The sequence below is a fragment of the Bacillus sp. FSL K6-2865 genome, assembly GCF_040311405.1.
In the GTDB taxonomy this organism is placed as follows: Bacteria; Bacillota; Bacilli; order Bacillales; family Bacillaceae; genus Bacillus; species Bacillus velezensis.
Window position 1 is genome coordinate 1,120,323 of sequence record NZ_CP152036.1, and the last position, 56,330, is coordinate 1,176,652.

Annotated in this window: 63 protein-coding genes, 1 riboswitch and 1 other annotated feature (2 of these 65 cut by a window edge); of the genes, 47 read left to right on the top strand and 16 right to left on the bottom strand. The window is 46.5% G+C overall.

Annotated features, from left to right (window positions below):
* The 3 genes from NYE42_RS05610 to NYE42_RS05620 all read left to right on the top strand — a co-directional run.
* Positions 1 to 3,077 carry the 3' portion of a carbamoyl phosphate synthase large subunit gene (locus NYE42_RS05610; protein ID WP_352426819.1) on the top strand. Its footprint begins 19 nt before the window's first position, so the window shows 3,077 of its 3,096 coding nt (coding positions 20–3,096); its start codon lies beyond the left edge, outside the window; the stop codon is at positions 3,075 to 3,077.
* On the top strand, positions 3,065 to 4,036 hold the full coding sequence (gene argF, locus NYE42_RS05615; RefSeq protein WP_352426820.1) for an ornithine carbamoyltransferase: 972 nt from the start codon (positions 3,065 to 3,067) through the stop codon (positions 4,034 to 4,036). The genes NYE42_RS05610 and argF overlap by 13 nt, the downstream gene beginning before the upstream one ends.
* Before the next feature lie 75 nt (positions 4,037 to 4,111).
* Entirely contained in the window at positions 4,112 to 4,291 is a 180-nt protein-coding gene (locus NYE42_RS05620) for a YjzC family protein (RefSeq protein ID WP_003155070.1), read from the top strand.
* 36 nt (positions 4,292 to 4,327) lie between these two features.
* Here NYE42_RS05620 and NYE42_RS05625 read toward each other — a convergent pair whose 3' ends face one another.
* Entirely contained in the window at positions 4,328 to 4,513 is a 186-nt protein-coding gene (locus NYE42_RS05625; RefSeq protein ID WP_003155069.1) for a YjzD family protein, read from the bottom strand.
* 260 nt (positions 4,514 to 4,773) lie between these two features.
* Here NYE42_RS05625 and NYE42_RS05630 point away from each other — a divergent pair, with 260 nt between their 5' ends.
* From NYE42_RS05630 to NYE42_RS05645, 4 genes are all read left to right on the top strand, one after another.
* Positions 4,774 to 5,508 carry a hypothetical protein gene (locus tag NYE42_RS05630; protein WP_144664082.1) on the top strand — a complete coding sequence of 245 codons (735 nt, stop codon included), beginning with the start codon at positions 4,774 to 4,776 and terminating at the stop codon, positions 5,506 to 5,508.
* Between the two features lie 82 nt (positions 5,509 to 5,590).
* Positions 5,591 to 6,157, top strand: coding sequence for a hypothetical protein (locus tag NYE42_RS05635; protein ID WP_342497289.1), 567 nt, complete (start codon positions 5,591 to 5,593; stop codon positions 6,155 to 6,157).
* 89 nt (positions 6,158 to 6,246) lie between these two features.
* Positions 6,247 to 7,200: a BMP family ABC transporter substrate-binding protein gene (locus tag NYE42_RS05640; protein WP_007409125.1), complete on the top strand. Its 954-nt coding sequence runs from the start codon at positions 6,247 to 6,249 to the stop codon at positions 7,198 to 7,200.
* Positions 7,201 to 7,212: 12 nt separating this feature from the next.
* Positions 7,213 to 7,404, top strand: coding sequence for a ComZ family protein (locus NYE42_RS05645; protein WP_003155061.1), 192 nt, complete (start codon positions 7,213 to 7,215; stop codon positions 7,402 to 7,404).
* Positions 7,405 to 7,432: 28 nt separating this feature from the next.
* Here NYE42_RS05645 and NYE42_RS05650 read toward each other — a convergent pair whose 3' ends face one another.
* Complete coding sequence (locus NYE42_RS05650; protein WP_007409123.1) at positions 7,433 to 7,651, bottom strand: hypothetical protein; 219 nt, start codon at positions 7,649 to 7,651, stop codon at positions 7,433 to 7,435.
* Between the two features lie 166 nt (positions 7,652 to 7,817).
* On the opposite strand from NYE42_RS05650, the gene NYE42_RS05655 reads away from it, so the two are divergent.
* The 9 genes from NYE42_RS05655 to NYE42_RS05695 all read left to right on the top strand — a co-directional run bounded on the left by NYE42_RS05655 (position 7,818) and on the right by NYE42_RS05695 (position 17,590).
* Positions 7,818 to 8,756, top strand: a complete 939-nt coding sequence (locus tag NYE42_RS05655) for a beta-ketoacyl-ACP synthase III (RefSeq protein WP_241458120.1) — start codon at positions 7,818 to 7,820, stop codon at positions 8,754 to 8,756.
* A 22-nt stretch (positions 8,757 to 8,778) separates the two neighbouring features.
* The gene (gene fabF, locus NYE42_RS05660) at positions 8,779 to 10,017 is read left to right on the top strand and encodes a beta-ketoacyl-ACP synthase II (RefSeq protein ID WP_020955629.1); all 1,239 of its coding nucleotides are present in this window, start codon (positions 8,779 to 8,781) and stop codon (positions 10,015 to 10,017) included.
* 82 nt (positions 10,018 to 10,099) lie between these two features.
* Entirely contained in the window at positions 10,100 to 10,885 is a 786-nt protein-coding gene (locus tag NYE42_RS05665; RefSeq protein ID WP_032866148.1) for a DUF2268 domain-containing protein, read from the top strand.
* 173 nt (positions 10,886 to 11,058) lie between these two features.
* Positions 11,059 to 12,045 carry an ABC transporter ATP-binding protein gene (locus NYE42_RS05670; protein ID WP_007409119.1) on the top strand — a complete coding sequence of 329 codons (987 nt, stop codon included), beginning with the start codon at positions 11,059 to 11,061 and terminating at the stop codon, positions 12,043 to 12,045.
* A complete protein-coding gene (locus NYE42_RS05675; RefSeq protein WP_003155053.1) occupies positions 12,042 to 13,031 on the top strand; it encodes a dipeptide ABC transporter ATP-binding protein in 990 nt (329 codons plus the stop codon). Before NYE42_RS05670 ends, NYE42_RS05675 begins: the two co-directional genes overlap by 4 nt.
* A gap of 77 nt (positions 13,032 to 13,108) precedes the next feature.
* Positions 13,109 to 14,737 carry a peptide-binding protein gene (locus NYE42_RS05680; protein WP_007409118.1) on the top strand — a complete coding sequence of 543 codons (1,629 nt, stop codon included), beginning with the start codon at positions 13,109 to 13,111 and terminating at the stop codon, positions 14,735 to 14,737.
* 66 nt (positions 14,738 to 14,803) lie between these two features.
* Positions 14,804 to 15,754, top strand: a complete 951-nt coding sequence (locus NYE42_RS05685) for an ABC transporter permease (RefSeq protein ID WP_003155051.1) — start codon at positions 14,804 to 14,806, stop codon at positions 15,752 to 15,754.
* 21 nt (positions 15,755 to 15,775) lie between these two features.
* On the top strand, positions 15,776 to 16,690 hold the full coding sequence (gene opp4C / locus NYE42_RS05690) for an oligopeptide ABC transporter permease (RefSeq protein ID WP_007409117.1): 915 nt from the start codon (positions 15,776 to 15,778) through the stop codon (positions 16,688 to 16,690).
* A 147-nt stretch (positions 16,691 to 16,837) separates the two neighbouring features.
* Positions 16,838 to 17,590, top strand: coding sequence for a YjbA family protein (locus NYE42_RS05695; protein ID WP_007409116.1), 753 nt, complete (start codon positions 16,838 to 16,840; stop codon positions 17,588 to 17,590).
* Between the two features lie 32 nt (positions 17,591 to 17,622).
* On the opposite strand, the gene trpS is transcribed toward NYE42_RS05695, so the two are convergent.
* A complete protein-coding gene (trpS, locus tag NYE42_RS05700; protein ID WP_015417209.1) occupies positions 17,623 to 18,615 on the bottom strand; it encodes a tryptophan--tRNA ligase in 993 nt (330 codons plus the stop codon).
* A 55-nt stretch (positions 18,616 to 18,670) separates the two neighbouring features.
* Positions 18,671 to 18,882 (bottom strand) — a binding site (T-box leader).
* Between the two features lie 476 nt (positions 18,883 to 19,358).
* Between trpS and NYE42_RS05705 the strand changes: the two genes are divergently transcribed.
* From NYE42_RS05705 to spx, 8 genes are all read left to right on the top strand, one after another.
* Positions 19,359 to 20,993: a peptide ABC transporter substrate-binding protein gene (locus NYE42_RS05705; protein ID WP_012117282.1), complete on the top strand. Its 1,635-nt coding sequence runs from the start codon at positions 19,359 to 19,361 to the stop codon at positions 20,991 to 20,993.
* 106 nt (positions 20,994 to 21,099) lie between these two features.
* On the top strand, positions 21,100 to 22,035 hold the full coding sequence (locus NYE42_RS05710) for an ABC transporter permease (protein WP_003155043.1): 936 nt from the start codon (positions 21,100 to 21,102) through the stop codon (positions 22,033 to 22,035).
* 3 nt (positions 22,036 to 22,038) lie between these two features.
* A complete protein-coding gene (gene oppC, locus NYE42_RS05715) occupies positions 22,039 to 22,956 on the top strand; it encodes an oligopeptide ABC transporter permease OppC (protein ID WP_007409113.1) in 918 nt (305 codons plus the stop codon).
* 12 nt (positions 22,957 to 22,968) lie between these two features.
* Positions 22,969 to 24,045 carry an ABC transporter ATP-binding protein gene (locus NYE42_RS05720; RefSeq protein ID WP_003155039.1) on the top strand — a complete coding sequence of 359 codons (1,077 nt, stop codon included), beginning with the start codon at positions 22,969 to 22,971 and terminating at the stop codon, positions 24,043 to 24,045.
* Positions 24,038 to 24,955, top strand: coding sequence for an oligopeptide ABC transporter ATP-binding protein OppF (gene oppF / locus NYE42_RS05725; protein ID WP_012117283.1), 918 nt, complete (start codon positions 24,038 to 24,040; stop codon positions 24,953 to 24,955). The genes NYE42_RS05720 and oppF overlap by 8 nt, the downstream gene beginning before the upstream one ends.
* Before the next feature lie 106 nt (positions 24,956 to 25,061).
* Positions 25,062 to 26,249: a putative glycoside hydrolase gene (locus NYE42_RS05730; protein ID WP_015239569.1), complete on the top strand. Its 1,188-nt coding sequence runs from the start codon at positions 25,062 to 25,064 to the stop codon at positions 26,247 to 26,249.
* 117 nt (positions 26,250 to 26,366) lie between these two features.
* The gene (locus NYE42_RS05735; RefSeq protein ID WP_007409110.1) at positions 26,367 to 26,945 is read left to right on the top strand and encodes a GNAT family N-acetyltransferase; all 579 of its coding nucleotides are present in this window, start codon (positions 26,367 to 26,369) and stop codon (positions 26,943 to 26,945) included.
* A 177-nt stretch (positions 26,946 to 27,122) separates the two neighbouring features.
* Positions 27,123 to 27,518 (top strand): transcriptional regulator Spx, encoded by a 396-nt coding sequence (gene spx, locus NYE42_RS05740; RefSeq protein ID WP_003155034.1) that lies wholly within the window; start codon positions 27,123 to 27,125, stop codon positions 27,516 to 27,518.
* Between the two features lie 57 nt (positions 27,519 to 27,575).
* On the opposite strand, the gene NYE42_RS05745 is transcribed toward spx, so the two are convergent.
* The gene (locus tag NYE42_RS05745; RefSeq protein WP_007409109.1) at positions 27,576 to 28,232 is read right to left on the bottom strand and encodes a TerC family protein; all 657 of its coding nucleotides are present in this window, start codon (positions 28,230 to 28,232) and stop codon (positions 27,576 to 27,578) included.
* A gap of 275 nt (positions 28,233 to 28,507) precedes the next feature.
* On the opposite strand from NYE42_RS05745, the gene mecA reads away from it, so the two are divergent.
* From mecA to pepF, 3 genes are all read left to right on the top strand, one after another.
* The gene (mecA, locus tag NYE42_RS05750; RefSeq protein WP_003155032.1) at positions 28,508 to 29,164 is read left to right on the top strand and encodes an adaptor protein MecA; all 657 of its coding nucleotides are present in this window, start codon (positions 28,508 to 28,510) and stop codon (positions 29,162 to 29,164) included.
* A 150-nt stretch (positions 29,165 to 29,314) separates the two neighbouring features.
* Positions 29,315 to 30,475 (top strand): competence protein CoiA family protein, encoded by a 1,161-nt coding sequence (locus NYE42_RS05755; protein WP_144664086.1) that lies wholly within the window; start codon positions 29,315 to 29,317, stop codon positions 30,473 to 30,475.
* 227 nt (positions 30,476 to 30,702) lie between these two features.
* Positions 30,703 to 32,532 (top strand): oligoendopeptidase F, encoded by a 1,830-nt coding sequence (gene pepF, locus NYE42_RS05760; protein WP_099686889.1) that lies wholly within the window; start codon positions 30,703 to 30,705, stop codon positions 32,530 to 32,532.
* A gap of 36 nt (positions 32,533 to 32,568) precedes the next feature.
* On the opposite strand, the gene NYE42_RS05765 is transcribed toward pepF, so the two are convergent.
* From NYE42_RS05765 to NYE42_RS05785, 5 genes are all read right to left on the bottom strand, one after another.
* A complete protein-coding gene (locus NYE42_RS05765; RefSeq protein ID WP_003155026.1) occupies positions 32,569 to 32,736 on the bottom strand; it encodes a hypothetical protein in 168 nt (55 codons plus the stop codon).
* Between the two features lie 286 nt (positions 32,737 to 33,022).
* The gene (gene spxH, locus NYE42_RS05770; RefSeq protein WP_352426821.1) at positions 33,023 to 33,925 is read right to left on the bottom strand and encodes a protease adaptor protein SpxH; all 903 of its coding nucleotides are present in this window, start codon (positions 33,923 to 33,925) and stop codon (positions 33,023 to 33,025) included.
* Positions 33,922 to 34,320, bottom strand: coding sequence for a thiol management oxidoreductase (locus NYE42_RS05775; protein ID WP_003155023.1), 399 nt, complete (start codon positions 34,318 to 34,320; stop codon positions 33,922 to 33,924). Before NYE42_RS05775 ends, spxH begins: the two co-directional genes overlap by 4 nt.
* A gap of 228 nt (positions 34,321 to 34,548) precedes the next feature.
* Positions 34,549 to 35,241 carry a lytic transglycosylase domain-containing protein gene (locus NYE42_RS05780; protein WP_039251987.1) on the bottom strand — a complete coding sequence of 231 codons (693 nt, stop codon included), beginning with the start codon at positions 35,239 to 35,241 and terminating at the stop codon, positions 34,549 to 34,551.
* A 4-nt stretch (positions 35,242 to 35,245) separates the two neighbouring features.
* Positions 35,246 to 35,818: a CYTH domain-containing protein gene (locus NYE42_RS05785; protein WP_014417426.1), complete on the bottom strand. Its 573-nt coding sequence runs from the start codon at positions 35,816 to 35,818 to the stop codon at positions 35,246 to 35,248.
* Positions 35,819 to 35,942: 124 nt separating this feature from the next.
* Here NYE42_RS05785 and NYE42_RS05790 point away from each other — a divergent pair, with 124 nt between their 5' ends.
* From NYE42_RS05790 to NYE42_RS05805, 4 genes are read left to right on the top strand one after another with little or no spacing between them, the layout of a single operon-like run.
* Entirely contained in the window at positions 35,943 to 36,308 is a 366-nt protein-coding gene (locus tag NYE42_RS05790; RefSeq protein ID WP_352426822.1) for a hypothetical protein, read from the top strand.
* Between the two features lie 27 nt (positions 36,309 to 36,335).
* Positions 36,336 to 36,971 (top strand): GTP diphosphokinase, encoded by a 636-nt coding sequence (yjbM, locus tag NYE42_RS05795; protein ID WP_003155019.1) that lies wholly within the window; start codon positions 36,336 to 36,338, stop codon positions 36,969 to 36,971.
* Between the two features lie 17 nt (positions 36,972 to 36,988).
* On the top strand, positions 36,989 to 37,789 hold the full coding sequence (locus NYE42_RS05800; protein WP_003155018.1) for an NAD kinase: 801 nt from the start codon (positions 36,989 to 36,991) through the stop codon (positions 37,787 to 37,789).
* Between the two features lie 14 nt (positions 37,790 to 37,803).
* A complete protein-coding gene (locus NYE42_RS05805) occupies positions 37,804 to 38,697 on the top strand; it encodes an RluA family pseudouridine synthase (RefSeq protein ID WP_144664087.1) in 894 nt (297 codons plus the stop codon).
* Positions 38,698 to 38,730: 33 nt separating this feature from the next.
* Here the strand turns inward: NYE42_RS05805 and prpE are convergent, their stop codons facing one another.
* On the bottom strand, positions 38,731 to 39,480 hold the full coding sequence (prpE, locus tag NYE42_RS05810) for a bis(5'-nucleosyl)-tetraphosphatase PrpE (protein ID WP_007409101.1): 750 nt from the start codon (positions 39,478 to 39,480) through the stop codon (positions 38,731 to 38,733).
* A gap of 228 nt (positions 39,481 to 39,708) precedes the next feature.
* On the opposite strand from prpE, the gene NYE42_RS05815 reads away from it, so the two are divergent.
* The 10 genes from NYE42_RS05815 (at position 39,709) to NYE42_RS05860 (ending at position 48,621) form a co-directional block, all read left to right on the top strand.
* Positions 39,709 to 41,553 (top strand): monovalent cation:proton antiporter family protein, encoded by a 1,845-nt coding sequence (locus NYE42_RS05815; protein WP_039251978.1) that lies wholly within the window; start codon positions 39,709 to 39,711, stop codon positions 41,551 to 41,553.
* Positions 41,554 to 41,606: 53 nt separating this feature from the next.
* Positions 41,607 to 41,715, top strand: a riboswitch (TPP riboswitch).
* An 88-nt stretch (positions 41,716 to 41,803) separates the two neighbouring features.
* Complete coding sequence (gene tenA, locus NYE42_RS05820) at positions 41,804 to 42,511, top strand: thiaminase II (RefSeq protein WP_352426823.1); 708 nt, start codon at positions 41,804 to 41,806, stop codon at positions 42,509 to 42,511.
* Positions 42,489 to 43,106 carry a thiazole tautomerase TenI gene (gene tenI / locus NYE42_RS05825; protein ID WP_122503865.1) on the top strand — a complete coding sequence of 206 codons (618 nt, stop codon included), beginning with the start codon at positions 42,489 to 42,491 and terminating at the stop codon, positions 43,104 to 43,106. The genes tenA and tenI overlap by 23 nt, the downstream gene beginning before the upstream one ends.
* Complete coding sequence (gene thiO / locus NYE42_RS05830; RefSeq protein ID WP_061862072.1) at positions 43,090 to 44,199, top strand: glycine oxidase ThiO; 1,110 nt, start codon at positions 43,090 to 43,092, stop codon at positions 44,197 to 44,199. Before tenI ends, thiO begins: the two co-directional genes overlap by 17 nt.
* On the top strand, positions 44,196 to 44,399 hold the full coding sequence (thiS, locus tag NYE42_RS05835; protein WP_039251972.1) for a sulfur carrier protein ThiS: 204 nt from the start codon (positions 44,196 to 44,198) through the stop codon (positions 44,397 to 44,399). The genes thiO and thiS overlap by 4 nt, the downstream gene beginning before the upstream one ends.
* The gene (thiG, locus tag NYE42_RS05840) at positions 44,396 to 45,166 is read left to right on the top strand and encodes a thiazole synthase (protein WP_007610655.1); all 771 of its coding nucleotides are present in this window, start codon (positions 44,396 to 44,398) and stop codon (positions 45,164 to 45,166) included. The genes thiS and thiG overlap by 4 nt, the downstream gene beginning before the upstream one ends.
* Positions 45,163 to 46,173 (top strand): thiazole biosynthesis adenylyltransferase ThiF, encoded by a 1,011-nt coding sequence (gene thiF, locus NYE42_RS05845; RefSeq protein ID WP_039251967.1) that lies wholly within the window; start codon positions 45,163 to 45,165, stop codon positions 46,171 to 46,173. The genes thiG and thiF overlap by 4 nt, the downstream gene beginning before the upstream one ends.
* 22 nt (positions 46,174 to 46,195) lie before the next feature.
* Positions 46,196 to 47,008 (top strand): bifunctional hydroxymethylpyrimidine kinase/phosphomethylpyrimidine kinase, encoded by an 813-nt coding sequence (gene thiD, locus NYE42_RS05850; RefSeq protein WP_015417222.1) that lies wholly within the window; start codon positions 46,196 to 46,198, stop codon positions 47,006 to 47,008.
* Positions 47,009 to 47,138: 130 nt separating this feature from the next.
* Entirely contained in the window at positions 47,139 to 47,915 is a 777-nt protein-coding gene (gene fabI / locus NYE42_RS05855) for an enoyl-ACP reductase FabI (RefSeq protein WP_003155001.1), read from the top strand.
* Between the two features lie 97 nt (positions 47,916 to 48,012).
* The gene (locus NYE42_RS05860; protein ID WP_061581913.1) at positions 48,013 to 48,621 is read left to right on the top strand and encodes a CotO family spore coat protein; all 609 of its coding nucleotides are present in this window, start codon (positions 48,013 to 48,015) and stop codon (positions 48,619 to 48,621) included.
* Between the two features lie 58 nt (positions 48,622 to 48,679).
* Here the strand turns inward: NYE42_RS05860 and cotZ are convergent, their stop codons facing one another.
* The 5 genes from cotZ to NYE42_RS05885 all read right to left on the bottom strand — a co-directional run bounded on the left by cotZ (position 48,680) and on the right by NYE42_RS05885 (position 51,236).
* Entirely contained in the window at positions 48,680 to 49,123 is a 444-nt protein-coding gene (gene cotZ / locus NYE42_RS05865; RefSeq protein ID WP_015417224.1) for a spore coat protein CotZ, read from the bottom strand.
* 148 nt (positions 49,124 to 49,271) lie between these two features.
* Positions 49,272 to 49,754 (bottom strand): spore coat protein CotY, encoded by a 483-nt coding sequence (cotY, locus tag NYE42_RS05870; protein WP_007409090.1) that lies wholly within the window; start codon positions 49,752 to 49,754, stop codon positions 49,272 to 49,274.
* Positions 49,755 to 49,904: 150 nt separating this feature from the next.
* Entirely contained in the window at positions 49,905 to 50,405 is a 501-nt protein-coding gene (locus tag NYE42_RS05875; RefSeq protein ID WP_017417463.1) for a spore coat protein, read from the bottom strand.
* Positions 50,406 to 50,497: 92 nt separating this feature from the next.
* Complete coding sequence (locus tag NYE42_RS05880; RefSeq protein ID WP_015239584.1) at positions 50,498 to 50,812, bottom strand: hypothetical protein; 315 nt, start codon at positions 50,810 to 50,812, stop codon at positions 50,498 to 50,500.
* 37 nt (positions 50,813 to 50,849) lie between these two features.
* Positions 50,850 to 51,236 carry a spore coat protein gene (locus NYE42_RS05885; RefSeq protein WP_003154992.1) on the bottom strand — a complete coding sequence of 129 codons (387 nt, stop codon included), beginning with the start codon at positions 51,234 to 51,236 and terminating at the stop codon, positions 50,850 to 50,852.
* Positions 51,237 to 51,406: 170 nt separating this feature from the next.
* Here NYE42_RS05885 and NYE42_RS05890 point away from each other — a divergent pair, with 170 nt between their 5' ends.
* From NYE42_RS05890 to NYE42_RS05905, 4 genes are all read left to right on the top strand, one after another.
* Entirely contained in the window at positions 51,407 to 51,763 is a 357-nt protein-coding gene (locus NYE42_RS05890; RefSeq protein ID WP_047936403.1) for a DUF1360 domain-containing protein, read from the top strand.
* Between the two features lie 286 nt (positions 51,764 to 52,049).
* Positions 52,050 to 52,247, top strand: a complete 198-nt coding sequence (locus tag NYE42_RS05895) for a hypothetical protein (RefSeq protein ID WP_012117306.1) — start codon at positions 52,050 to 52,052, stop codon at positions 52,245 to 52,247.
* 91 nt (positions 52,248 to 52,338) lie between these two features.
* Positions 52,339 to 52,500, top strand: coding sequence for a YjcZ family sporulation protein (locus NYE42_RS05900; protein ID WP_007610678.1), 162 nt, complete (start codon positions 52,339 to 52,341; stop codon positions 52,498 to 52,500).
* 166 nt (positions 52,501 to 52,666) lie between these two features.
* A complete protein-coding gene (locus NYE42_RS05905; RefSeq protein WP_003154986.1) occupies positions 52,667 to 52,921 on the top strand; it encodes a stage VI sporulation protein F in 255 nt (84 codons plus the stop codon).
* 68 nt (positions 52,922 to 52,989) lie between these two features.
* On the opposite strand, the gene NYE42_RS05910 is transcribed toward NYE42_RS05905, so the two are convergent.
* On the bottom strand, positions 52,990 to 55,275 hold the full coding sequence (locus NYE42_RS05910) for an ATP-dependent helicase (protein WP_095352241.1): 2,286 nt from the start codon (positions 55,273 to 55,275) through the stop codon (positions 52,990 to 52,992).
* A gap of 120 nt (positions 55,276 to 55,395) precedes the next feature.
* Here NYE42_RS05910 and NYE42_RS05915 point away from each other — a divergent pair, with 120 nt between their 5' ends.
* Together NYE42_RS05915 and bla are read left to right on the top strand one after the other, a co-directional pair.
* On the top strand, positions 55,396 to 55,650 hold the full coding sequence (locus NYE42_RS05915) for a hypothetical protein (protein ID WP_020955647.1): 255 nt from the start codon (positions 55,396 to 55,398) through the stop codon (positions 55,648 to 55,650).
* Between the two features lie 68 nt (positions 55,651 to 55,718).
* Positions 55,719 to 56,330, top strand: the 5' portion of a protein-coding gene (gene bla / locus NYE42_RS05920) for a subclass B1 metallo-beta-lactamase (protein ID WP_094032352.1). The gene runs 138 nt beyond the window's last position; 612 of the gene's 750 nt are visible here — the first part of the coding sequence; its start codon is at positions 55,719 to 55,721; its stop codon lies off the right edge, out of view.

A 56,330-nucleotide genomic window follows, 5' to 3' on the forward strand; every position in this document is an offset into this window, starting at 1 on the left:
TTTCCAGCATATTAGTCATCGGCTCCGGCCCGATCATCATCGGCCAGGCGGCAGAATTTGATTATTCAGGAACGCAGGGCTGCATGGCTCTGAAAGAAGAAGGATACCGCGTTATTCTAGTTAACAACAACCCGGCAACGATTATGACGGATGAGGCGTTTGCCGATGAAATATATTTTGAACCGCTCACAACCGACAGCATCGAGGCCATTATTGAAAAAGAAAAACCGGACGGTCTGCTTGCCAATTTGGGCGGCCAGACGGCATTGAATTTAGCCGTTAAGCTTGAAGAAGCAGGCGTGCTGAAGAAGCATCACGTCAAGCTTTTGGGAACATCGGTGGAAACCATTCAAAAAGGCGAAGACCGGGAGCAGTTCCGCGCCCTGATGAAAGAGCTCGATCAGCCCGTTCCGGAAAGCGAAATCGTTGACAACGAAGAAGACGCCCTCCGTTTCGCTGAGTCTATCGGATTTCCAGTCATTCTGAGACCGGCGTACACGTTAGGCGGAAAGGGAGGCGGAATCGCGAAAACGAAAGAAGCGTTTCAGACGCTTATTAAACAGGCGCTGTTAGCAAGCCCGATCAGCCAATGCCTCGTCGAAAAAAGCATCGCCGGTTTTAAAGAAATCGAATATGAGGTCATGCGCGACAGCAATCATACATGTATCACCGTCTGTAATATGGAAAACATCGATCCCGTCGGCGTGCATACAGGGGACTCCATCGTCGTCGCACCGTCCCAGACGTTAACGGATGAAGAATATCAGATGCTGCGTTCAGCAAGCCTGGCGATTATTTCGGCGCTGGATGTGGTCGGCGGCTGCAACATTCAATTTGCGCTGGATCCGTTCAGCAAACAGTACTATGTCATTGAAGTGAACCCGCGTGTCAGCCGCTCTTCAGCTCTCGCGTCAAAAGCGACCGGCTATCCGATTGCCAAAATGGCGGCGAAACTTGCCGTCGGCTATACGCTTGATGAACTGAAAAATCCGCTGACGGGCTCTACTTATGCAAGCTTTGAACCGGCGCTTGATTATGTCATCGTCAAATTCCCGCGCTGGCCGTTTGATAAATTTAAACATGCCGACCGCACGCTCGGAACGAAGATGAAAGCGACGGGAGAGGTCATGGCGATTGAAAGAAATATGGAAGCGGCCATTCAAAAAGCGGCGGCCTCCCTTGAGCTGAAAACGATCGGCACCCGCCTGCCTGAACTCGGCGGCTGTACGATCAATCAGCTGTGGGAATTAGCGGTAACGCCGGATGACCGGAGATTTTTCGTCGTCATGGAACTGTTAAGCCGCGGTGAAACGATAGAAGACATCCATGCCAAAACGAAAATTGACCCGTTTTTTCTCCATGTATTCCGAAATATCATCACATTGGAAAACAAGCTGATGGAAGAAGGGGATCATCTGTCTATGCCGCTTTTAAAGCAGGCGAAGGTAAAGGGCTTCACGGATGTCATGATCGCATCTCTCACGGGAAAAACGGAAGAAGACATCCGTGTTCTCAGAAAGAAATCAGGCATCGTCCCGTCGTTTAAAATCGTAGATACATGCGCCGCTGAATTTGATGCCAAGACGAATTATTTCTACTCCACCTACCTCGGGGAAAGCGACGGAGATATCAGCCGGAAAGAGAAAAAACGCGCCCTCATCATCGGCTCAGGCCCGATCCGCATCGGTCAGGGAGTGGAATTTGATTACAGTGCCGTCCACGGCGTTCTGACCCTGCAAAAGCTGGGGTATGAAACGATTATGATCAATAACAATCCGGAAACAGTAAGCACGGATTATGAAATCGCTGACCGGCTTTATTTTGAACCGCTGACGACAGAACATATTTTGAACGTGGCGGAACATGAAAACATTGATTTTGCCATCGTCCAGTTTGGGGGGCAGACCGCGATCAATGCCGCTGAACCGCTGGAAAAAGCGGGCATTCCGCTGCTCGGAACATCCTTTGAAACCCTTGATGCGCTGGAGGATCGGGATCTGTTTTATCAGCTGCTTGATGACCTTGACCTGAAACATGCCAAAGGCGAAACCGCTTATTCAAAAGAAGAAGCAACGGAAAAAGCAAGCCGAATCGGCTACCCCGTGCTGATCCGTCCGTCTTATGTCATCGGTGGGATGGGCATGATCATCGTTGATTCAGAAGCGCAAATGTCAGAACTGCTGGAAAATGAAGCGGGCATGCCGTATCCGATTTTGATCGATCAGTACATTACAGGAAAAGAATTGGAGATCGATCTGATTTCCGACGGACATGAAGTATTTGTGCCGACTTACACAGAGCACATTGAACGCGCCGGCGTCCATTCGGGCGACAGTTTTGCGATTCTTCCGGGTCCGTCTGTCACACCTGATATGCAGCGGAATATAAGAGAGGCCGCCGAAAAAATCGCGGTAAAACTGGCTTTTAAAGGCATCATGAACATTCAGTTTGTCATTGATGACAAAGGGGATATTCTCGTTCTTGAAGTGAATCCGCGGGCAAGCCGCACGGTTCCTGTCGTGTCTAAGGTGATGGGGGTGCCGATGATCCCGCTTGCCGCCAGATTGCTGGCCGGCGCTTCCCTTAAAGACATCAAGCCCGAGGTTCAAAATCAGCACGGAACGGCAGTGAAATTCCCGGTTTTTTCTTCGCACGCCATTCAGGATGTGGACGTAAAGCCCGGGCCGGAAATGAAGTCGACCGGAGAAGGCATGTGTGTCGCGTTTGACGCAGAAAGCGCCCTGAAAAAAATCTACGCGCACGTCTGGGAGAAAAAAGGCAGCATCTATCTGGAAGGCTGTGATGCGGAATTGGAACGTCAGGCTCAAGAGGCGGGATTTACCGTATGCAAAGATGCGTTCCCGGCATGGGCAGAGCGAAAGGATAAAGCGGTCCATATCAATTTCAATCACTCTGAAGAAGCGCGTAAACAACGGATTGAAGCCATGACGCACGGTGTGACGGTCTTTACTGAACCGGAAACCGTAAAGGCATTTTTAGCAAGCGGCTCCGGCAAACCTCAGCCTGTATCGCTCAAAGATCTTTATCAAAAGGAAGTGGCATCATGCACACAATAAAAGCGGAACACACATTAACCCATTTGTACGGCAAAGATTTTCTTTCCTTAAAAGATGTCAGCCCGTCAGACATCAAAGCGCTTCTGACAGAAGCTTCATTATTAAAACAACATCCGATACAGCCGATTTTCCAAGGGAAAACATTGGCGATGATTTTTGAAAAATCTTCAACCCGCACACGTGTGTCTTTTGAAGCGGGAATGGCCCAGCTCGGGGGAACGGGACTATTTCTTTCAAGCAGCGACCTGCAGCTTGGGCGGGGGGAGACGGTCGCGGATACGGCGAAGGTGCTGTCCGGCTTCGTTGATGCCATTATGATCCGCACCTTTGAGCATGAAAAAGTCGAAGAGCTTGCCGAGCATGCAGACATTCCCGTCATAAACGGGCTGACCGACCGGTATCACCCGTGTCAGGCACTCGCGGATCTGTTAACGATACAAGAAATAAAAGGAAAATTAAAAGGAGTAAAAGCCGCCTATATCGGTGACGGAAATAATGTAGCGCATTCACTTATGATCGGCTGCGCAAAAATGGGCTGTGACATTGCGATTGCTTCGCCGAAAGGCTATGAAGTAGAGGAAGAGGCGGTGAATGCCGCGAAAGAAGCGGCGGCTGTTTCCGGAGCGAAAATCACCCTTACCGAAAATCCGCAGGAAGCGGTGCGGGATGCAGATGTGATTTACTCCGACGTCTTCACGAGCATGGGGCAGGAGGAAGAGACGCAGCAGCGGCTGAATGTGTTTGCCTCGTATCAAGTCAACGCCTCACTCGTCAGTCTCGCAAAACCCGACTATACATTTTTGCATTGCCTGCCCGCGCATCGGGAAGAAGAGGTCACGTCCGAGATTATCGACGGTCCGAACTCTGCGGTATTTCAGCAGGCGGAAAACCGGCTTCACGCGCAAAAAGCGCTCCTGAAAGCTCTTCTTTACAAACAGGATGAACAAAAAAACCGCTGAATCTCATTCAGCGGTTTTTGATATTTCTCCGCATACAAGCGCATACTACATAAAAAAGAAAAAGGAGGAAATGACGTGGGACAGCAGCATCAATTCCGCCCGGGACAAAAAGCGCCGAATAACGGTGTGTACGTTGAAATCGGCGAAACGGGAAGCATGGTCAAAAATCCGCAAAAAATCAAGCTTACGGTGGGGGAAATGTTCCCTGAAACTTCAAACCACAACAGATTGTGGACGTATCAACGAAAACCGTGAACACAAAAAAACCTGCTGAATAGCAGGTTTTTTTATTTAATGCTGGTTTGCATCCTGTTTGACAGGCATGATCTCCGCAAGAACAAAGACTAGCACCGCAATAACCACGGCAATAACGGATGATTGCTTGAAATTGTACGCCGCGCTGTTCATGGAGGCGACCAAATAACAGGCCATATGTGTTAAAAGGAACGTCCAAATAAAACCGATAATAAACCGCACGTTTCCACCTCGTCCTTCATTTTATTCTACGTTGTATCATACCATACATAAAGCGCGGGCGGAAGGTCATTTTCTCATCAAAAAGCGCGCCTGAAACTGACATTTGCCCGCCTGTCCGGCCGTCTGACGGAAAATTCGGTTCCTGTGCTCGGGATAATAGCCAAAACATAGCAGCAAATAGGAGTTTATCCGATCCGTTTTCATTCTTCTTACATATGATAGCCAATAGAGAGATTAGGAGTAAAAGGAGGCGGGCAGGCATGGGGATTACGGAAAGATTTTTCCAATTCGGATCTGAGCTGAACGTCATCCATCTGCCGTATCGGCCGAATGGCTTCTGTATCTTTATTCTGGGGGACAGAACCCACTTTGTCAGCCGGGACTCAAGCTTTTGGCTCGAACATGAAGGGAGAAACCAGCTGTTACATGTGCTGCTTGACAGAGGGTACACCATTTTTAACAGCAATTTATACGGGCGGCATTGGGGTTCGGAAAAAGCCGTCCTTTACGCCAGACAGCTGATGCATTATGTGCTGAAACAAGAAACCCTCAATCCGAAAATACACTTGCTCGCAGAAGGCATGGGCGCCCTTATCGCCGATCAATTGCTGCAGTCTTCAGCGGAGCATATCCGTTCAGCCGCAATGTTAGATCCTTGTCTTGACCTTCAAGCCCATTTTGAATCAGAGAAAGAAAATAAGTTCTTTTATAAGCAGTTTCTGAGGGAAACGGCACAGAGCTTCGGTGTTTCTGAAAAAGAGGCAAGCTCACTGAGCTATCAGACCATTACCGGCTGCCGCACCCGGGCGCCGGTACATATATGGCAAAGAACGACCGGAGCGCCGTACCCGTACACCCTGCATGCGAACGCGTATAAAGAAGCCCGGGAAAAGACCGGAAGCAAGACTGATATCACGTATCACCTGCTTGAGAACCCTGCGCGTATTTACAGAGCCATCTGCCGGTTTTTCCGCAGTCATGAAAAAGACCTGTAATGAATAGAATACAACAGCCATCTCTTTTCAGAGGGCTGTTTGGCTTGTGTGTGAATGAAAAACCGGAAAGGCGGCAGATGTGATGAAAACAGCGCTGATCATTGGAGCAGATGAATTTCTCGGCCTTTCATTGTGCGAACGGTTGATGGATGAGGGTGTGCACGTTGAGGTCATTTTGGCAGAACCGGAGGACAAAACGAGGCAGCTGTATTTAGAAGAACGTTTAATGTGGCTCGCGAGAAACGGGCTTTTTCAAATAATAGATGAAATCGGTGAAAAGGAATACGATCGTATCTGCGTTCAATACGGGAGCGGGTGTCTGCCTGAAGAAAGGGCTGAGCCCTTATATTGGATTGTTTACAGTGAGGATCACGGAGACTGGGAGAAAAACGCTCAGCGGGATACAGCCAAAGCGATTATCCTTCCTCCCCTTTACGGTCCGTGGACGGAAGAAAAAGAAGATGGCGAAAGCAGGATCTTTTTAGAAGACGCGGTCTGCGGGCTGATGAATCAGCTTGAGGCTGACGGCACAGAAGACGAAAATCAGATTATTACCCTGGAAATAAAAGAAAAAACGCAAAAAACGGAAGCGGAAGAAAAAATTCAAGAGTGGAAAAGACAATTTTCATCAATATTCGACATTTTTTAAGAAATACCTTCCATGTTATGTGCATTACCGCTACAATAAACGTATATCAATTATACATGTTATGAGTTTGAAAAGGGGTTGAACATGGCTTGATCACCAGGCTTGTCATGATCTTTTCTGTCCTCCTTTTATTGAGCGGATGCGCACAAACTCCGTTTAAAGGAAAAATTGAGAAGGTCGGAATGCTTTTTCCCGATACCATCAGTGACTTGGTATGGGGCACAAAAGGTTACAAAGGTTTATTAGCGATACAATCTGAATTTAACGTTGACGTTTATTATAAAGAAAATATCAGATCCGATGAAGATATTTTAAAAGCGATAGATGATTTTCATAAAAAAGGAGTCAATCTTTTATACGGGCACGGAAATGAATACGAGGAAATCTTCAATATGATCAGCAAGGATTATCCCGACATGGAATTCGTCGTCGCAAACGGAACGGCGAAAAGCGATAATGTCACAAGCGTTCATCTTATGGGAGAAGCAATGGGTTTTTTCGGGGGAATGACAGCCGCCCATATGTCAAAAACCAATGAGGTCGGCGTCATCGCCTCCTTTTTGTGGCAGCCTGAAGTAGACGGCTTTATCAAAGGGGCGAAATATGAAAAACCCGATATCACCGTCAATACTGAATTTACGGACCACTGGGATAACGGCAATGAAGCGCTGCATCTTTACGAGAAGTTAAAAGCGGAAGGCACGGATGTTGTATATCCGGCCGGAGACGGGTATAATGTTCCTGTCATTCAGCAAATCAAAAAAGACGGGCTTTACGCCATCGGCTATGTCGCCGAACAATCGAATCTCGGCAAAAACACGGTGCTGACAAGCACGGTGCAAAACGTAGATAAAGCCTATACATTAATTGCCGAGCAATATAATAAAGGTACGCTCAAGAGCGGAGATCACAACTTTGATTTCAGGGAAGGAGTCGTTGAAATGGGGACGTTCAGCCCTCTGGTGGACAAAGCATTTCAAGACAAAATCTCAGACCTTGTAAAAACGTATAACCGAACAAATGAACTGCCGTCAAATGAATAGAGGTGGATACACATGCAGCATGAAAAGTCTCTTGAATTTATGCAGATCGCGATGAAATACCTGCCGGAAGCAAAGGCGGAGCTTGAGAAATCCGGCATAGATCTGTCTATGGAAATGATTCAGCCGTTTATGGACCTGTTTACATCGGTCATGGCGGAAGCGTATGAGCTTGGCAGATCTGATGCCGGGGAGCTGAATAAATAAAGAGAGCCACTTTTCATGAAGTGGCTTTTCACATGATTTTTTTCTTTATAGCGGACACCATCGGCGCGAAGTCTTTAAATACGGGCTTTAATTGATCCAGAGAGTTCATGATGGACCCCAGCTGATTCATCACGTGGTTGTAATCGATCTCTTCTTCGTTTTCAGCCTGAGGCTGCTCCGGGTTTTCTTCCGGTTCTTTATCCCGGTCTCTGGAATCGCCGAACATCATTTTGGAGAAAATATCCATAGTGAAGCCTCCTTTCGTCTTCCTTTTATTCTATGAGGAGCAGCGTCCGATAGTTTAGACGAATATATTGCCAACAGAAAAAAAATAGGGTAGAATTAGTACCTGATACTAATAATTGATCATAACTAATTAGTTTTAAATTCATTATAAAAAAGGAGTCTTTCCAATGAAAGCTGGAATTCTTGGCGTCGGCCGTTACATCCCGGAAAAAGTGCTGACAAATCATGATCTTGAACAAATGGTAGATACATCGGACGAGTGGATTCGTACGAGAACAGGTATAGAAGAAAGAAGAATCGCCGCGGAAGATATGTATTCATCCGGCATGGCCGCTGAGGCTGCGCAAAAAGCGCTTGATCAGGCCGGCATTTCCGCTGAGGAGCTTGATATGATCCTCGTGGCGACGGTTACTCCTGACCAGTCCTTCCCTACCGTTTCCTGTATGATACAAGAGAAGCTCGGGGCCAAAAAAGCGTGCGCGATGGATATCAGCGCCGCATGTGCGGGTTTTATGTACGGTATCGTAACCGCCAAACAATTCATTGAATCGCAAACATACAAACATGTCCTCGTGGTCGGCGTGGAAAAGCTCTCAAGCATTACCGACTGGGACGACCGCAATACGGCTGTGCTGTTCGGAGACGGAGCCGGAGCGGCGGTCATCGGACCGGTCAGCGACGACAAAGGCATACTGTCATTTGAGCTCGGAGCAGACGGTACAGGCGGTCAGCACTTGTACTTAGATGAAAAAGGGCATACAATCATGCATGGAAGAGAAGTATTCAAATTCGCCGTCCGGCAAATGGGTGAATCGAGTGTAAATGTCATTGAAAAAGCCGGCCTCTCCAAAGAGGACGTAGACTTTTTGATTCCGCATCAGGCAAACATCCGCATCATGGAAGCGGCACGGGAACGTTTGGAGCTTCCGGTTGAAAAGATGTCTAAAACAGTCCATAAATATGGAAACACATCCGCAGCATCCATTCCGATTTCATTAGTAGAGGAACTGGAAGCAGGCAAAATTAAAGACGGCGACGTCATCGTCATGGTCGGTTTCGGCGGAGGATTGACATGGGGCGCCATAGCAATACGCTGGGGACGATAAAAAAAGGTGAGGTGCACACAAGATGAGTAAAAAAAGAGTAGTCGTTACAGGGCTTGGAGCCCTGTCTCCGCTTGGAAACGACGCCGAAACAAGCTGGAAAAATGCAATCGGCGGCGTATCCGGAATCGGACCGATCACACGTGTGGAATCGGACGAGTATCCGGCGAAAGTAGCTGCTGAACTGAAAGATTTCAATATTGAAAATTACATGGATAAAAAAGAAGCGCGAAAAATGGACCGCTTCACGCAATACGCTGTCGTAGCCGCGAAAATGGCCGTTCAAGATGCCGGTCTGAACATCACAGACGAGATCGCGCCGAGAGTCGGCGTTTGGGTCGGGTCCGGAATCGGCGGTCTTGAAACGCTTGAATCCCAATTCGAAATCTTCCTGACAAAAGGGCCGAGAAGAGTCAGCCCGTTCTTTGTTCCGATGATGATTCCGGATATGGCGACAGGCCAAATCTCAATCGCTCTCGGAGCAAAAGGAGTCAACTCCTGTACGGTGACGGCATGTGCGACGGGAACGAACTCTATCGGTGACGCGTTTAAAGTCATTCAGCGCGGCGATGCCGATGCGATGATTACGGGCGGAACGGAAGCGCCGCTGACAAGAATGTCATTTGCGGGCTTCAGCGCAAACAAAGCCCTTTCTACAAATCCTGATCCGAAAACGGCAAGCCGCCCGTTTGATAAAAACCGTGACGGCTTTGTCATGGGAGAAGGCGCGGGGATCGTCGTGCTTGAAGAGCTTGAGCATGCCCTTGCCCGCGGTGCGAAAATCTACGGGGAAATTGTCGGCTACGGCTCAACGGGTGATGCCTATCACATTACCGCGCCTGCCCAAGACGGGGAAGGCGGTGCGAGAGCGATGCAGGAAGCAATCAAAGATGCGGGCATCAAGCCTGAAGAAATTGATTACATCAACGCTCACGGCACAAGCACGTACTACAATGATAAATACGAGACAAAAGCCATTAAGACCGTTTTCGGTGATCATGCGTACAAGCTCGCCGTCAGTTCGACAAAATCAATGACGGGTCATTTGTTAGGCGCTGCCGGAGGAATTGAAGCAATCTTCTCCGTCATGGCCATTAAAGACAGCATTATCCCGCCGACGATTAACATCGAAACACCTGATGAAGAGTGTGATTTAGATTATGTACCGGACAAAGCGCGCGAGCAGGATGTCAACATCGTTCTCAGCAACTCGCTCGGCTTCGGCGGACATAATGCCACTTTGATCTTTAAAAAATATCAATAATACAGTTTTGACCGGCTGCCTGAAAAAGGTGGCCGGTTTTTTTGTGTGTGCATATGATAACAACAAGAGGAGGCGAACCGGTATGAGCGTCAAGCAGACATATCAATGGATGGAAAAGGCGGCATCCGTAAATGATCTGGCCCCGCATCTTTTGCCGCTTTTTGCAGGGGCCGATAAGAAAGAGTGGAAGCCGATACTCGGGATGCTGCAAAACCACGGCATGTTCCGCCATTTGAAGGACGGCGTTAGGACCAGTAAACGGCTGAAAGAAAAAGGATGCTACAGCCATATTCAAAAGGAGGAAGCTTATTTAAAGGAGAAGTGGAACGGGCCGGACGTGCCGATCGTAGTTTTGCCCGTCGACGAACGAAACCGGAAAATCCGTCAGGAATTCGGATCAAAATCCGGTCTGGCCTTTCGGGACAAAATGTTCCTCTTTCTATCGTCGGATAGTTCCAATTCAGCTGTATCCGCCCTTATGACACATGAATATAATCACGTCTGCCGGTTAGAACATGTGACAAAGGACGAAAAAGACGAGACATTTCTTGATACAATCATGATGGAGGGGCTGGCAGAATATGCTGTATATGAGCGGTTCGGCTCAAGTCTTACGGCTGAATGGACGTCCTACTATACGCCTGAGCAGCTTGATTTTCTGTTTGAAAAAAGAATCAAGCCGAACCTCCGCTTAACGAGAGACAGCAGAATGTTTTCCCAGCTGTTATACGGAAAAGGATACTTCCCCTCAATGCTCGGCTATGCCGTCGGATTCAATATAGTAAAAAAATATTTAACCGACCATCAAAAAACAGTAAAAGAAGCATTGGCCATCCCTTCAAAAACCTTTCTGGAGGCAACGCTTTAATAGATTAAAAGAATGGAAATTATTTAAGGATATTACATTTATCCTAAAAAATTCTTGCTTTTGTAATAATGATGTAATAATATACAACTATAAAATTTTTCGACTATTCTATATTTTGTGATAGCGAAACGTATGTTTCCCTCTGCTTCAGCGGAATGAGAAAGGGGCGTATCATGAGCACACTATTAGAAGTGAATAATTTAAAGACCTATTTTTTCAGAAAGAAACAGCCGATCCCCGCAGTCGACGGGGTTGATTTTCACATTAACAAAGGCGAAACCGTCGCTCTTGTAGGAGAATCCGGCTCGGGCAAAAGCATCACCTCGCTTTCTATTATGGGACTTGTCCAAGGCTCGGGCGGAAAAATTATGGACGGCTCGATTAAGCTTGAAGGCAGGGACCTGGCCTCCTTCACCGAAAACGAATATTGCAAAATCCGCGGAAATGACGTCTCTATGATCTTTCAGGAGCCCATGACTTCCCTGAATCCGGTGCTGACCATCGGCGAACAAATTACCGAAGTGCTTGAATACCATAAAAAAATGAATAAAAAAGAAGCGGCTAAAAAAGCCGTTGAGCTTCTGGAACTCGTCGGATTCTCCAGAGCGGAACAAGTAATGAAAGAATATCCGCACCGTCTTTCCGGAGGGATGAGACAGAGGGTGATGATCGCCATTGCGCTCAGCTGCAATCCGAAGCTTCTGATCGCTGATGAGCCGACGACGGCGCTTGATGTGACGATACAAGCCCAAGTATTGGAGCTGATGAAAGACCTCTGCAAAAAATTTGATACTTCCATTCTGCTGATCACTCACGATTTAGGTGTGGTTTCCGAAGCCGCCGACAGGGTGATCGTGATGTACTGCGGACAAGTCGTAGAGAGCGCGAGTGTGGAGGACTTATTTTTAAACCCTCTTCATCCGTATACCGAAGGGCTGTTAAACTCCATACCGGTGATAGATGGAGAGATTGATACATTAAAAGCGATCAAAGGCAGTGTCCCGACACCGGATAATCTTCCGGAAGGCTGCCGATTTGCCCCGAGGTGTTCAAAAGCGATGGACAAATGCAAAACAGGGCAGCCGGAGCTGATAACGCATGAAAGCGGCCGTTCTGTAAGATGTTTTTTATATGAGGAAGAGGGTGCCCAATCAAAATGACAGCTGCAGGCCAAGAAACGATTTTAGAGCTGAAAGACGTAAAAAAATATTTCCCGATCCGCTCCGGTTTTTTTCAAAGGAAAGTCGGTGATATAAAGGCTGTTGACGGTGTTTCTTTTTCACTGAAGCGCGGGGAGACGCTCGGCATCGTCGGTGAATCAGGATGCGGCAAATCAACGGCGGGAAGGACGATGATCCGTTTATACAAGCCGACAGACGGCCGGATTCTTTTTAAGGGTCAGGATATCTCCGGCTTATCTGAAGAAAAGCTGAGAAAAAGCGTTCGCAAAAACATCCAGATGGTCTTCCAAGATCCCTTCGCATCCCTTAACCCGAGGAAAACGCTGCGTTCCATTATTAAAGAACCGTTCCAGACTCACCATATGTACAGCATGAGCGAGCGGAACGAGCGAGTGGAGGAGCTGCTGGCGAAAGTCGGCCTTCATCCGAGCTTTGCAAACCGCTATCCGCACGAATTTTCCGGGGGGCAGCGCCAGCGGATCGGGATTGCGCGGGCTCTGACGTTGAATCCCGAGCTGATTATTGCGGATGAACCCGTTTCCGCACTCGATGTCTCCATTCAGGCCCAGGTCATCAATCTGATGGAAGAACTGCAGGATGAATTCAACCTGACCTATTTGTTTATTTCTCATGATTTGAGTGTTGTCCGCCATATCAGCGACAGAGTCGGCGTCATGTATCTGGGAAAAATGATGGAGCTGACCGATAAACACGAGCTGTACGGCAATCCGCTTCACCCTTATACGCAAGCGCTTTTGTCTTCAGTGCCCGTCACGAGAAAAAAAGACGCCGTCAAGCGGGAACGAATCATCCTGAAAGGAGAACTGCCAAGCCCGGCAAACCCGCCGAAAGGCTGCGTGTTCCACACGCGGTGCCCGATGGCCAAACCGATCTGCAAGGAACAAATCCCGGCATTTGAAGAAGCCGCTCCCGGCCATTACGTTGCCTGCCATTTATATGCCTGAAATGACAAGCATCGAGAGGGGGTATGCCGGATTACATAACCAGTTTGCTGCATATATATCACAAAGGGGGAATTGATATGAAATTACGTAAAAGCGCACTGATGATGCTAAGTGTTTTTATGGCGTTTGCCATCTTCCTGTCAGCCTGCTCCGGCTCAAAATCCACAAGCACCGAATCCAAACCGGCAGGAAAACCGCAAAAAGGCGGAGATTTGGTTGTCGGGTCAACCGGGGAACCCACACTTTTTAATCCACTTTATTCTACCGATGTTGCAAGTTCTGATATTGAAGGAATGCTTTACAGCACATTATTGGAAACTGATGAGAAATTAAACGTCAAGCCGTCGCTGGCTGAAAAAGTAACAGAAGCTGACGGGGGATTAACGTATGATGTAAAACTGAAAAAAGGCGTAAAATTCCATGATGGAAAAGAGCTGACGGCCGATGATGTTGTTTTCACCTACAGCATCCCTCTTAACAAAGATTACAACGGTGAGCGTGGCTCGGGTTTTGAGTCCCTTAAATCCGTAACGAAAAAAGGAAAATATGAAATTCAGTTTAAAATGAAGAAAAAAGATGCCTATTTCTATAATGTCGTTCTCGACAGTTACGGCATTTTGCCTAAACATATATTGGGTAAGGTCCCGGTTGCTGATCTGGGAGAGAATGAATTTAACCGTAAAAATCCAATCGGCTCCGGTCCGTTTAAGTTTGTTGAGTGGAAAAAGGGCGAGTATGTCAAACTGGAAGCAAATGATGATTACTTTGGCGGCAGACCTTACCTTGATACAGTGACAGTAAAAACAATACCTGATTCTAACGCTGCCGTGGCTCAGTTAAAAGCGGGAGATATTGATTTCTTCGTTGTGCCGGGCACAGATTTTGATACGGTTAAAACGTTTGGAAATGTGAAGGTCAAATCTGACCTTGGCTTAAACTACAGCTATATCGGCTGGAATGAGAAAAAAGAGATCTTTAAGGACAAAAAAGTGCGTCAGGCATTGACTTACGCTCTTGACAGGCAGGCAATGGTGGATCAAGTGCTGAACGGAGACGGTAAGGTAGCGGATGTTCCTGAGAGTCCGCTGTCATGGAATTATCCGAAGTCTAAAGTGCCGACATTTGATTATAATCCGAAAAAAGCAAAGCAGCTGCTAAAAGAAGCCGGATGGGAAGACCATGACGGTGACGGCTACCTTGATAAAGACGGAAAAAAATTCTCATTTGAAATTAAAACGAATCAAGGCAATAAAATTCGTGAAGATTTAGCTGTTGTCGTTCAGCAGCAATTAAAAGAAGTGGGAATCGAGGCTAAACCGCGAATTGTTGAATTCAGTGCGTTAATTGAACAGACAAGTGCCCCTAATTGGGATTATGACGCTCTTCTTCTCGGATGGAGTCTTGCAACGTTCCCGGATCAATTCTCTATCTTCCATTCAAGCCAATCGAAAAACGGGCTGAATAATATCTGGTATAAAAACCCGAAAGTCGATAAGCTGCTTGAAGAAGCGAAGACAATTACAGACAGAAAAGAATACCAAAAGAAATATGAAGAGATATACAAATTGATTGCTGAAGATCAGCCGTACAGCTTCTTATTCTATTACAATTACCACAGAGCGATGCCGAATAATTTACAAGGTTATGTATTCCACCCTAAAAATGACTTGTACAATATTGAAAAATGGTGGCTGGATCAAAAATAGCAAAAGCCCTGGAGAGGGAAGGAGGTTCCTTTCCTCTCTTATCCTATTTAAAAAGGGGACAAGAACATGGTTACATATATTTTACGGCGAACATTAATGTCCTTGCCGATTCTCTTAGGCATTACAATTTTGTCGTTTGCCATCATGAAAGCAGCGCCGGGAGACCCGATGTCACTTATGATGGACCCTACAATCAGTCAAGCGGACAGGGCGAAATTCATTGAAAAATACGGGTTGAATGATCCGGAACCTGTTCAATATGTGAAATGGCTGGGTAATATGCTGCAAGGGGATTTCGGGACTTCTATCGTCAAGAAAGGCACTCCAGTTTCTGAACTTATCTTATCCCGCTTACCGAATACGATTGTGCTTATGCTTTTCTCAACCCTTGTCGCTCTTCTTATTTCTATTCCATTTGGTGTTCTGTCAGCGAAACGTCCTTATTCAAAATTGGATTACGGGATAACTGTTACTTCATTTTTAGGGCTTGCCATTCCGAATTTTTGGTTCGGTTTGATTTTAATCATGGTTTTATCTGTAAATCTGGGGTGGTTTCCCACTGGCGGAGTAAGCACTTTGAATGCTGACTTTAACATATTTGACCGATTGCATCACTTGATTCTGCCTGCTTTTGTGCTCGCCACGGCAGACATGGCAGGGATAACGAGATACACAAGATCCAGTATGCTTGATGTGTTAAAACAGGATTATATACGAACGGCGCGTGCGAAAGGATTCCGAGATAATAAAGTGATTTTTAAACACGGTTTGAGAAACGGACTTCTTCCTGTCATCACTATTTTTGGTCTGATGATACCGTCATTTATCGGGGGAGCGGTAGTGGTAGAACAGATTTTTACTTGGCCGGGTCTCGGCAAATTGTTTATTGATTCAGCCTTTTCGCGGGATTATCCGGTTATCATGGCCATGACGGTCATTTCAGCTGTTTTGGTTGTGGTGGGGAATTTAATTGCGGACATCTTATATGCGCTGGTTGATCCCCGCATTGAATATTAACAAAGAGAGGTGAGAGGTCAAATGTTACAGCCAAATACCGGCACACCCCCCAGCGAAGTAAAATTAAAGGAAAATATTCAATCCAAACCGGAAACAATGACGAAGATTTTTTTCGAAAAGTTCTTTCAAAATAAACTAGCTGTAATCGGAGCCGTTATATTAACCATCATCATCTTGTCAGCCTTATTCGCTTCGGTAATCGCTCCTTACTCTCCGGAGAGTCAATCTCTTATCAATCGTTTGAAGCCGCCGAGCTTAAAACATCTAATGGGAACTGATAAATTCGGAAGAGACATCTTTACGAGGGTTCTGTACGGGGCGCGCGTCTCCTTGCTTGTCGGATTCGCTTCTGTGATCGGCGCGATTACAATCGGGACAGTTGTCGGAGCCGTTGCCGGATATTTTAAAGGGATTGTCGATGCCGTTCTCATGAGAACCGTTGATATCGTATTATCCATACCTGATATATTTTTGCTTATTACACTTGTTACGATTTTCCAGCCCGGAATGGATAAATTAATTTTAATTTTCTCCCTTACAGGCTGGACAACAACGGCACGCCTTGTCCGAGGGGAGTTTTTATCGCTTCGTTCCAGAGAGTTTGTATTAGCTGCAAAGACGATCGGTACAAAAAATCATCACATCATCTTTTCTCATATATTGCCGAATGCGCTCGGACCGATTATTGTTTCAGCCACATTAAAGGTGGGAACGGTTATTTTGGCGGAATCTACATTAAGTTATCTCGGTTTCGGGATTCAGCCGCCGATCGCAAGCTGGGGCAATATGCTTCAGGATGCACAGAACTTTACGCTTATGATTCAGGCTTGGTGGTACCCGTTATTCCCGGGGTTGTTGATTCTTCTTACCGTATTGTGCTTTAACTTTGTCGGAGACGGGCTGCGTGATGCGCTTGATCCGAAAAATGTGAAATGATCTCCCGGACGGAACGGGAGATTTTTTTGTTGCGATGCAGTCGGAAATCCAGCTCCGTAATGCGGAAATCTCATATTGAAATGGAATAATTTATCTATCCCTTGCCTATACTGTGGACAACAGTTTTTATAAAGTGAGGGGTCGAATATGTTATTTCTTCATGATGTATGGGTCAATTGGTTTGAAGGGGAAGAAAACGGCTACAATGTATGCCATTTTCACGAATGGCGGAAGGAAGACACGGTTGAGCTTTTGGATCAGACGCCGCTGCTCAGAGTGCCGTCGGTATTATTTCATTACATAGAAAACGACTTATCAGAGCTTCCGAAAGAGCTGCTTGACCAAGTCCACCAAAAGTCATACGTGCGAAAAAATCATGAGCGGACAAAGCTGGAGTACTGTTTTGTCGTGACAGACGGGATCGGCATCATTGCCGTGGATACGATTGGATATACCATTCCGGTCAGAAAGAGCCGCCTGATTCCGAGACAGGAGCAGCTTGTTTATGAAATGGTAAAGGATGTAGAACCGGAATCGTTTCAATTTGAGCCGGCGCAATTGGAGTCTTCAAAGGAATATCACATTTTGTCATTGGCGCCGGAGCATGTCAGAGGGCTGACGAGAAAAGAGCGGCAGATCAAGCAGCTGATGTTTATGGCGCTCGACCAGCTGAAAGGGTTGAAAAACCGTGCGGAAATTGTGTATTGGTACACGGAATGGAATCCGCATATGTACGAGCAGATCAAACGGATGAGCTTTGAAGAGATTTGGGACATGCTTTACAATGAAACAATTGAAGGCTGGTCAGATAAACATCTTGCGTTCTGTGAAAATTTGATTAAAGGGCAGCCGTTTTTCGAAAAGCTTTGGGAAATGGAGCAGGAATCAAAAGTGAACTAAAAAAGAGGCGGGGATTCTCCCGCCTCTTTTCTTTATCTTCTTTTTCGTCCGAGACCCATGGCGTTTTCCATTTTCTTCACCATTTTGCCGGCCGTTTTGTTTGCGCGCGCCGCTCCTTCGTCGAGAATGCGGTCAAGTTCGTCGCTCTCAATTAATTCACGGTAGCGCTCTTGGATCGGTGTCAATGCGCCGATAACGACTTCGGCTAAATCGCTTTTGAATTCACCGTACCCTTTGCCTTCATATTTAGCTTCTAATTCTTCAATTGATGTGTTTCCTAAAATAGAATAGATCGTCAAAAGATTAGAAACGCCCGGTTTGTTTTCTTTATCATACTTTACAATGCCTTCAGAATCAGTCACGGCGCTCTTGATTTTCTTTTCGAGCTGCTTCGGCTCATCAAGCAGCGTGATGTATGCCTTTTGGTTCGGATCTGATTTGCTCATTTTTTTGAGCGGATCAGCCAGTGACATGATGCGCGCGCCTGATTCAGGAATTTTCACCTCAGGAATCGTGAAGATGTCATTGTATTTTTTATTGAAGCGTTCCGCCAGGTTGCGGGTCAGTTCAAGATGCTGTTTTTGATCTTCTCCGACCGGAACAAGATCCGTTCCGTACAGTAAAATATCGCCGGCCATCAGCGGCGGATAGGTTAACAGTCCTGACACGACGGCTTCTTTGCCCTTTGACTTATCTTTAAATTGCGTCATCCGCTCAAGCTCGCCGATATATGCGACGCATTGGAGCATCCACCCCGCCTGGGCATGAGCGGGAACCTCCGACTGGATAAAGAGGGTCGCTTTCTCGGGATCAAGTCCGACGGCCAGGTAAAGAGCCGCGAGATTGCGGATGTTCTTCCGCAGCTCAAGCCGATCCTGCGGAACCGTAATCGCATGCTGATCGACAATACAGAAGTAGCCGTTGTAGTCATGCTGCAAATCAACAAATTGCTTCATTGCGCCGATGTAGTTGCCGAGGGTAACGGAACCGCTCGGCTGAATGCCAGAAAAAATCGTTTTCTTCATAGTTCTTACCTCATTTCTTAAAACATAATAAAAAAAGCCCATTCTTCCCGTAGAAAAAAGGGACGAATGAACCGTGGTGCCACCCTGATTATTCCATTACAATGGAATCGCTCGAGACGTTGGTAACGGAGGCTGCTCCGGCTGGGCCTACTAACGTTCGGTCAGCTGCTCAGAAGTCCATTCCACATCGCCCGTTACCTGCTCCCAGCACCGCAGACTCTCTTCAAACGGATGAAAATGTGTACTACTCTTCATCATCGCAATCACAACAAATGTATTTGATTGATCTATTATAAATCAATTATAGCCAAATGTCATCAGAGGAATACAAGCTTATTTCCAGTTTGCTTAAGGGCTGGAAATCCTCAAAAAGAACTGAAAATGCTTAAATGATAACGCATATCAACATTTCGTATAACGAATATTATATGTAAAAAGCAATATGAACTGGAAATTGCAATAAAAAAATTTAGTTAGGTCATGCTTTAAACTATAGAAGTGTATCACCTTTTTGACAGAAAAACTGACCAAATTTAAATATTTTAAATTGAGAAAATAGTATTGCAATAAATTATTCATTTCATTATAATGAACTTGTTCACTCTATTGTTACAGCTTCTTTACATAAAATAATCAGAAAAGACGGAACACAATTAAAGTTTAGAAAAATATTAAGTTATTTTGTCTGATATTTCTGAGTATTTAGTAGTAAAGGCTGAAAAATTTGATTAGGGGGTTAGTGCATGAAAAAGCGTTGGTCTATTGTAGGTTTGATGCTTATCTTCTCGCTTGTATTAAGTGCGTGCGGCGGATTCAGCGGCGGATCAGGCGGCGGTAAAAAAGACACCAAAGGACAGACTTCACTTAATATCAATATTAAAACCGAGCCGTTCTCACTGCATCCGGGTTTAGCGAATGATTCCGTTTCAGGAGGCGTAATCCGCCAGACTTTTGAAGGATTGACACGCGTAAACTCCAAAGGTGAGCCTGAAGAAGGAATGGCATCTAAAATTGAAACAAGCAAAGACGGAAAGACCTATACATTTACGATTCGTGACGGTGCGAAATGGTCTAACGGCGACCCTGTGACGGCGCAGGATTTTGAATATGCGTGGAAATGGGCGCTTGACCCGAACAACGAATCACAATATGCTTATCAGCTCTACTACATTAAAGGCGCTGAAGCTGCCAATACAGGAAAAGGCAAGATTGATGATGTAGGCGTAAAAGCCGTAAATGACAAAACATTAAAGGTTGAACTGAATAACCCGACACCTTATTTCACGCAATTAACTTCATTCTATACGTATATGCCGATCAACAAGAAAATCGCGGAAAAACATAAAAACTGGAACACAAACGCGGGCGAAAATTATGTGTCAAACGGCCCGTTCAAAATGACGGCCTGGAAACACAGCGGTTCCATCACGCTCGAAAAGAACGATCAATATTGGGATAAAGACGCTGTGAAATTGAAGAAAATCAACATGGTGATGATTAACAATAACAACACCGAACTGAAAAAATTCCAGGCCGGTGAGCTTGACTGGGCAGGAATGCCGCTCGGCCAGCTTCCGACTGAATCTCTGCCGACATTGAAAAAAGACGGATCTCTTCACGTTGAACCGATCGCAGGCGTGTATTGGTACAAATTCAACACAGAAGCGAAACCGCTGAACAATGTCAACATCCGTAAAGCCCTTGCTTATGCGATCGACCGCTCGTCCATCGTAAAAAATGTAACGCAGGGCGAACAGATCCCGGCCATGGCTGCGGTGCCGCCGTCAATGAAGGGATTCAAGGATAACACAAAAGGTTATTTCAAAGACAATGACGTCAAATCAGCTAAAGAATTCTTAAATAAAGGACTGAAGGAATTAGGCGTCAAGAATGCCTCTGACCTTCCGGCGATCAAACTGTCCTACAATACGGATGACGCGCATGCGAAAATTGCGCAGGCCGTACAGGAAATGTGGAAAAAGAACTTGGGCGTCAAAGTTGAGCTTGATAACTCCGAATGGAATGTTTACATCGACAAGCTGCACAGCCAGAACTACCAAATCGGGCGTATGGGCTGGCTCGGCGATTTCAACGATCCGATCAACTTCCTAGAATTGTTCCGTGATAAAGAAGGCGGAAACAATGATACCGGATGGGAAGATCCTGAGTTTAAAAAGCTGCTGAACCAATCTCAGCTTGAAACGGATCCGGATAAACGTATCGAAGAGCTGAAAAAAGCAGAAAAGATCTTTATTGACGCAATGCCGGTCGCGCCAGTTTATTTCTATACGGATCCTTGGGTGCAGGATAAAAACCTCAAAAATGTGATCTTGACAGGAACAGGCGAAGTTTACTTCAGAAATGCTTCTTTTGAATAAAAGACGGTTCTGAAAACAAAAGACCCAAGGTATATGGGGAGGATGTCCCCATATACCTTTCTTACTGATTAAGTATAAAATTGTAAAAAACATGGAGGTGTTCACCTTGCTGAAATATATCGGTAAACGATTCATTTACATGATCATCACGCTGTTTGTGATTGTGACCGCCACATTCTTCTTAATGCAGGCAGCGCCGGGCGGACCATTTTCCGGCGAAAGAAAGCTGCCGCCTGAAATTGAGGCAAACTTAAACGAACACTATGGCTTGGACAAGCCTCTTTTCGTTCAATATGTCAGCTACTTAAAATCTGTGGCGATGTGGGACTTCGGACCTTCTTTTAAATATAAAGGCCAAAGTGTTAATGATTTAATCAATTCAGGCTTCCCCGTCTCATTCACTCTCGGTGCAGAAGCTATTCTCCTCGCTTTAGCGTTCGGTGTGCTTTTCGGGGTGCTTGCTGCCCTGTACCATAATAAATGGCAGGATTATACCATTGCGATTTTAACGATATTTGGGATCTCAGTTCCGAGCTTTATATTGGCGACGATTTTGCAATATATTTTCTCAATTAAATTAGAACTGTTCCCGGTCGCAGGGTGGGAATCCTGGGCATACACCTTTCTGCCCTCTATTGCGCTCGCTTCCATGCCGATGGCGTTCATTGCCAGACTCTCCCGTTCAAGCATGATTGAAGTGTTAAACAGCGATTACATACGGACTGCAAAAGCTAAAGGACTTTCCCGTCCGTCAGTCACCGTGCGCCATGCGCTGCGAAACGCGCTTTTGCCGGTCGTGACATATATGGGGCCGATGGCGGCATCCATTTTAACGGGGAGTTTCATCATTGAATCCATTTTCGGAATTCCCGGTTTAGGCGCGCATTTTGTAAACAGCATTACAAACCGTGATTATACGGTCATTATGGGAGTTACCGTGTTCTTCAGCGTGCTCCTGCTTTTATGCGTATTAATTGTAGACGTGCTGTACGGATTAATCGATCCGAGAATCAAGCTTTCCAAAGCAAAGAAAGGAGCCTAGACCATGCAGAACATTCCTAAAAATATGTTTGAACCAGCTTCAGCTAATGCCGGCGATGCCGAAAAAATAAATAAAAAAAGCCTTTCCCTCTGGAAAGACGCCATGCTCCGCTTCCGCAGCAATAAGCTTGCGATGGTCGGGTTCGTACTGATCGTTCTTATTATTCTGATGGCGATTTTTGCGCCTGTCTTTTCAAGGTATGATTATGCCACTACCAATCTATTAAATGCGGATAAAGCGCCGTCGAAAGATCATTGGTTCGGCACGGATGACCTTGGAAGGGATATATTCGTCCGGACATGGGTGGGCGCGCGGATTTCCATCTTTATCGGTGTCGCAGCTGCCGTGCTTGATTTATTAATCGGCGTAATCTGGGGCAGCATTTCCGGATTCCGCGGCGGACGCACAGATGAAGTGATGATGCGCATCGCCGACATTCTGTGGGCTGTTCCTTCATTATTAATGGTTATTTTGCTGATGGTTGTCCTGCCGAAAGGATTGCTGACCATTATCGTCGCCATGACGATCACGGGCTGGATCAATATGGCGAGGATCGTCCGCGGACAGGTGCTGCAATTAAAGAATCAGGAGTATGTGCTTGCTTCACAGACACTCGGCGCCAAAACCGGCCGGCTATTGTTTAAGCATATCGTCCCGAACGCGATGGGCTCTATCCTCGTAACAATGACACTGACGGTTCCGACGGCGATTTTTACAGAAGCGTTTTTAAGTTATTTGGGCCTCGGCGTACCTGCGCCGCTTGCGAGCTGGGGAACGATGGCCTCAGACGGATTGCCTGCATTAACCTATTACCCTTGGCGTCTGTTCTTCCCTGCCGGCTTTATCTGCCTGGCGATGTTCGGCTTTAACGTTGTCGGCGACGGGTTAAGAGACGCGCTGGATCCTAAGTTACGCAAATAAGGAGTGATATGAGTGACACGTTTGCTAGAAGTAAAAGACTTAGCCATTTCATTTAAAACATACGGCGGAGAGGTACAGGCAATCCGCGGCGTGAATTTCCATTTGAATAAAGGAGAGACGCTGGCGATCGTGGGGGAGTCAGGTTCCGGAAAAAGTGTGACCTCCCAAGCGATTATGAAGCTGATCCCGATGCCGCCGGGCTACTTTAAAAGAGGACAGATTCTTTTTGACGGACGCGATATCGTGCCGATGTCCGAAAAAGAAATGCAGGCCATCAGAGGAAAGGACATCGGAATGATTTTCCAAGATCCGATGACCTCTCTGAACCCGACGATGAGAGTCGGCAAACAAATTACGGAAGTGCTTTTCAAACATGAAAAAATCTCAAGTGAAGCCGCGAAAAAGCGCGCCATAGAGCTGCTTGATCTCGTCGGGATTCCGATGCCCGAAAAACGGATCGGCCAATTCCCCCATGAATTTTCAGGCGGGATGAGACAGCGTGTCGTCATCGCGATGGCGCTTGCGGCAAATCCGAAACTGTTAATTGCCGATGAACCGACAACAGCGCTTGATGTGACGATTCAGGCACAGATCCTTGAGCTGATGAAAGATCTGCAAAAGAAAATTGATACATCTATCATTTTTATCACGCATGATCTCGGCGTTGTCGCCAATGTCGCCGACCGGGTCGCTGTCATGTACGCGGGTCAGGTCGTCGAATCGGGCACGGTGGATGAAATCTTTTATGATCCGCGCCATCCGTATACGTGGGGACTGCTTGCCTCAATGCCTAGCCTGGACAGCACCGATCAGGAAAAACTGACGGCCATCCCGGGCACGCCGCCTGATCTGACGAATCCTCCGAAAGGGGATGCATTTGCGCTCCGCAGCTCATATGCGATGAAAATTGACTTTGAACAGGAACCGCCGATGTATAAAGTGTCTGACACGCATTTTGTGAAATCGTGGCTTCTGCATCCTGATGCGCCTAAGGTCGAGCCGCCTGAAGCGGTGAAGGCTAAAATCCGTCAGCTTCCGAATACGTATCAGCATCCTGTTTTAATGAAGGAAGGTGAAAAAAATGACTGAGAAACTTCTCGAAATTAAACACTTAAAACAGCATTTTTTCACGCAGAAAGGAACGGTAAAAGCCGTAGATGATTTGTCATTTGATATTTATAAAGGTGAAACGCTCGGCCTTGTCGGAGAATCGGGCTGCGGTAAATCAACGACGGGCCGCAGCATTATCCGGCTGTATGAGGCAACCGGCGGGGAAGTTCTCTTTAACGGGGAAAATGTGCACGGGAAAAAATCCCGCAAGAAGCTGCTGGAGTTTAACCGGAAAATGCAGATGATTTTCCAGGATCCGTACGCATCTTTAAATCCGAGAATGACAGTCGCCGACATTATTGCCGAGGGAATAGATATTCACCGCCTGGCAAAAACGAAAAAAGAGCGGATGCAGCGGGTTCACGAACTGCTGGAAACGGTCGGTTTAAATAAAGAGCACGCCAACCGCTACCCGCATGAATTTTCGGGCGGACAGCGCCAGCGTATCGGAATCGCCAGAGCGCTGGCGGTTGATCCGGAGTTTATCATCGCGGACGAACCGATTTCGGCGCTTGATGTCTCCATTCAGGCGCAAGTCGTCAATTTAATGAAAGAATTGCAGAAAGAAAAAGGGCTCACTTACCTGTTTATCGCCCATGATTTATCAATGGTCAAATACATCAGTGACCGCATCGGCGTCATGTATTTTGGAAAATTGGTGGAGCTTGCGCCGGCGGATGAGCTTTACGAAAACCCGCTTCACCCATACACGAAATCATTGCTGTCCGCTATCCCGCTCCCTGATCCGGACTATGAAAGAAATCGTACGCGAAAGAAATACGATCCGTCCATTCATCAGCTGCAAGACGGAGAAAAGATGGAATTCAGAGAAGTGAAACCGGGACACTTTGTTATGTGCACTGAAGATGAATTTAAAACCTACCTATAAACGTATCATCCTCCAAGACTCAGTCTTGGAGGATTTTTTTGCGCACATTCAAGTTTATTAAGCTTGCTCCCGTTTTTCTATAATGGAAAAAAAGGGGGAGATCAGTATGAAAACCATTTTGTGCGCCATTTGTGCGGGACTGTTTATCAGTGCAGCCGCTTATCCGGCTCACGCCGCTGCGAAAGAGGAGCAGCCGCTTGTAAAAATAGCGCTGGCCGAAAAAGAACTGCCGAAATCAAATGCACGGTTCGCTTATCCGTCAGGGCTGCATTTTTCACATCCTGATAAGGTGCGGGGCATTTACGTCACAGGGCATTCAGCGGGAGGAAGCAAATTCGGGGAGCTGACAGACTTTGTGGACAAAACGGAGCTCAATACAATGGTGATTGATGTCAAGGATGACAACGGAAACCTCACCTTTAAGCCGGACGGCCATTCTGAGTATGCCAAAATCGCCAAGCCGTACATCAAAGACCCAAAAAAGATGATGAAAAAGCTGGAGGAAAAAAAGATCTATCCGATCGCGCGTATTGTCGTATTTAAAGACAGCGAACTCGCGAACAAAAAGCCGGAGTGGTCCTTTAAAGAAAAAAACGGAAGTGTCTGGAAAAACGGCCGCGGCGAGTCGTTCGTCAATCCGTTTATGAAAGAAGTATGGGATTACAATGTAAAGATTGCAAAACAAGCCGTAAAGATGGGTTTTCAAGAAATTCAATTTGATTATGTCCGTTTTCCTGAAGGATTTGAAAAACGTGATGACGAACTGACATACGGACACGGCGATTACGGAAAAACAGCAGACAGCAATGTGCAAAAACGCGTTCACGCCGTCACCGATTTTGTCGGTTATGCGAAGAAAAAACTCAAGCCGTACGGCGCGGATGTGTCGGTTGATATTTTCGGCTATTCAGCCACGCTGCCGGAAGCGCCTGGGATCGGCCAGAATTTCAGCAAAATTTCAGAACAGGTCGATGTCATTTCATCCATGATTTATCCGAGCCATTGGACAAGCTATTTCGGCATTGATAAACCGGATCTTGAGCCTTACAAAGTCGTCAAAGAATACGCGAAGGTGGAACATAAAAAACTGTCTAAGCTGAAACACCCGCCTGTATCGCGTCCGTGGCTTCAGGACTTCACGGCATCATATCTCGGCAGCGGAAATTATCAAAAGTACGGAAAACGCCAGGTGGAAGACCAGGTTAAAGCGCTGCATGATGAAGGAATTGACGAATTTTTATTGTGGGACGCGGCAAACCGCTATACCAAAAACGTCGATTACACACCATTTTAAAAAAATTGAAACCATGTTAAAGGATCACACGTCTTAATAGATGTAAGATTGTTTAAACAATCGGAAATGGGGTATATCTAAAAGTGTGAAGTCAACGAACCCATAAGGAGCAAATGAATGAACTGGTACGAAAAGCTGAGTGAATATTTTCCGATTGAAGAAATGAAATCAAAAGCGCATATGGAAGCTCTGTTAAAGGAGCAAAGCGATGTTTATCATAAAGAAGAGGGGCAGTACCACGTGCTGATGTATGCGGAATTTGACTCTTTCATCTTTATTGATTACCTGTTTGTGTCAAAGAAATCCAGAGGACAAGGCCTCGGAAGCAAGCTGATCGGCAGGCTGAAAAAGAAAAACAAGCCGATTCTGCTTGAGGTGGAGCCTGTTGACGAGGATGACACGGATACACAGAAACGCTTGCGTTTTTATCAAAGAGAGCATTTCAAGCACGCGCAGTCAATCGGGTATCGGCGCCGGTCATTGGCTACGAATGAAGTGAACAAAATGGAGATTCTGTACTGGTCACCTAAGACGGAATCAGAAGAAGAAATGTTTGAAGCGATGAAACAGACATATGAAAACATTCACACTTATAAAGATGAAAAATGGTACGGAGAATCATACGAAAAAACGGATGAAGTTCTCAAAGTCATTGATGAGAAAAAACGAAAAAACATTTTCGATCAGCTGAGCTAATTGAGAATGGGGAAACATCCGCCAGCCGTAAATTTGCCGGATTGACACATTTTTTTCTCAGGAGACTGTTCACACTTACTTTTTTATAGTATAATACCTATAAAGATTCCTTTTTTAAAGTTATTTCAATTTGAGAATACAACATGTTCATCCTACTAATTAGAGGAGTGAAGATTAATGGTTACATTATACACATCACCTAGCTGTACGTCATGCAGAAAAGCAAGAGCTTGGCTTGAAGAGCACGAGATTCCGTTTGTAGAGAGAAACATTTTCTCCGAGCCGTTATCAATTGATGAGATCAAGCAGATTCTGCGTATGACTGAAGACGGTACGGATGAAATTATCTCTACCCGTTCTAAAGTATTCCAGAAACTGAACGTAAATGTTGAATCTATGCCGCTTCAAGACTTATATACTTTGATCAATGAGCATCCGGGACTGCTCCGCCGTCCGATTATCATTGATGAAAAACGTCTGCAAGTCGGCTATAACGAAGATGAAATCAGACGATTCCTGCCAAGAAAAGTGCGTTCTTTCCAATTAAGAGAAGCACAGCGTCTTGCCAACTGATATAAGCTTACGATAAGCATGGAAAAAGCCCAAAACCATCGCGGTTTGGGCTTTTTGTTATTTTTCAGTCTGCTGGTAAATCATACTGGCGAGGATAACAAATACGACGGTCAAAATCGGCAGCGTCATTTGTATAATGCCGTGTTCTGCCATGAAAAATGACAGCTTGCTGTCTCCGGCAATCATTTCACCGCCGGTAAATGCGAGAAGACCGCTCCCGGCGTACATCAATAAAGGCATTTTGTCCATGGCGGCATGAACGAGCTTGCTGCCCCAAATGATAATCGGCACCGAGATGAAGAGGCCGATGACTACAAGTGTCAGCTCACCGTGAGAAGCGCCGGCTACTGCGATGACATTATCAAGCGACATAAAGATATCAGCCATAACGATTGTGCGGATGGCTTTCCAAAGAGAAGAACTGCTTTTCACATGCTGCGCATCTTTCTTCTCAATCAGAAGCTGATAGCCGAGATACAATAAAAATACCCCGCCTGCGCATTGTAAAAAAGGAACATTCAATAAATAGACCGCAGCGCTCGTCAGAACGATTCTCAAGACGACTGCGATAAACGTTCCGAAGATGATCGCTTGCTGTCTTTGTTTATGAGCCAGATTCCGGCTGGCCATCGCGATGACGACGGCATTGTCACCGCCGAGAATAAGGTCAATCCCGATAATAAGCAGAAGGGACAGCAGGTAATCGTGCGGCATGGTAACACCTCGCTTATAGATCGATTGCTTGTACAGCTAATATATGAAGCAGTGCGCTATTTATGATGGGAACCGGGAGAAAGCCTGTTTTTCGGTGTGAAAATGCTTTTTTATTTCTTTTATAACTGTTTTATCATAAAATAGAAATATAAAGAATTTGCGCTGTCCTCTATAAGGTTAAGATGTGGACGGAATGGGTAAAGTGTAGTAAAGTACTATTCATCGGGAGCTTAGATGTCCCTTCAACATCTTATAAAGAAGGGAAGGTTGGCAAAATGGAAATAGAAAGAATTAATGAGCATACTGTAAAATTTTATATGTCTTATGGTGATATTGAAGATCGCGGTTTTGACAGAGAAGAAATCTGGTACAATCGCGAGCGCAGTGAAGAACTGTTCTGGGAAGTCATGGATGAAGTGCATGATGAAGAGGAATTCGCTGTCGAGGGTCCTCTTTGGATTCAGGTTCAGGCATTGGACAAAGGACTGGAAATAATCGTAACAAAAGCCCAGCTTTCCAAGGACGGACAAAAACTCGAACTGCCGATCCCGGAAGATAAAAAACAAGAGCCGGCAGATGAAAATCTCGATGCTTTACTTGATGATTTCCAGAAAGAAGAGCAGGCCGAGAGCCGGGAAGATAAGGAGCAAAAGCTTCAGTTCACTTTGCGGTTCGATGATTTTGAGGATCTCATCTCGCTATCAAAATTGAATCTTAACGGAATCAAAACGACCCTGTATTCGTTTGAAGACCGATATTATTTATATGCAGATTTTTATGAGCAAACTGATGAAGAGGTTGAAAATCAGCTAAGCATCCTGTTGGAGTACGCGCACGAATCATCAGTCAGCATTCACCGTCTTGAAGAATACGGCAAATTGGTGATCGCTGATCATGCGTTATATACAATAAAAAAACACTTTGCATCATAACAAACCGATTTCTCTCAGCAGAAATCGGTTTTTTTTATTCTGAATGACAGGATTAACGGCTGAAAACCGTATAACGGCTCTCATTCGCAAACAGGATTATATCTTCTTCCTGCTGAATACAACAAGATTCAGGAAAGGAGAAGATGCAACATGTTCAGTGCTGTGACTGCCGACGGACGGCTCATTAAGCTGGCCGGAAGCTATTCAAAGGAAAAAGCGGCGGAGCTGAGAAAGAAACGCTGGTTCTGCCCCGTTTGCAAAAGTGAGCTTGATATCAAACTGGGGCGGGAGAAACTGCCGCACTTCGCTCATAAAAAAAGCAGGCTGTGTCCCGGGGAATCCGAACCTGAAAGCGAATACCATCTGGAGGGAAAAAGACAGCTTTTTCTCTGGCTGAAGACACAAGGGTGCAGCGTCAGCCTGGAACCGTATCTGACTTCCGCTGGACAGCGGCCTGACTTGACGGCAGAAAGCGGAGAAGAGAGGCTGGCTTTTGAATTTCAATGTGCGAATCTTTCGGCGGACTCTTTAAAGAGCCGGACGGCAGGCCTGAAAAACGCCGGGTACCGGCCGATCTGGATCATCGGGGCAAAACGGTTAAAACGGATGGCCGCGCAATTTTTCCGGCTTTCTGCTTTTCACTGGCAGTTCTTTGAAGTCCATTCATTTTCCTCCTTACTGTTTTACTGCCCCGACGCCCGCTCCTTTTACAGGCTGCATTCCATCACTCCGTTTTACACCGGCTATTCTTATGCCGGCTTAACCACAATCCCTCTTCACAAAGCAAACCTGAAAGACATTTGTCATCCGGAAGGGCGGCACAGCGTCAGACTTCCCTCGTGGGGACGTGCCGTAGCCGGCTTCCGCAGCAAAAGCGGGCGGTTTTTATCTGAAGATGCCGGTCTTATCCGGCGTCTTTTTTACGAAAGACATCAGGTTGCATTTCCATTTCTCCCATCTGAAGTGTTTATTCCCGTTTCAGCGGGCTTTGTGTTTGCCAGTCCCGTTTTTGTGTGGCAGAGCCATTTATACTTGCGGCTTGCGGAACTTTCTAAAAAAGGCGCGCCGATCCGATTATCCGGCATGGTTCATGATTTGCGGCAAAAAATCAGGCGTAAGGAGATTCGGATGCGGTATGGTTCACAAGATAGCCTTATCAGAATGGCGGTAAAACAATATGCTGATTTCTTATGCTTGCAGGATTTTTTAAGGGAAATTGAGAATGAAGTATATATGCCCTCATCTCAACGGAAGCTCCCTCAAACGGCAGAAGAGCTGCGCCGGAGGGATCTCCTCTTTTTTGGGGAATGAGAATGCTTCATTTCGTTCACCCTAACGTCAAGGTGGTGGCGAATGTGAGGGGCATACAAGCATTTTGTTTTCGTTTTTTCACTGTATTATTGGTATGCTCGGTCTTATATGCCGCATATAATTTGACAAAAGGCAGTGAAAAGCCGGAAGATAATCACAACACAAGTTTTTGGAGAAACAATCGTTTTTTCAATTGGCTTGAAGTAAAGAAAACGAGGGGGATCACCATGACTGAGGAAAATAAAGCAGCACAGCTGCCTGACAGAAGTGAAGTAAAGGCAGAGCATACATGGAGACTAGAGGATATTTTTCCTAGTGATGAGGCCTGGAATAAAGAATTTCAAGCAGTTAAAGAATTAATCCCGAATTTATCTTCTTTTAAAGGCACGCTTGCTCATTCGGCTGATAATTTATACGCGGCGCTTACGGCACAGGATGAAGTGACGAACCGCCTTGGGAAACTTTATGCATACGCGCATATGCGCTCAGACCAGGATACGGGAAATTCTTTCTACCAAGGGCTGAACGACAAAGCCGCAAGCCTGTATTCCCAGGCTGCCAGCGCGACTGCTTACATTGAACCGGAAATTCTGGCGATTCAGGAGGACAAGCTGCACCAGTTTATTCTGGAAAAAGAGGAGCTTAAACTTTACTCCCATGCAATTGAAGAAATTACAAAACAGCGTCCGCACGTGCTGAGCGAACAAGAAGAGGCCCTGCTTGCGGAAGCCTCAGAAGCGCTGTCCTCGCCTTCCAATACATTCAGTGTTTTAAATAACGCCGATATTACATTTCCGTCGATTAAAGATGAAAACGGCAAGGAAACTCAAATCACACACGGCAACTTTATTAATTTCCTGGAAAACAGCAATCGTGAAGTCCGCAAAAACGCATTTGAAGCCGTATATAAAACATACGGACAGTATAAAAACACGATGGCGACTACACTCAGCGGCACTGTGAAAAAAGATAATTTTTACGCCCGTGTGAAAAAATATAAATCAGCACGGGAAGCGGCTTTATCCAATAACAGCATCCCTGAAGAAGTTTACGATAACCTTATTAAAACGATCAATAAACATCTTCCGTTATTACACCGTTACATTGACCTGCGGAAAAAGGTTCTCGGCCTTGATGAAGTCCATATTTATGACCTTTACACACCGCTCGTAAAAGATTCGGGAATGAAGGTCACATATGAGGAAGCGAAAGATTATATGCTCAAAGGACTTGCTCCGCTGGGCGAGGAATACGCGTCTATTTTAAAAGAAGGACTTGAAAACCGCTGGGTCGATATATACGAAAATAAAGGAAAACGCAGCGGTGCTTATTCGTCCGGTACATACGGCACGAATCCGTACATCTTGATGAACTGGCATGACAATGTCAATAATCTGTTTACGCTCGTTCACGAGTTCGGCCATTCCGTGCACAGCTACTATACGAGAAAATATCAGCCGTATCCGTACGGTAACTACAGCATTTTTGTCGCTGAAGTTGCTTCAACGACTAATGAAGCGCTGCTCGGTGAATATATGCTGAACAGCTTAAAGGATGAAAAACAGCGTCTGTACCTGCTCAACCACATGCTTGAAGGATTCAGAGGCACAGTGTTCAGACAGACGATGTTCGCTGAATTTGAGCATCTGATTCATACGAAAGCGCAGGAAGGCGAGCCGCTAACGCCTGAACTGCTGAACGAACTTTATTATGATCTGAATAAAAAGTATTTCGGTGACAACATGGTGATTGATAAAGAAATCAGTCTGGAATGGTCAAGAATTCCGCATTTCTATTACAATTATTATGTGTATCAATATGCGACAGGCTACAGTGCGGCCCAAGCGCTGAGCAGCCAGATCTTAAAAGAAGGCAAGCCTGCGGTGGAGCGCTATACCGAATTCTTAAAAGCAGGAAGCTCGGAATATCCGATCGACATACTGAAAAAAGCGGGAGTTGATATGACATCGCCTGAACCGATCGAGGCGGCCTGCAAAATGTTTGAAGAGAAACTGAACGAAATGGAAGAGCTTCTTTCGAAAGTGAACCCTTCGTAACCAAAAAAGCCTGTGCATTAGATGCGCAGGCTTTTTCTAAAATCCCTTAAACGTTTTTCGGTGATTCAGCCGGTACAAGGCAAACAATATGGAAAGAAACAGCAGGGGAGATGTAATGTAAATCGGCAGCATGTGCATCATGGCCAGCAGGTTTAAAAAGAAGAAAAACACAATCATTCCGATGATCAATACGGTGCGGAGCATTGATTTCCCTCCTTGTTTTTCATTGATATATTCTATGAAAACAAGCAGTCAGTTATGTTTTGTGACAAAAATATGAACATTAATCTTATGGCTTGTCAAAACTCGACAAGATTTGATATGATAAGGATGTGAAATTGATCACAAACAAACATTACCCCTTTGTTTGACCGTGAAAAATTTCTCCCATCCCCTTTGTTGTCGTTAAGACATATGAAACCGCGCTTATCCCGGCGCGGTTTCTTTATTTGCACAAAAAAAAGCCGGCTCCGTAAGGAATCAGCTTTTTTTAATGATCACAACAGGTGACATCCTCCTGGGTGCCGGTCAGAGACTTCCAAAACAGACCGTGCTTTGCTTCCACTCTGGCGACCTTTTTGGCGAATGCCAGTTTTTTCATTTCTTTTTCAACTTCTTCTAGACTCAAATCATAAACGAGTGCGATTTCTTTCGATGCGACAAACCGGAAATATTCAATGAAACATTCCAAAGGCGGCGTTTCAGAAGGCTTCGGTTCATCCCCGAGCATTTCGAATAAGATCTCTTCGTATACGTCATAAGAATAGTTGCCGGGAACCTTCAGCCCTTCATCATCATGCAGGCTGTTAAAGAACGTCAATGTCGGGTTGACGGTGACGTCCATTTCCGCCGCGATTTTCATATCGCACTGAAGCGCTTTTACCGCGCTTTGCGAATGGAGGTCGCGCTTGAATTCTTCAACATCCAATTTCGTCTTTTCGGCAATTTCTAAAAGAACGTCTTCATCCGTAATATTCTGCTTGGAAACAAACAGGCTTTCCTGCATGCTGCGGAGAAACAGAATGCCCGCTTTTCTTCCCTGCAGTTCGGCCGCTTTTAAAGCGAGTGCGGCAAGGTAGGGCGATGAAAGAGGCTGATCCTGCTCAAGCCAAAGGCTTCCGTCACAGGGCATCCCGGAACGGTTCGAAATTTTTTCCCAAGCTTCGGCAAGAAGGTGTTTTTTCCGCTTTTGCTTATTCAGCGATGTAATGCTCGCGGAAACAATGATCCGCAGCGTAAAAAAACGACCGTATTTGATTTTTAATTTTTTTATGGCGGGCTCCAGCGACCAGCATTCAGGACATAAAGGGTCGACAAACATGTAAATTTCGAGCGGTTTTTTTGGATGTCCGTGGCAATGGGCGAAGTATTGCTCATGCTGATAATTCGTCAATATGATCGATCCTCCGCTTCTGACTGGTTTACCATATGCCTGGCCGTCAGTTCCAGACGCCCGTACAGAAATTCACGAATATCGCCCTCCAGCCCGACCTGATCCATCGCTTTGCTCATACAGCTTAGCCACGCATCAGCCCTCTCGTCCGTAATCGGAAAGGGGAGATGCCTTGCCCTGAGCATGGGGTGTCCGTGCTCTTCAGTATAAAGAGGAGGTCCGCCCAAATACTGGGTTAAAAATTGCTTTTGTTTTCTGGCCGTTTCAGTCAAATCACTTGGAAATATCGGCTTCAGCAAGGGATGAGACGAGACACGCTCATAAAAAGTATCAACAAGTTGCGATAGAAGTTCCTCTCCAATCGCTTCATATGGTGCGTTAAACGATTGTCCCATGTTGACTACTCCTTTATATGGCTAATAGGAATCATAATTCCCATTGCGAATTTATCTTTCAGTTTTACTATCTTCAGTTACTGTATATTTTAGCAATAACATTTTATTTCTACAAACAAAGTGCCTTTCTGTCAGGCGCTTGTATTTCATATCATATCACATCGCCTTCATTCATGTGTAAGATTTCACTCCGCAAAAAAACCAGAGGGCGAAGGAAGCCTCTCTGGTTTACGCGTAATACTGTTTGGTTATGTTTTTGACATATTGCTGTGTTTCCTTAAACGGCGGAATGCCTCCGTACCGATCTACGTTGCCGGGGCCTGCGTTGTAGGCGGCTAACGCCAGAGATACATTTCCGTCGTATTTCGTGAGCATCTGCTTTAAGTACTTTGTGCCGCCCTCAGCGTTCTGGACGGGATCAAGCGGGTTTGACACCCCGAGTGATTCTGCCGTGGAAGGCATAAGCTGCATCAGTCCCATTGCCCCCGCACCGCTGACCGCTTTCGGATTAAAGCCTGATTCCTGTTTAATAACCGCGCGGATCAGCTTTTCGTCCACTCCGTATTTTTCGGCTGCTTTCTGAATGGCGCTGTCTATTGAAAAGTTTCCGGTGCTGATATCAGAAGCCGCATCCGGAGACTTGATGCCCGGGGAAGCGGAAGCGGTCTGTGAAGCAGCCGCGGAGCCGGATGAAACGGGAATTCTCGGTGAATATGAAGCGTGAGCGGTCCGCACACCGTTTAAAATTCCCGATTCCGGCTGCTGCCGGACGGCTGTGTCCGTATACTGGCTGAGCAGCGCGCTGAAATTTGCAAGCGGGCTTTCTGAAGATTGTCCGCCTGAAGCCGTGCTTGTATGAGAGATTGATTGCAGCGCCATTGATTGCAGCTGGAGAAGGGCCGCCCAATTCGTTATATTCACTGTGTCATTCCACCTTTTTTTGTTTCTGTTCATAAAAACGCTGGATTTTATTTTTCGTGATTCGCTCTGGGATGCCGAATTGCTTGAGCAATTGTTCAAACGCCCGTTTTCCTTCATCCCAGTCAGCAGCCTCGAATTCCAATTCAAAGTCTTCTTTCTCTAAATATCGGCTGTGATCTAAAATGATTAAGCCTTTTTCTGATTCTTTTTCCGCGCGTGCGGTCGACAGCGTCCCGAAATAGCAAATGTGTTCTGAGTTGATTCCGAGACCTTCCAGCTGACGTTTGACGGGGCCATCCGGAATCTTGAAGACGTCAAGATCAGGTGCCGCAAGCTCTTGGTGGGTTTCCAGCAGACCGACCGCGGCAGGCTCTTTTAACGTCAGAACGAACGCGCCGTCTTTTTCTCGGATGCGGAGTGCTGATTTTTTTTGTTTCAGGGAAAAATCTTTCGTGTCGAAATAATGATTGACCTGCTGTTTAAAATCATGTTCTTTCATGCAGAGTGCTTCACTCAGCTTCAGAAATTCTGATTTTGTCAGCAGGTTTTTGAATTCAATTTCTATTTCTTGGGTCATGACAGTCTTCCTTTCAGGACGAAAAATTGTATAATTCCCATTATCTCTTTAGAGGTTACGTTTATCAATATCGACCTTGATATGATAAAATAAATGCTGTACTTTGTTAAAAAAGGAGAACATTATGCAAAAGAGAATTGAAATCCAAAATGCATCATTAACAGAAGACGCGCTCCGCTTAAAGTGCGGAGAAGACTTAAACGGAGCGGAACGCAAAGCCTCAGGTCAAATGCTTGTTGATTCCGATCACTTTGCTTTTGTATACATACTTGAATCAGCTGACTCTTTTGAATATGTCATTATAAAAGAACATATCTGGCCGGATCTGAAAGAAGCCTTAGACCAAAGAAAACCGGCGGTCCTTGAGGCCGGCGGAAAAACGGTTGAACTTTCAGGGCTGCATGAAGAACTCGATTATCTTCTTGAAAATATTAAAGATAATGCAAACTACGGAGATATGGAAGAAAAAGTGAAAAGCGTATTTCTTTAGAACAGGTTCGGAATTGGGGGATGTACGATGGATGACAAACAATGGGAGCAATTTCTAGCGCCATACCGCCAGGCTGTTGAAGAATTAAAGGTGAAGCTGAAAGGCGTCAGAACCCTTTATGAGTATGAAGATGACCACTCACCGATTGAGTTTGTGACAGGCCGTGTGAAGCCGGTGGCGAGCATACTTGAAAAAGCGAGACGAAAAAGCATACCGCTTCATCAGATCGAAACGATGCAGGATATCGCGGGGCTGCGTATTATGTGCCAATTTGTCGATGATATCCAGATCGTCAAAAATATGCTGTTTGCCAGAAAAGATTTTACCGTTGTGGATAAGCGGGATTACATAGCAGAGCATAAGGAAAGCGGATATCGGTCTTACCACCTTGTCGTTTTATATCCTTTACAAACAACGTCCGGTGAAAAGCACGTTCTTGTGGAAATACAGATTCGGACGCTTGCCATGAACTTTTGGGCAACCATTGAGCATTCACTGAATTACAAATACAGCGGGAACATTCCCGAAAAAGTAAAGCTGAGGCTGCAGCGGGCCTCAGAAGCCGCATCCCGGCTCGATGAAGAAATGTCAGAAATCCGCGGAGAAATCCAGGAAGCCCAAGCCGCGTTCTCGCGAAAGAAAAAAGCGGGAGACCGCCAGTAGGAAAGGAGGGGAATGGCATGAAATTTGCCGTTTCTTCAAAAGGAGACGAGGTTTCAGATACACTGAAAAGCAAAATACAGGCGTATTTACTCGATTTTGATATGACCTTGGATGAAAAAGAGCCGGAAATCGTTATTTCCGTCGGCGGTGACGGAACGCTTCTTTACGCATTTCACAGGTACAGCGACCGTCTTGATAAAACGGCTTTTGTCGGAGTTCACACGGGGCATTTGGGTTTTTATGCCGATTGGGTTCCGCAGGAGATAGAAAAGCTCGTTCTGGCCATTGCCAAAACGCCGTATCATACCGTGGAGTATCCCCTTCTTGAGGTGATTGTCACTTATCATGATGAAGAGCGTGAGGAGCGGTATCTGGCTTTGAACGAATGTACGATCAAAAGCATAGAAGGCAGCCTCGTCGCTGACGTGGAAATTAAAGGCCAGCTGTTTGAAACGTTCAGGGGAGACGGTTTATGTCTGTCCACGCCTTCCGGAAGCACGGCTTATAATAAGGCGTTAGGCGGCGCAATCATCCACCCTTCCATCAGGGCGATTCAGCTTGCTGAAATGGCATCCATCAACAACAGAGTGTTCAGGACTGTCGGCTCGCCGCTTTTGCTTCCCGATCATCATAACTGTGTCATCAAACCGAGAAACGACGTCGACTTTCAAGTCACAATTGATCATTTAACCTTGCTGCATAAGGATGTCAAGTCCATTCTATGCCGTGTGGCAAATGAAAAAGTCAGATTTGCAAGATTCCGTCCTTTTCCGTTTTGGAAAAGGGTGCAGGACTCCTTTATCGGAAAAGGCGAATAGAAAGAGGAAACGGATTGGACAACTTTTTTATCCAAAAGAACATGACTGCCCGGGAAGCCGGCATGACGGTAAAAGAATATACGGCGCAGCTCGGCATTTCAAAGCGGCTTCTCGCTGACATTAAATTCGGCGGGGGAGACCTGCTTGTGAATGGAGAGCATGTAACCGTCCGCGCCGTGTTAGCGGAAGGAGACGTGCTTAAGATTGAATTTCCGAAGGAGCATGTGAGTGAAACGCTTTTGCCTGAGCCGGTTCCTCTTGATATTCTTTATGAAGATGACCATGTGCTTGTGATCAATAAACAGCCGTATGTCTCCTCAATTCCATCAAGAGAACACCCGTCGGAGAGCATCGCTAACGGAGTGATCAGCCACTACCGAAAAAGCGGCATACAATCAACGGTTCATCTTGTCACCCGCCTTGACAGGGATACATCGGGGGCGATGCTGATCGCCAAACATCGGCTTTCCCATTCTCTTTTGTCGGCAGCGCAGAAGAAGGGGCTTGTCAGCAGGCGGTATCTCGCTGTCGTACATGGGGTCATGCTGCAGAAGGAAGGAACGGTGGACGCGCCCATCGGAAGAAAACACGACAGTATTATTGAGCGGATGGTAACGCCGGAGGGACAACGAGCGGTGACGCATTTTCAAACGGAAAAAGCGGGACATGCGTTTACGCTTGCAGCCCTGCGGCTGGAAACGGGGCGGACGCATCAAATCCGGGTGCACATGAGCTACCTCGGCCATCCGTTAGTCGGTGATACACTGTACGGCGGAAAAAATGAGGGAATTGCCCGGCAGGCTCTTCACAGTGAGCGGCTTTCATTCGTACACCCCATGACCGGAGAAACGCTCGTTTTTCAGGCCCCGGTGCCTGACGATATGAAAACATTAATTGAACACGTGTAAAGCCCGAACCGTTTACCGGTTTCGGGCTTTTTTTTATGCCTGCCTTCCGTGATCCTCGCGAAATCGTGAGGCATCATAGGGCATTGAGCTTTCCACAGAGACGGTTTCATGCTCTGGAAAGCGAAAGCCTGTCAGTTGATTGCCGAAGACGCATCCTGTATCAATGTTGATTGTACGGTTGACGATCCGGGGGCGTTTTACCGGGGTATGGCCGTAAACAATCCATGCCTTGCCTTCATAAGCGGCGGCCCAGTCTCTTCTGACGGGTCTGCCGTCGGGATACGTTTCACCCGTGATATCGCCGTACAGAACAAATTCTTTTACCTTACGCGAGTATTTACCGATATCGTCAGCTTTTATGCCGGCGTGAGCGACGACGAGATCGCCATTATGTAAAATGTCATAAAGCGGCGCTGACTCATATAAGCGGATGAATTGTCTGGAGACTTCCGTTCTGTCGGCGGGAGACAGCTCTTTCAGTTCGGCTGCCGTCGTTTCCAGTCCGTGCATCACTTTTACGGGGTTTCCTTTTAAGTAACGATACAGTTTGTTGCAATGATTTCCCGGGACATAACGGACGGCTCCTTTTTCATATGCTTTTGCCACAAAACGCATCACTTCTACGGATTTTGGGCCTCTGTCCGTTAAATCCCCCGCAAAGACAAGCGTCCTGCCTTCAGAGTGAACGGGCGTTCCGTCTTTCACTTCATATCCGAGCTTTTGCATTAACGCGATCATTTCGTCATAACATCCGTGTATATCGCTGATGATGTCGTAAGCCATTCGTGTCAGCCTCCTTATTAACGGTTTTTTATTTATTATGGGGCTAATTCCTATACCTAATTACGCTGTTTTTGCACAAATTAAAAAAAGAATTGAAGAAATAAAGCCTTATCACTTTTTTTTCGCGTTCAGCCTTGTTAGAATATGCGTTATGTTTTTAAAAAAAAGTAAGGTTTCGCCCGCTTAAAGCGGGCTTTTATAACCCTTGTTTTAAGGAGGTATTTACGAATGGAACACACATCAGTCGCATCTTTAGTCGTCGTTCTGATCGTCGCTTTTTTGACGCCGCTCCTTTTACATCGGTTTAAGCTCAGCATCCCCGTCGTCGTCGCGGAGATCATCATGGGGCTTATTATCGGAAAAAGCGGCCTGAATCTTGTCGTTCAGGGAGACACGTGGCTGGAGACGCTGTCTGTTCTCGGCTTTATCTTTTTAATGTTTTTAAGCGGCTTGGAAATTGATTTTTCTTCATTTGAGAAAGGGAAGAAAAAACAATTCCTTCCGAACGGCAAGGAAGCGCCCAACACGTTTTCTGCCGCACTGATTATCTTTTTCGGCATCTTTATTTTATCATTGCTGCTGTCCTATGCCTTTGTATTAGCCGGTTTTATTCAAAACGCATTTTTAATGACGCTTATTATTTCGACGATATCACTCGGTGTGGTGGTCCCGACTTTAAAGGAAGAACGGATTATGAACTCCAATATCGGCCAGATCATCCTGCTTGTCGCCGTTATCGCGGACTTGGCTACGATGATTCTGCTCGCTTTCTTCTCTTCTCTTTACGGAGAAGACAGCGGAAATATGTGGCTTCTGTTGATTCTCTTTGCCGCGGGGGTCGTGCTGTATTTCTTCGGCAGGATCTTTAAACACCGTTCATTTGTGCAGTCGATGTCTAAAGGCACCGTGCAGATCGGCACGAGAGCCATTTTCACACTGATTATCGTGCTTGTCGCTTTATCGGAATCTCTCGGGGCGGAAAATATTCTCGGCGCGTTTTTGGCAGGCGTTCTGGTATCGCTTCTGTCTCCGAATAAAGAAATGGTGGAACAGCTGGATTCCTTCGGCTACGGGTTTTTAATTCCGATCTTTTTCGTCATGGTCGGGGTGAAATTGGACATTTGGACGCTCTTCCAAGATCCGAAAACATTAACGATGATTCCGCTGCTTCTGCTTGCGCTGTTTATCAGCAAGATGTTCCCGGTGTTTTATTTAAAGAAATGGTATGACAATAGAACCGTGTTTGCTTCGGGCTTTTTGCTGACGTCCACGCTGTCGCTTGTTATCGCGGCGGCTACGATCGGAGAAAGGCTCCACATTATCAGCGCCAATATGTCCGGCGCGCTGACTTTAGTTGCGGTTATTGCCAGCATCATCACGCCGATCGGCTTTAAGAAATTATACAAACGGCAAAGTGCGCCGCAGGAAAAAAAGCGCATTACATTTATCGGCGCCAACCAAATGACGCTTCCGGTTACGCTGGAATTGCCTGAGGAGGAATATGAAGTACGGGTCGTCCATGTGTATCAGGAAAATGCCGGGGAAACGCTTGCGGAATCCGTTTTTTCGGTTGACACGATTTCTGATTACGAGCCCGGAACGCTTGAGTCGCACGGTATTTTCAAAACGGATATTCTTGTCGTGGCGACGGGAAATGAAGATGTGAACGCTGAAATCGCCTTAATAGCGAAAGAGAAAGGGACTGAGCGTATCATCGCAAGCGTCGGCTCGGTTGAGCATGAAACAAAACTGAAAGAAGAGGGCATCAGTATTTTTTCTATCCTTCTGTCTACAAAGACGCTCTTGCGCGCATTAATTGAGGCGCCGGGCGTGATGAGCCTCCTGACGAATGAGGAGTCTTCGTTATATCAGATCAATCTGGAAAACCCGGCGTATAACGGCATCATTCTGCGAGAATTTCCGCTGATGGGCGATGTGATTTTCGTCCGGATTTTCAGAGGTGTGGACAGCATCGTTCCGCACGGAGACACGCGGCTGAAAACAGGAGACCGTCTCATCGTCACGGGCTCGCGCAACTACGTGTCGGAACTGAGAAAAATCCTTGAAGCTTGACCAAATTGCAATTCGTGATAATATAGAAGGCATAACAAATAAATCAATAATCGTATGACCACTAGGGGTGTCCTTCATAAGGGCTGAGATAAAAGTGAGACTTTTAGACCCTCATAACTTGAACAGGTTCAGACCTGCGTAGGGAAGTGGAGCGGTATTTTTTTGGGGTTCCTTTTATCCATTTAAATTCCAAACCACTTTTCCGATGCGGGAAGGTGGTTTTTTTTATTTTATCAGGGGGGAAGACATAATGACATTTTCTGAAGAATGCAGACAGGCGGCTGCCGAATGGTGGGACGGAAGTTTTGTTCATCCGTTTGTAACGGGAATCGGTGACGGAAGCCTGCCGATAGACCGTTTCAGCTATTACGTGCTGCAAGATTCCTACTATTTGACGCATTTTGCAAAAGTTCAGGCGTTCGGCGCCGCATATGCCGAAGACTTGTTTACGACGGGCAGGATGGCGGGCCACGCTCAAGGGACATATGAAGCGGAAATGGCGCTGCACCGCGAGTTTACGGAGCTTTTAGGGATTACGGAAGAAGAGCGTGCGGCATTTAAACCGGCACCGACCGCCTATTCTTATACGTCTCATATGTACAGATCGGTGATGAGCGGCAATTTTGGAGAAATATTAGCTGCGCTTCTGCCCTGTTATTGGCTATATTATGAAGTCGGCGAACACTTAAAGGAGTGCAAACCGGAGCATCCGATTTATGAAAAATGGATCGGTACATACGGCGGAGACTGGTTCAGACAGCAAGTCGAAGAACAGATCAGCCGTTTTGACGAGATTGCTGAAAACAGCACAGAGGACATCCGCGCGAAAATGAAAGAGAATTTTGTGATTTCAAGCTATTATGAATATCAATTTTGGGGAATGGCCTATCTAAAAGAAGGCTGGTCCGAGAAGGGCGGAAAAGAGGTGGAATCTTTTGGAGCTGCACGCGGTAACTGATAATCGCAAATCCGTTGCCGAGCTGGCCGAGGATATTCTTTCGATTCAGCGCGAAGTAAGCTTTATCCATATCCGTGAGCGGGATAAAACAGCGGGAGAAATCATGCAGCTTTTGTCCCTTTTGAAAAAGGGCGGTGCGGATAAGGACAAATTGATCATCAATGACAGGGCGGATATCGCGCTATTTGCCAATATACACCGTGTTCAGCTTCCGTCCCGCAGCTTTTCCGTAAAGCAGGTGCGAAGCAGATTTCCCCATCTTCATATCGGACGTTCGGTTCATTCGCTGAAAGAAGCCATCCAAGCTGAAAAGGAAGATGCGGATTATGTGGTGTTCGGCCATGTATTTGAAACCGAATGTAAACAAGGACTTGAAGCAAGAGGCATCAGCCTGCTTTCAGAGATCAAACGCACGCTTTCCATCCCCGTTATCGCAATCGGCGGAATGACACTGCAGACGATCGGACACACAAAGCAGGCGAAGCCGGACGGAATTGCCGTCATGTCAGGCATTTTCTCAGCTGAAAATCCTGAGGAGGCGGCAAAACGGTATGCACGCGCGGTAAGGGAGGCCGATTATGAAGAAGCACTATGATACGGCGGTGATCGGCGGCGGAATTATCGGGTGCGCCATTTCTTATGAGCTGGCGAAGACGCAGCAAAACGTTGTCTTGTTTGAAGCCGGAGAAGTCGGCCGAAAAACGACAAGCGCTGCCGCGGGAATGCTGGGCGCTCATGCGGAATGTGAAAACCGGGATGCGTTTTTTGATTTTGCCATGCACAGTCAAAGGCTGTATGAAGCGGCGGGGCAAGAGCTTGAGGAAGCTTGCGGCATTGACATCAGGCGCCATAACGGCGGAATGCTTAAACTGGCGTATACCGAAGAAGATATCGCCCGTCTGCGGAAGATGGATGATCTACCTTCCGTCACCTGGCTTTCAGCGGAAGATGCCCTTGAAAAAGAGCCTTACGCTTCAAAAGACATTCTAGGCGCAAGTTTTATAAAAGACGATGTCCATGTCGAACCGTACTATGTTTGCAAAGCGTATGCAAAAGGGGCGCGGCGCTATGGCGCTGACATATATGAGCATACACAAGTCACCTCCGTAAAACGAGTGAACGGAGAATATTGCATCACAACGTCCGGCGGGGATGTCTATGCTGACAAAGTCGCAGTTGCAAGCGGTGTATGGAGCGGCCGGTTTTTCAGCCAGCTCGGCTTGGGACAGCCTTTTTTTCCTGTAAAAGGAGAATGCCTTTCCGTGTGGAATGACGATACCCCGCTGACCAAAACCCTTTACCATGATCATTGTTATGTCGTCCCGAGAAAAAGCGGCCGGCTTGTCATCGGCGCCACGATGAAACAGGGCGACTGGAGCGATACGCCTGACATCGGAGGAATTGAGGCCGTCATTGCAAAAGCGAAAACCATGCTTCCCGCCATCGAACATATGAAAATAGACCGGTTTTGGGCGGGACTCAGGCCGGGAACAAGAGATGGAAAGCCGTTTATCGGGCGGCATCCTGAAGACAGCGGGATCATCTTCGCCGCCGGCCATTTTCGGAACGGCATCCTGTTGGCGCCGGCAACTGCTGAAATGGTGCGGGATATGATCCTGGAAAGACAGATTAAACAGGAATGGGAAGAAGCGTTTCGAATTGATCGCAAGGAGGCTGTTCATATATGATCCTTCAGCTGAACGGAAAACAAATTGATTGGAATCAAAATGAGGGGACGGTTCAGGATTTGCTTGAATCGTACCAGCTTGATCAAAGAATCGTAGTTGTGGAGAGAAATAAAGAAATCATTGAAAAAAAGAATTATGAAAAGACGAGTTTGTGTGACCGCGATGTCATAGAAATTGTCCATTTTGTAGGAGGCGGATGAGGATGTTAACAATAGGCGGAAAACAGTTTCAGTCAAGATTGCTGTTAGGAACGGGAAAATATCCGAGTTTTGAGATTCAGAAAGAGGCGGTGGCCGTCTCGGAATCAGATATTTTAACCTTTGCGGTGCGGAGGATGAACATCTTTGAAGAGTCTCAGCCTAACTTTCTCGAACAGCTTGATTTGTCTAAATACACGCTTCTGCCGAATACGGCCGGCGCCGCAACGGCTGAAGAGGCGGTCCGAATCGCAAGGCTTGCCAAAGCTTCAGGGCTTTGTGACATGATAAAAGTAGAAGTCATCGGATGCAGCCGGTCACTTTTGCCTGATCCGGTTGAAACGCTGAAAGCATCAGAACAGCTGCTCGAAGAGGGATTTATCGTGCTTCCGTATACGTCAGATGATGTCGTGCTCGCAAGACGTCTTGAGGAGCTCGGAGTGCATGCCATTATGCCGGGCGCTTCCCCGATCGGTTCCGGTCAGGGAATTTTAAATCCGCTGAATCTTTCCTTTATCATTGAACAGGCGAAGGTGCCGGTCATTGTCGATGCCGGCGTCGGATCTTCAAAAGACGCCGCCTACGCGATGGAGCTCGGGGCAGACGGCGTGCTGTTAAATACCGCTGTGTCAGGCGCTGATGATCCGGTCAAGATGGCCCGGGCGATGAAGCTTGCCGTAGAAGCGGGCCGCCTTTCTTATGAAGCCGGGAGAATTCCGGTGAAAGATTACGGAACTGCAAGCAGTCCGCGAGACGGTCTTCCGGTATGACGGAGAGATATTCCAGACAGGAGCTGTTTCAGCCGATCGGTCCCTCCGGCCAAGAGAAGCTCCGGTCGTCTCATGCCGTGATTATCGGCGCGGGTGCGCTTGGGACGGCAAGTGCGGAGATGCTTGTCAGAGCAGGGGTCGGGAAGATAACGATCGCTGACAGAGATTATGTGGAGTGGAGTAATCTCCAGCGCCAGCAGCTTTATACCGAAGACGATGTCAGACAGGAAATGCCGAAAGCCGCGGCGGCTGAAAAACGGCTTCGATCTATAAATAGTGATGTAGAGGTCGAGGGATTTGTCATGGATGTCACTGCGGAAAACGCACCCGGATTGATTCGTGATGCCTCCCTCATCGTGGATGCCGCCGACAACTTTGAAACGAGGCTGATTGTGAATGATGCGGCTGTACAGAAAGGGATTCCCTTTCTGTACGGCGCCTGTGTCGGCAGCTACGGGCTCTCTTTTACCGTCATTCCCGGTGTCACGCCGTGCCTTCACTGTCTGCTTGAAACATTGCCTTTAGGCGGTATGACATGCGATACGGCGGGAATCATCAGCCCGGCTGTATTGCAGACGGCCGTTTTTCAGGCAGCAGATGCGCTGAAGCTGTTAACGGGCGGATCTATCGAGCATGTTCTCCGTTCCTTTGATTTATGGAAAAATGAACGGTCAGAAATAAACGTCGCCCGTCTTAAGTCGGCTGATTGCCCAAGCTGCGGCACAAACGATTTTCCGTTTTTATCCTATGAAAATCAGACAAAAGCGGCGGTTCTGTGCGGGCGGAACACGGTGCAGATCAGAACGGGGATCTCCGAGCAGGTTGATCTGCAAAAACTTGCGGGACAGCTCAGACGGACAGGGCTTGATGTTTCAGCCAACCCGTATTTAATTTCGTTTTGCACAGACAATTTCAAGATGGTACTGTTTCGTGACGGCAGAGCATTAATACACGGCACAAGTGATATCAGCAGAGCGAAATCCTTTTATCATAAATGGATCGGATAATGCGAAAGGAGAGAAAAACATCATGAGCATATGCAAAGCATTGACGATTGCCGGATCAGATTCAGGAGGCGGCGCCGGTATACAGGCGGATCTCAAAACCTTTCAGGAGCTCGGCGTTTTCGGGATGTCAGCCATTACAGCGGTAACCGCCCAGAACACTTTGGGTGTTCACGGCATTTATCCGCTCACCCGGGAAGCGCTGGGCAGCCAGATTGACGCGGTGGCGGAAGATTTGCGGCCTGACGCTGTAAAAACGGGAATGCTGTGGAGCGCGGAAATGATTGCGGAAATTGCGGAAAAAACGGATCAGTACGGGCTTGATCATGTCATCACCGACCCCGTCATGATTGCCAAAGGAGGTGCTTCCCTGCTGCGTGAGGAATCTCAGGCCGCGTTAAAAGAGCTGTTAATTCCGCGCAGCTATGCGGTGACGCCGAATGTTCCGGAAGCTGAGGTATTGACGGGAATGGAAATCCGCACGTTTGAGGACCGGAAAAAAGCGGCCGAACGCCTTTGCAAGCTTGGTGCAAAGCATGTCATCATAAAAGGCGGACACCAGCCTGAACAGGGGAGGATCGTTGATTTATTATTTGACGGTTCGTCTTTTACCCAAATCAGCCACGCTTATATTGACACCAAACACACCCACGGAACAGGCTGCACGTTCGCAGCCGCGCTGACGGCGGAAACGGCAAAGGGGAAAAACATTCAGACCGCGTTTGAGACAGCCGTCAATTTTGTGCGGGAAGCCGTGGAACATACGCTTGGCATTGGAGAGGGACACGGCCCGACCAATCATTTTGCCTTTAAAAGGAACAGTCTGCAGACGAGATAAAAAAGAGACCGCTTCAACATCCGCGGTCTTTTTCCCATGCTTTCAATCTGGACAAGGTTATGATATGATAAAAATTAAGATCAGGTACTAAAACTATGTCTTTAAGACGATTACAGGAGGCTTTATACATATGAATTTCTCACTTGAAGGCCGCAACATCGTTGTGATGGGCGTTGCCAATAAACGCAGTATCGCATGGGGAATCGCCCGTTCGCTGCATGAAGCCGGAGCGCGCCTCATTTTCACTTACGCGGGAGAGCGCTTGGAAAAATCAGTTCATGACCTTGCGGCTACATTAGAAAGAAATGATTCCATCATCCTTCCGTGTGATGTGACAAATGACGCTGAGATCGAAACTTGCTTTGCGAGCATTAAAGAGCAGGTCGGCGTGATTCACGGCATCGCGCACTGCATCGCGTTCGCAAACAAAGAAGAGCTTGTCGGCGAATATTTAAATACGAACCGCGAAGGATTCCTGCTTGCGCATAACATCAGTTCTTACTCTCTGACAGCGGTCGCAAAAGCGGCGCGTCCGATTATGACTGAAGGCGGAAGCATCGTTACACTCACTTACCTCGGCGGAGAGCGCGTCGTTTCAAACTATAACGTAATGGGTGTGGCAAAAGCGTCTCTTGATGCGAGCGTCAGATATTTAGCCGCTGACTTAGGAAAAGAAAACATCCGCGTCAACAGCATTTCAGCAGGACCGATCCGTACGCTGTCTGCAAAAGGAATCAGTGATTTCAACTCCATCCTGAAAGAAATTGAAGAGCGCGCGCCTCTGCGCCGCACGACAACACCTGAAGAAGTGGGCGACACGGCTGCATTCTTGTTCAGTGACCTGTCAAGAGGCATCACGGGCGAAAATCTTCACGTTGATTCAGGATTCCATATTACCGCACGTTAAATAACAAGCAGTCCCTTTCAGGGATTGCTTTTTTCTTTCTTCTGATTTTAATCATTCCGTCATATAAATAAAACATGACAGAATCGGAGGGATGAAGATGTCAAAACAAAACAGAAACGCGGAAAAAAAACCGCTCATGTATATTGTTCAGGCGGATTATTCAGACACGCAATCATCAATGCAGGACATATTAATCAAAAAAAGGAAAGCGCCTCAGCTGCCGGAAGAAGAGCCGATGCATGGAAAGCGGGAGGAAGAATGTCAAACTCAGCCTGAAGGAGCAGTGGCTGTCGAACCAGAAAAGCAAGTACCTGAACAGCACAGCCGCGCAGAAGAAGCCGTTCAAGAAGTTCCGGCGCAAGCGGAGCAGGACACTGCCAAGCCCGACGCCGCTAAAAAAGAGCCTGATGCCGCTAAAAAAGAGCCTGAAGCGGTTCACAATGCCGCCCCAGAGGAAAAGGTTCCGCCAAAGCGCGTGAAAAAGCCGATGAGCAGAATGTCCATTCTTGAAAAAATTGATTTCTTAACGAAGCTGCCGCATAATATGCCGCGGACCCTTTGTCTGATAGAAGCCAACGGGAAAACCTACAGAGGCGTAATCGTCGGCAGAAAAAATAATGCGATCTTCCTGCGGACGACAAGCAACGGAGCGCCGGCAGAACTCGCAATAGACGATATTACCTCGCTGCATCCGCTTGGATTTTAACCATACAAAAAGCTGCCTGAATTCTTTCATCCGGCAGCTTATTTTTATGCTTTTTGATTTAAGAATGTGTGCGGTTGATCAGTCTCGGGTTCAGGCAATTGATGGCGCAGAAGCTATGGAGATCGACTTCAACGCAATAGTTCGTTTTTTCTAAACGGAATACATCGCAGAGAGAGTCTTTATCTGTAAAATCAAGAATGTGCTTATGCTCGTCAAAAGCAATAAGCAGGCTTAATGTGGCACAGCCGTCACAGACCCTTTCAACTCTGAAAAAAACGGTATTAAAGCACGGACCGTTATCCAGCTCGCCGACGTTTCCGAATGCGGTGAACGGTTTCGATTTTGAGGTGAAGATGGCGAACGGCACTGTATCGCCTAATGTATAAGCCGGAGATAAAAGTTTAGAATAACAGCCTGTCGGGCAATCTTCTTCAACCGCATTTTGCAGGTCTTCAATATTTTCTACCGCTTCACGCACACAGTATGTTGTATGCTTGCTCATAATATCCCTCCTGACTTCACGTTTTAAATGGTACCGGTTTAAACGATATCGGAGAGTCAGCCGCCCGGAAGTCCGGGCGGGCTGATGATTGCATCTGTAATAGAAGGTTGGAAGGGGATTCTTCTTTAGGAAAGATGCGAATCAATGACTATCCGTGATGCTTTTTCTCTTTGTGCGGCGCAGGCCGGTTAACAAGCTCGGGTGAAAGGCACTGAATGGCGCTGAAGCAGCTCAGATCAACTTCAATGCAAAATTCTGTTTTTTCTAAACCGAAGAAATCAGGATCACAAGGATGGCAGACGCTGAGGGTGTCGCCGTGCACATCTACGGGGCGCAATACTGAAAGCGTCGCGCAGCAATCGCATAGTCTTTCTACACGAAAGAAAATGGACTCAAAGCACTGGCTGTCATCCGCAAATCCTCCGACGTTCCCGAATGTGGAGAACAATCCGCCTTTTTTATCAAATACGAGAAACGGAATGGTGTCTTTACCTGCAATCGTCGGGCTCAAAAGATTCGTATAGCATCCAGTCGGGCATTGTTCTTCAACAGCCTCTTGTTCTGCTAAAATCTTCTCGACTGCATCGCATACACAACTTTCATCTCGGCCATGGTGTTTTCCGCAGCTCATGGATTTCAGCTCCTTCTTTTAGGGTATTTGACTTTTGTCTTTAACAACATATGTACGCGAGCCTCACTTGGTGTGGGTGAACGTCTATATATTCATCATATGCGGAGAAAATAAGAAAAAGCAGAGCATTTTTAGCTCTGCTTTTTCTTTTTAGAGGACAAGGGTGATGACTAAGACAGCAATCAGTAAATTTGTCGCTGTTGAGATCAATACTGCGATATCGGCATCTACTGTTGTCACGTTTACGCCGCGGGAGTTTTCGATGAGCAGTTTTTGACGGTTGATTTGTTTGTTAGCTGTTAGCTGCAATAAGTCTTGTGCGACCAATTCAGCGATGACTCCGTCAGCGATTGAAGTGAGAGTGGCCGTTACGACTGCTGCATTAATCGCTGTCATGACTGAAGCGACTGCTTGAACGTCTGTTGACGTTACGTTGATATCACAAGAGTCTCTGATAATAATCGCTTCTTCAGAAACTTGTTTGTTGATATTCGCTTGAGCAAGGTCTTGGTCAAGGAAGGCATTATCTTCGCCGAATCCGTTTCCGTTACAGCAAACACTGCATCTTCTGCCTTCTTTTTCTTCTTTTTCTTCTCGCGGATGTTCGCATTCAGGATCAAGTGCAACCCAAGAGTATGGTCTGCTTTCCATATCTATTCCTCCTTTTCTTTTACTAATATTAAATGAGCCGGCCCCTTACTTTGACTCAGGCATCTATCCTGATAAAAATCACTATTTTTTAGTTATTGACCGGGATTTTGGCGTCTTTGCCGGAGCTGTTCGATTAATTGTTCTCTGCGGGTTTGCGGATTGGTCTGCTGATCTTGCGCTTTTTCCTGCTCTTTTTTCTGTTTCTGGCTTTCAAGAAAAGCTTCTGTTTTTGCCTGCATGTCTTTGACTAATGCGATCAGCATTTCTTTTTCTTCATCAGGTATTTCCCGCATTTTATCTTTTGTCACGCCGTGTTTTTTGAAGACATTGCTGACAAGCACCTTTAAAAGCGGATCCACTTCTGGTAGATTTTCGAGTTCTTTTTTTAATTTTTCGTTATCTGCCATTTGTTCTCACCTCTATTTAAATATTTGAAAAGAAAGGTTAAAGGATGTCTAGTTCAGCAAAAAGTATATTTAATAATTGAAACAAAATTTGTACAAAGGCCATAATATCGTCTGCAGTCAGTGTGATTTTAATATTGCGGCTGTTCAGGACTTGAATGACGGTCCTCTTTTTTATTTGGCAATCATCCAGGATCAGCAGTTCGGTTGCTATTTGGTCGGCTGTGTCTTCATCTGCGATCGCGAGCTGTGTCGCGAGGATAATCGCCGTAGTAACTGAGGCTTGTATAGAAAGAGCGGCCGTTATATGTGTTGTATCTATTGTGACATTTTCGCAATCAATCACTTCGATCGTCTGCTCGAATTCGTTGGATAATTGTTCGTATATTTGCGGTTGCAGTGTTTCGACTTTTTCTTCAAACGACATAACCTTCACTCCTTTCTCATTCATACTTTATATAATGCAAATGAAACGCCGAGCGGAATAAGAAAAACAACTAAACCGCACCTATTTTTTTACCGGACAAGGTGCGATTCATGAAGATCAGGGTTTTCGCATATGTATAAAGAGGTCAAGTTTTGAAAAGGAGTGAACAGGTGGTTATCAATTGGCTTTCATTTATTCTGTTATCGTTTGCCGTTTTCCGGCTGGCCAGGCTTTTCGTATTTGACACCATTATGGCGCCGCTTCGGAGCCTTTTTCACGAGGAAAAAACAGAAACCGCACCCGACGGCACGACAGAAACCTACATTGTCATAAAAGGGAAAGGCATCAGGGCATTTATCGGTGAACTTCTCAGCTGCTACTGGTGTACGGGCGTGTGGTGTGCCGCCTTTTTAATTGCGGCGCAGATTGTGATACCCGGGGCCGCGCAATGGCTGATTTTGCTGTTAGCCATAGCCGGCGCGGCCGGAATCATTGAAGCTGCGGTTTCTCGTCTTCTGCAGGAATAAGGCGGTTCCACCAGCAACTTACCGTCACTTTCGGCATAAACTGGCATATATGACATAAGGAAAGGAAGGATCACCATGAGTCAATCAAGCAAACCTTCCCAACATTCTCCATACAAATCAACTGTGCATCAGCCTTACGAAAAAAAAATTAAGAAAAAAGGCTGCGGCTGCGGCCAAAAGAAAAAACCGAAATAGCCGTTTTCTAAAAAACCGGAGCTTCCGGTTTTTTTGTTTTTTGCCGAACGCCGGCCTCTGTTCGGCATAGATCATAGGAGGAGGGGATGTTATGAATATATTTGAATCATTCATAAACGGTAAATACCGCCGGCACAATCAAAACCAGCGGGAGCATGACAAATATATCTTATCTATTGAAAAACAGCTGTCTGAGTTTGATGAAGCGGGATCGCGCTTTGAGGAATGGATAGATGTGTTTGCCGCCGAAACAGAAGCAAAACTGAAGAAAAATGAGCATTCTCACTAAAATGAACGAAATCCGCACCGGCCCTATGCATTTATCCAAGCCAAACAAGTCGGCTCACATAGAGTATAGAGAGTAAAGGAGGTGCTTAGATATGGGATTCGGATATGGCGGATTCGGCGGCGGCTACGGCGGTTATGGCGGCTGCGGCGGATACGGAGGCGGCTATGTCGGAGGCGGATACGGCTCAACATTTGTTCTTGTTGTCGTATTGTTCATCCTTCTGATCATTGTCGGTGCATCCTTTTTTGGCTAAACCTTAGCAAGACCTTGGATAAGCGCGGGACCGTTCAGTCCCGTGCTTCCCTGATGTATGAAGGAGTATAGAGACGGGGCACTCGGAATTTTTTCCTTGTCTTACGGGCACATGTTCCGCTCTTTATTCATACAATATCGTATTACTCCACAAAAGGAGGCACACCATGGATAATCAATTTTTCAAAAATATTGAGAAGAAAACAGGCGTCAGCATGAAGGATGTCATGAACCTTGCAGGATCATTGCAAAATGCCAATTTCAAAGATGAAAACACGGTGAGAGGCGTCATTCAGAAGGTGTCCCAGCTGGCTAACAAGCGTGTTCCGAAAGAATTGGAAGACAAAATCGTTCAATCTATTACAAGCGGTAAAGAGAAACTTGATTTTGGCACCATTTCTAAAATGCTGAACAATAAATAGGCGTCAGCCGGCCTTGCTAAAAAGGCCTTTTTATGTGAGAAGAACCCGGCAGTGATCTGCCGGGTTCTTTATATCCTGAGTGCGCTCCGTCTGTCCGTCCGAAGAAGGGGCTCGAGAAATCTTGAGCTGCGCGCTGTTTTTCCCCGCCTGTACGCGGGACAAGATACATATAAATGCTGCATGGCCCTTGTCATTGCGACATACAGAAGCCGTCTTTCTTCTTCGAGCGGAGCGGGATCGCCCTGTCTCGCCGTCTCAAGCGCGAAGTCATGGGGGATCGAGCCGTCAGCCGCGCCTAAAATATAGACCGTATTGAATTCAAGACCTTTAGAGCGGTGAATGGTCAGCAGTTCGACGCCGTTTTCATCGGTTTTCAGATTCTCAGCGGCGCGCATATGATCGACATGCGCAAGAAAATCGGGAATGGTTTTGAATTTTTTGGCGGCCACTTTGACATCCCTGAGATCATCAGAGCCTTTTTCCAGTTTGTTTCCCTCATTGCCCCGTTTTTTTAAATACTCGGAAAAACCCATTTTGCTTTCTGCAAAGGTGATGGCTTCAACCGGCTTCATTGTCCGGATGCTTGCGAAAAACGGAACGATCTGCTTGATCTTCCCTATTTGAAAAGGCTTCAGGTCAGGCAGTTTCGTCAGTGCCTTAATCATCGTGCAATCTTCCGTAATTGACAGCGCCTTTAACGTTTGCAGGGCGGATTGCTTTAAAAATAAGGCGGGCAGCAGGTCTTTCACCGCATCCGGATCATCTTCATTCTGACTCGCATATAAGTAGGCGAGGATCTGGCGTACGATTCTGCGGCTGTAGAACGTCTGCACGCCCCGGTCGGCATGATAAGGAATCGATGATTGGTGCAGTCTTTCATAAATGGCCCGTCCGGCGCTGTTTGTCCGGTAAAGCACGGCAAAATCGTCAGGACTCGCCCCGTTTTGAATCTTCTCTTTCATATCCGAAACGATCATGGTCGCTTCTTCTTCTTCATCGTAAGGATAAAACATCACGGGATTGTGAACGCCGTCTTTGACGGCAGAAAGTGTTTTTTCATACCGTTTTTTATTTTTCTTTACGACGGCATGAGCGCTTGAGACGATCGGATGCGGCGAGCGGTAATTTGCCGTTAAGTAAATGGTCTTTGCTGCCGGATAATCCTTTTGAAAGTCAAGAATGAAAGACGGGCTGCTGCCGCGGAACGCATAAATGGATTGGTCGTCATCACCCACGCAGCACAGGTTATTCTCTGGGCTTGCGATCATTTGCATAATGTTGTACTGGACAGGATTGATATCTTGAAATTCATCAATCAAAATATGAGAAAATCTGTTTTGGTACTGCGCGAGAATATCAGGCCGGCTTTGAAACAGTTCATAACAGCCTTGGGCCATGTCATCAAAATCAAATTGCCGTTTTTCCCGCTTCTGCCGTTCGTAATGTTCGTAGAGCCTGTACACTTTTTTCTCCCAGTCGTCCGCAAGCGGAATGGTCTCATGGGGGAGATACGTGTTTTTCCAGCAGCCGATAAGCTGAAGCGCCTGGTCGATGGGAAACTCTTTTTCATCCAAATTTTCTTCATAGAGCGCCTTTTTCACATATTGCTCTTTTTGCCACTCCATTTTTAAAAGCTGGCTGCCGTTCCATTTTGAAGAATCATAATGATAGAGTATTTTATAGAAAAAGCTGTGGAATGTTCCTGTCACGAGACGGGAGACTTTTCCGGCTGCCAGACCGTACTCATTTGCCATCCGCTCTTTCATTTCGGCGACGGCTTTTGTCGTAAAGGTCACAAGCAGCATATTCTCAGGTGAAATGCCGAGGTGTTCAATCATATGGGCGGCGCGTGCTGTCAGCACCCTTGTTTTTCCGCTTCCCGCTCCGGCAAGCACTAATAAAGGCCCGTCCGTTTCAGTAACTGCCTTCATCTGTTCACGGTTCAGGCCGATGCCGGGGAACAAAGATGTATCAGCCGCCTCGGATGTTGGTGAAAACGGTTCGGCCGCAGGCACTTTTTTCGGGCTTTTCCATTCTGAGACGATCGGTTTCGGATTCTCTGAAATCGCTTTTCCTTTCGGCAGGCGGAACATGCCGGCTTCCTTATACTCTTCTGTTTCTTTCTCCGCTAGTGGTTCCTTGGCCGCGCATGCTTTTTCACAGGCGGTGAAGTCTCCCTTTTGCCGGTGATAAAATGCCGGCTGCTCTAAAATCGAAAGCCGCATCAAGACGGGCTGCTCACAATGTGCGCAAAAAATATTTCCTTTCTGAGCTTCTTCAAAAAGGAATTGGTAATGTTCTCTAGAATATGTATGTAAATGTATCGTTCGGTTATTCAGTCGGGCGCATTTCAAAAAGGGGTCCTCCCATTAAAAGGTGTTCATCCATTTGATAGACAAAGAATATCATAACAAAAGAACAGCGTTTCAAAAAGTAAGATTAAGGGAAATGAAAAGCGAAGGGGAGGGGTACATATGATTTATGCAGGACGGATTCAAAACCAGCAGTATTCTCAATACGCAAACCGGGCAGCGGGTTATAAGCCTGATTACGCCGGCATTACGAAAGCGGCCGCCCTCGCCAATGACAGGGTGTACAGAGAGGTGGAGCGCCGCCAGGAAAACACCGCAGCCGCAGAAAAGAAAGTACATGAGGAAAAACGTAAGCGCTCTCTTTCCCGTCTGCCGCAAATCATGGGAAAAGGCCGGTTAATAAATCAATACGTGTGAAAAAGCCCGGATATATCCGGGTTTTTTTGAGTCGTATATATGAAAGATGCGGAAAGGAATGATTCAATTTGAGAAAGCTTTCATTATTAATTGCGGGGTTATTTCTTTTCGGCCTCTTTACTCCCGGAATGAAACCGGCAGACGCGGCGGAGGGCTCCGCAGCAAAAGGTGTCACTCTCACACAGCTGGCGCCGCATGTCTGGATGCATACAAGCATCGGTACGGCAGACGGAAGTCCCGTCCCTGCGAACGGATTGCTTCTTGAGACTTCCAAAGGAATCGTACTGATTGATACTCCGTGGAATGACAGTCTCACAGAGCAATTAATGACACAAATAAAAAAGCGGTTTCCCGGCAAAAGGATGACCGATGCCATTGTGACACACGCCCATGATGATCGTATCGGCGGTCTGAACACCCTGTACAAATACGGTGTAAAGGTGCACAGCACGAAGCTGACCGCCGACTTCGCCCGACAGCAGGGATATGACCGGCCGCTCGGAGATCTGAAAAACGTGACAAAGCTGCAGTTTGGCGATATGAAAATTGAAACGTTTTATCCGGGAAAAGGGCATACGGAAGACAATATGACCGTCTGGCTGCCTGAGGATAAGCTCTTATTCGGCGGTTGCTTAATCAAGGCTTTAGAAACAAAGGAAATCGTGCCTACTCCCGGCTTT

Excerpts from the sequence above, each read along its gene's own strand:
- argF (WP_352426820.1), top strand. The coding sequence starts at position 3,065 with ATGCACACAATAAAAGCGGAACACACATTAACCCATTTGTACGGCAAA.
- NYE42_RS05630 (WP_144664082.1), top strand. The coding sequence starts at position 4,774 with ATGGGGATTACGGAAAGATTTTTCCAATTCGGATCTGAGCTGAACGTC.
- NYE42_RS05635 (WP_342497289.1), top strand. The coding sequence starts at position 5,591 with ATGAAAACAGCGCTGATCATTGGAGCAGATGAATTTCTCGGCCTTTCA.
- NYE42_RS05645 (WP_003155061.1), top strand. The coding sequence starts at position 7,213 with ATGCAGCATGAAAAGTCTCTTGAATTTATGCAGATCGCGATGAAATAC.
- NYE42_RS05650 (WP_007409123.1), bottom strand. The coding sequence starts at position 7,651 with ATGGATATTTTCTCCAAAATGATGTTCGGCGATTCCAGAGACCGGGAT.
- NYE42_RS05655 (WP_241458120.1), top strand. The coding sequence starts at position 7,818 with ATGAAAGCTGGAATTCTTGGCGTCGGCCGTTACATCCCGGAAAAAGTG.
- fabF (WP_020955629.1), top strand. The coding sequence starts at position 8,779 with ATGAGTAAAAAAAGAGTAGTCGTTACAGGGCTTGGAGCCCTGTCTCCG.
- NYE42_RS05665 (WP_032866148.1), top strand. The coding sequence starts at position 10,100 with ATGAGCGTCAAGCAGACATATCAATGGATGGAAAAGGCGGCATCCGTA.
- NYE42_RS05670 (WP_007409119.1), top strand. The coding sequence starts at position 11,059 with ATGAGCACACTATTAGAAGTGAATAATTTAAAGACCTATTTTTTCAGA.
- NYE42_RS05675 (WP_003155053.1), top strand. The coding sequence starts at position 12,042 with ATGACAGCTGCAGGCCAAGAAACGATTTTAGAGCTGAAAGACGTAAAA.
- NYE42_RS05680 (WP_007409118.1), top strand. The coding sequence starts at position 13,109 with ATGAAATTACGTAAAAGCGCACTGATGATGCTAAGTGTTTTTATGGCG.
- NYE42_RS05685 (WP_003155051.1), top strand. The coding sequence starts at position 14,804 with ATGGTTACATATATTTTACGGCGAACATTAATGTCCTTGCCGATTCTC.
- opp4C (WP_007409117.1), top strand. The coding sequence starts at position 15,776 with ATGTTACAGCCAAATACCGGCACACCCCCCAGCGAAGTAAAATTAAAG.
- NYE42_RS05695 (WP_007409116.1), top strand. The coding sequence starts at position 16,838 with ATGTTATTTCTTCATGATGTATGGGTCAATTGGTTTGAAGGGGAAGAA.
- trpS (WP_015417209.1), bottom strand. The coding sequence starts at position 18,615 with ATGAAGAAAACGATTTTTTCTGGCATTCAGCCGAGCGGTTCCGTTACC.
- NYE42_RS05705 (WP_012117282.1), top strand. The coding sequence starts at position 19,359 with ATGAAAAAGCGTTGGTCTATTGTAGGTTTGATGCTTATCTTCTCGCTT.
- oppC (WP_007409113.1), top strand. The coding sequence starts at position 22,039 with ATGCAGAACATTCCTAAAAATATGTTTGAACCAGCTTCAGCTAATGCC.
- oppF (WP_012117283.1), top strand. The coding sequence starts at position 24,038 with ATGACTGAGAAACTTCTCGAAATTAAACACTTAAAACAGCATTTTTTC.
- NYE42_RS05730 (WP_015239569.1), top strand. The coding sequence starts at position 25,062 with ATGAAAACCATTTTGTGCGCCATTTGTGCGGGACTGTTTATCAGTGCA.
- NYE42_RS05735 (WP_007409110.1), top strand. The coding sequence starts at position 26,367 with ATGAACTGGTACGAAAAGCTGAGTGAATATTTTCCGATTGAAGAAATG.
- spx (WP_003155034.1), top strand. The coding sequence starts at position 27,123 with ATGGTTACATTATACACATCACCTAGCTGTACGTCATGCAGAAAAGCA.
- NYE42_RS05745 (WP_007409109.1), bottom strand. The coding sequence starts at position 28,232 with ATGCCGCACGATTACCTGCTGTCCCTTCTGCTTATTATCGGGATTGAC.
- mecA (WP_003155032.1), top strand. The coding sequence starts at position 28,508 with ATGGAAATAGAAAGAATTAATGAGCATACTGTAAAATTTTATATGTCT.
- NYE42_RS05755 (WP_144664086.1), top strand. The coding sequence starts at position 29,315 with ATGTTCAGTGCTGTGACTGCCGACGGACGGCTCATTAAGCTGGCCGGA.
- pepF (WP_099686889.1), top strand. The coding sequence starts at position 30,703 with ATGACTGAGGAAAATAAAGCAGCACAGCTGCCTGACAGAAGTGAAGTA.
- NYE42_RS05765 (WP_003155026.1), bottom strand. The coding sequence starts at position 32,736 with ATGCTCCGCACCGTATTGATCATCGGAATGATTGTGTTTTTCTTCTTT.
- NYE42_RS05775 (WP_003155023.1), bottom strand. The coding sequence starts at position 34,320 with ATGGGACAATCGTTTAACGCACCATATGAAGCGATTGGAGAGGAACTT.
- NYE42_RS05785 (WP_014417426.1), bottom strand. The coding sequence starts at position 35,818 with ATGACCCAAGAAATAGAAATTGAATTCAAAAACCTGCTGACAAAATCA.
- NYE42_RS05790 (WP_352426822.1), top strand. The coding sequence starts at position 35,943 with ATGCAAAAGAGAATTGAAATCCAAAATGCATCATTAACAGAAGACGCG.
- yjbM (WP_003155019.1), top strand. The coding sequence starts at position 36,336 with ATGGATGACAAACAATGGGAGCAATTTCTAGCGCCATACCGCCAGGCT.
- NYE42_RS05800 (WP_003155018.1), top strand. The coding sequence starts at position 36,989 with ATGAAATTTGCCGTTTCTTCAAAAGGAGACGAGGTTTCAGATACACTG.
- prpE (WP_007409101.1), bottom strand. The coding sequence starts at position 39,480 with ATGGCTTACGACATCATCAGCGATATACACGGATGTTATGACGAAATG.
- NYE42_RS05815 (WP_039251978.1), top strand. The coding sequence starts at position 39,709 with ATGGAACACACATCAGTCGCATCTTTAGTCGTCGTTCTGATCGTCGCT.
- tenA (WP_352426823.1), top strand. The coding sequence starts at position 41,804 with ATGACATTTTCTGAAGAATGCAGACAGGCGGCTGCCGAATGGTGGGAC.
- thiO (WP_061862072.1), top strand. The coding sequence starts at position 43,090 with ATGAAGAAGCACTATGATACGGCGGTGATCGGCGGCGGAATTATCGGG.
- thiS (WP_039251972.1), top strand. The coding sequence starts at position 44,196 with ATGATCCTTCAGCTGAACGGAAAACAAATTGATTGGAATCAAAATGAG.
- thiG (WP_007610655.1), top strand. The coding sequence starts at position 44,396 with ATGAGGATGTTAACAATAGGCGGAAAACAGTTTCAGTCAAGATTGCTG.
- thiF (WP_039251967.1), top strand. The coding sequence starts at position 45,163 with ATGACGGAGAGATATTCCAGACAGGAGCTGTTTCAGCCGATCGGTCCC.
- thiD (WP_015417222.1), top strand. The coding sequence starts at position 46,196 with ATGAGCATATGCAAAGCATTGACGATTGCCGGATCAGATTCAGGAGGC.
- fabI (WP_003155001.1), top strand. The coding sequence starts at position 47,139 with ATGAATTTCTCACTTGAAGGCCGCAACATCGTTGTGATGGGCGTTGCC.
- NYE42_RS05860 (WP_061581913.1), top strand. The coding sequence starts at position 48,013 with ATGTCAAAACAAAACAGAAACGCGGAAAAAAAACCGCTCATGTATATT.
- cotZ (WP_015417224.1), bottom strand. The coding sequence starts at position 49,123 with ATGAGCAAGCATACAACATACTGTGTGCGTGAAGCGGTAGAAAATATT.
- cotY (WP_007409090.1), bottom strand. The coding sequence starts at position 49,754 with ATGAGCTGCGGAAAACACCATGGCCGAGATGAAAGTTGTGTATGCGAT.
- NYE42_RS05875 (WP_017417463.1), bottom strand. The coding sequence starts at position 50,405 with ATGGAAAGCAGACCATACTCTTGGGTTGCACTTGATCCTGAATGCGAA.
- NYE42_RS05880 (WP_015239584.1), bottom strand. The coding sequence starts at position 50,812 with ATGGCAGATAACGAAAAATTAAAAAAAGAACTCGAAAATCTACCAGAA.
- NYE42_RS05885 (WP_003154992.1), bottom strand. The coding sequence starts at position 51,236 with ATGTCGTTTGAAGAAAAAGTCGAAACACTGCAACCGCAAATATACGAA.
- NYE42_RS05895 (WP_012117306.1), top strand. The coding sequence starts at position 52,050 with ATGAATATATTTGAATCATTCATAAACGGTAAATACCGCCGGCACAAT.
- NYE42_RS05900 (WP_007610678.1), top strand. The coding sequence starts at position 52,339 with ATGGGATTCGGATATGGCGGATTCGGCGGCGGCTACGGCGGTTATGGC.
- NYE42_RS05905 (WP_003154986.1), top strand. The coding sequence starts at position 52,667 with ATGGATAATCAATTTTTCAAAAATATTGAGAAGAAAACAGGCGTCAGC.
- NYE42_RS05915 (WP_020955647.1), top strand. The coding sequence starts at position 55,396 with ATGATTTATGCAGGACGGATTCAAAACCAGCAGTATTCTCAATACGCA.